This window comes from Ensifer sp. Root127 (assembly GCF_001425225.1).
In the GTDB taxonomy this organism is placed as follows: domain Bacteria; phylum Pseudomonadota; class Alphaproteobacteria; order Rhizobiales; family Rhizobiaceae; genus Ensifer; species Ensifer canadensis.
Genome location: NZ_LMDX01000011.1, coordinates 1 through 55,726 on the forward strand (window position 1 = coordinate 1; position 55,726 = coordinate 55,726).

Genomic DNA, 55,726 nt, shown 5'->3' on the forward strand with positions numbered 1-55,726 from the left:
AATCAATCCCATCCGCAATCTCCCAGGTCATCAAAACCCGGGGAGAGTGACATTCTTACTTTGCAGGATCAGGACACTTCAACTTTGCGGCTACACGAGAAAATCAGATAAGATAGATTATGGAACATATAGATGTGCCGAAATGCCCGTTTCCGGGCGTATTGCACCTACTCTTGGCTTGACCCAGCCGTTCGCGGCTGCTTATTCGTTCGCCACGAAACCTCGTTTTGCAAGGCCCGATGCGATGAGCGAATTGCGCGTTCTTTCAGATGCTTTCATTCCAGAACTGCCAAACCGCTACAATGGCAAAGTGCGCGAAAACTATGATCTGCCCGGCGGCGAACGCATCATCATCGCGACCGACCGGCTGAGCGCCTTCGACATCATCCTGACGTCCATTCCGCACAAGGGTCACGTGCTGACGCAGACGGCGCGCTACTGGTTCGAGGAAACCGCCGACATCTGCCCGAACCATGTGATCAGTTATCCCGACCCGAATGTCGTCATCGGCAAGCGGCTCGACATCCTGCCGGTCGAAATCGTCGTCCGCGGCTATCTCGCCGGCACCACCAGCACGTCGATCCTGACGAAATATCGCAACGGCGAGCGCGACATGTATGGCATTCGTTTGCCCGACGGTCTGCGCGACAATCAAAAGCTTCCGCAAGCAATCATCACGCCCACCAGCAAGGCCTTCGACGGAGGCCATGATGAACCGCTGTCGGAAGACGAAATTCTAGAGCAAGGCCTCCTGACGAAGCAACAGCTCGATACCGTGTGGAGCTATGCGCTGGCGCTGTTTGCGCGGGGCCAGGCGCGAGCCGCCGAACGTGGCCTGATCCTTGTCGATACGAAGTACGAGTTCGGCACCGACAAGGATGGAACCATCATCCTTGCCGACGAGATCCACACGCCCGACAGCAGTCGATACTGGATCGCCGACAGCTATCAGCAGAGCTTTGAAAACGGCGAGCGGCCGAAAAGCTTCGACAAGGATTTCGTGCGCGCCTGGGTCACCGAGCGCTGCGATCCCTACAGGGATCCGGTCCCGGAAATCCCGAGAGAACTGGTCGAGCAAACGTCAGCTGTCTATATCGAAGCCTATGAGAAGATCACCGGGCGCACCTTCGTTCCGAATCTTTCGGGTGGCACCGTGCTGGAGCGCATCCGCAAGAACCTGGCGCCGTATTTTTCGAAATAGGCCTGAATATTAGATATTTCGAACACGTGAAGTTCAGGCGTCTCCGAGCACGGGGACGTCGACTTCGAATTCGAGACGCATCAGGTCATAAGCCGGCTCGACATGATCAGGCGTTTCACCTTGGACGGTGTCGTAGTCGAGCGGCACATGCATATGCGTCAGAACGGCTTTCTTCGGACGAAGCCGATCGATCCAGCCAAGTGACTGCACCAGCGACAGATGGCTCGGATGAAATTTGTACTGGAGGGTATCGAGCACCAGAAGCTCGAGACCATAAAGGTTTGCGATCGTTTCCGGCGGAAAGTCGCTGACATCGCTGCAATAGGCGAAATCGCCGACGCGAAATCCGAGCGAGTGGATATTGCCGTGAAACTGCATCAAGGGCTGGAAGGTGATCGGGCCACCTGCCCCTGTTATGATCACGGATGAAAGATCGTCGGCGATGATATGTGCGTCGACGATGGGCGGATAGCCGCTTCCGGGCGGCGATTCCAGGCAGTAATGAAACCCTTCGCGAATCCGGCCCATAGTGAAAGCGTCCGCCCAGATCGGTACTCTCTTCTTATTTTCAATGACATAGCCGCGCAAGTCATCGATGCCATGCAGATGGTCCGCATGGGCATGGGTATAGAGCACCGCGTCGATGTGGCGGACATTTGCCGCCACCATCTGGGCGCGAAAATCCGGACCGGTATCGATGACCACAGTCGTCTTGCCGCCATCCGGCGCGATCTGCTCCACCAGCAGAGCGGCGCGCATGCGGCGGTTCTTCGGATTTTTGGGATCGCAGGCGCCCCAGTCCCCGGTGATACGCGGCACGCCAGGCGACGAACCACAGCCGAGAATGGTGAAAGCGCGCCTGAATGCCACGTTAGAGCCTCGGCATCTTGGAGAAGATGCGGAAAGCGTTTTCCGTCGTATGCGTTGCAATCTCGTCCTTCGTCACACCGATCGTATCGGCCAGAACATCGGCCGTGTGCGCCACATAGGCAGGCTCGTTGCGCTTGCCGCGAAACGGCTTGGGCGCAAGATAAGGTGCGTCGGTCTCAACAATCATGCGATCATGCGGAACCGTCTTCGCGATCTCGCGCAGTTCTTCCGATTTCGGGAAGGTCAGGATGCCGGAGAACGACACGTAGCCGCCGAGCTCGACGCCAATTCGCGCCAGATCCGGACCCGACGAGAAGCAATGCAGAAGGAAGGGGAAGGCGCCCTTCCCTGTCTCTTCGGTCAGGATCGCCGCCATGTCGTCGTCTGCCGAACGGCTATGAATGACGAGCGGCAAACCGGTTTCGCGCGCCGCAGCGATATGCCGGCGCAGACCCTCGGCCTGAGCGTCGCGCGGCGCGTTGTCGTAGAAATAATCGAGACCCGCCTCGCCGATCGCCACCACCTTCGGGTGGGCCGAAAGCCGGATGAGATCGTCTGCAGTGATATCAAGCTCTTCATCCGCGTTGTGCGGATGGGTGCCGACGGAACAGAAGACGTTCGGATAAGCTTCCGCAATCGCAAGGATCGTGTCGAACCGCTTCACGCGTGTCGAGATCGTGATCATCTGGCCGACGCCTGCTGCGCGCGCGCGCTCGATGATAGCGTCGCGCTCAGCCTCGAAGTCGGGAAAATCCAGATGGCAATGCGTATCGATAAGCATGCTGATCGTGCCTTATTACGCTTCCGGGGCGACATAGCGTGGGAAGACCGGCTTCGGCGCTTCAAGCGGCGTTCCGGAGACAAGACGGCCGGTCTCGCCGAGTGCCGCAAAGTCGCGCTTGTCGGCTGGGGCTGCCACCAGGTCGAGCAGTTTTCCTGACGATTCCGGCATGAAGGGCTGCAACAGGATGGCAATCTGGCGAACGACCTCGGCGGTGACGTAGAGCACGGTTGCCATACGCGCCGGATCGGTCTTTTTCAGGGCCCAAGGCTCCTGGCCGGCGAAATAGCGATCGGTCTCCGAAACGACCGCAATGATCGCCGCAAGCGCGCGGTGGATCATCTGCTTGCCCATCTCGTCGCGGGTGATCTCGAGCAGCGCATCGGCGGCCGCCAACATCGCCTTGTCTTCGTCGGTCAACGCACCGCAGACAGGAATATGGCCATCGCAATTCTTGACGATCATCGACAACGAACGGCTCGCCAAGTTGCCGATGCCATTGGCAAGGTCGGAGTTGATGCGGGTTGCAATCCCCTCCTCGCTGTAGCTTCCGTCCTGGCCGAAGGAAACCTCGCGCAGGAAGAAGTAGCGGATCTGGTCGAGACCGAAATGCTCGACGAGATTGAACGGATCGACGACGTTGCCGAGCGACTTCGACATCTTCTCGCCCTTGTTGAGCAGGAAGCCGTGGGCGAAGACGCGCTTGGGCAGCGGCAGGCCGGCCGACATCAGGAAAGCGGGCCAGTAGACCGCGTGAAAGCGGATGATGTCCTTGCCGATGATATGGATGTTCGCCGGCCAGAATTTCGCCCGCGGTCCCTGCGGATTGTCGAGATAGCCGGTCGCGGTGATGTAGTTGGTGAGCGCGTCGACCCAGACATACATGACATGACCAGGATCGTTCGGCACCTTGATGCCCCAATCGAAGGTGGTGCGCGAAACAGACAGGTCCTTGAGGCCTGACTTCACGAAGGAGATCACTTCGTTGCGGCGCTCAGCCGGGCCGATGAAGTCAGGGTTCTCTTCGTAGTGCTTCAGCAGCTTGTCCTGATACTCCGACAGCTTGAAGAAGTAGCTCTGCTCCTCGACCCATTCGACCGGCGTGCCCTGCGGACCGTAACGCACGCCGTCGGCGCGCAGCTCGGTCTCGTTCTCCTGGTAATAGGCTTCGTCGCGCACGGAGTACCAGCCGGCGTAGGAATCCTTGTAGAGGTCGCCCGCCTCGCCCATGCGGTTCCAGATGTCCTGCGACGCCTCGTGGTGGCGCTTCTCGGTGGTGCGGATGAAGTCGTCATTCGACGCGTTCAGGAGAACCGCCATCTTCTGGAATTCCGAGGAGTTCCGGTCGGCGAGTTCCTGAGGCGTCACGCCTTCGCGGCGCGCCGTCTGCTGCATCTTCTGGCCGTGTTCGTCCGTGCCCGTCAGGAAGAATACGTCGCGTCCGTCCAGGCGCTGGTAGCGCGCCATTGCATCCGTTGCGATCAACTCATAGGCGTGGCCGATATGCGGCTTGCCGTTCGGGTAGGAAATCGCGGTGGTGATGTAAAAGGGGGACGTGTCTCTCATAAGCGGATTCAATCTATCTCGGATAAAGCTACCGACGCTCTTAGCGCATACGCCGCGCGGAAGGAACCGGGAGATGGCAGAAAAGCCCGCACCGAAGCCGCTGATCGACATCCATTCCCGCTTGTGTGGACGCAAACGAAACAATAGAACAAATAGGAAACAAACGCGAAGGGATCGTCATGTTGCGCCAGCTTGAACGTCAATTCGAAGCGGCATCGGCCCACTACGCCGAAGACAACGGCATCGAGCGGGATGCAGATTGGTTCATGCTCAAGATGCAGGAGGAAATCGGCGAACTGACCCAGGCCTGGAACAAGCACACCGGCCGCGGCAGGCGGCATGGAAAATCAGAGGACGAGATCCAGACCGATATGGCGGACGAGGCCGCAGATCTGCTGGGTCACGTGCTGCTTTTCGCCCACCATCACGACCTGGATCTGGTCGCTGCGATCAAGCGCAAATGGAAGTTTCAGGTCCAGCTATAGCGCCGCCTTGACGTCGTCCAGCAGCGAAAGAATGGTTTGCTTGCGATCGAGATTATAGGCGTCGCTGATGGTGAGGCGTTCCCCGGTCGTGGCCGAAAGCCGGGCGAAACGCTCGGCGCGCATGATGTCGCCGGCAACGGCCGCATCGCGGGCTTCGCGCATCAGCCGGCCTGTCAGCAGCGACGTGAAGAAATCGAAGATCGTTTCGCTGTCCTTGGCCGAAAGCACGTCGGCAAGTTTGTGCATGTCCTTGCGGATCCCCGGCCCTTGCCCCGCGAGGATCGCCTCGAAGGTCGCGGTGATTTCCAGACCGCCGTAGTTGATGAGCTTCAGCGCCTCCGCCACGCTGCCATTGGCAGCGGCCAGAACGCGCGCGGCATTTTCGCTCTCAAGATCGAAGCCGAGATGACCGAGCGCCTGGCGCAGCGCCAAAGGCTCCAACGGCTTCAGCCGCAGCGGCAGGCAGCGCGAACGGATGGTTGGTAATAGCTTACCCGGCGCGTGGGTCAGCACCAGGAACAGCGACCGACGCGGCGGTTCCTCGAGAATTTTCAGGATGGCGTTGGCGGCGTTCCGGTTGAGATCGTCGGCCGGGTCGATGATGACGATGCGCCAGTTGCCGGTGCCGGATGTCTGCGAAAAGAACTTGCCGGCCCTTCGCACCTCGTCGACGGTGATGGCACCCTTGACCCTGCCCGTCTTCTCGTCGACCGGCCGCGTCAGATGCAGAAGATTGTGCGATGCGCCGGAGGCCAATTGCCGGCCGACGATCGAGGCCGGGTCGGGATCCTCAAGCCTTTCGGGCGCAGTCGCGGGATCCGGGTGATTGAGGATGTGGCTGGCGAAGCGAAACGCAAGCGTCGCCTTACCGATACCCTCCGGCCCTTCGATCAGAATGGCGTGGTGTCCCTTGCCCGAACGGTAGCTCTGGGCCAGAAACGCTTCCGCCTGCTCATGACCAAACAGCCGGTCGTTCTGGACCGGCGCGATTGCCCCTTCAAGTACACCTGGCGCTTCCGACGTCATGGTGCGGACCCCGCATTCGAAGGCCCGGAGACTTCAGCGTTCGCAAGCAAGCTCTCTAGCAGGCCGAGCACCTCTGCGGCAATCGCCTCGGCGGATTGCGTCGCATCGATAACCCGGCACCTGTCCGGATCCGCCCGTGCGATATCGAGGAAGGCCTCGCGGCGCTTTTCATGCGTCTCAAGCTCTTCCTTCTCGAAACGATCCGGGCTGTCATCGCCGGCGCGGCGTTGGGCGCGCTCGAGACCGATAGTCGCCGGCAGATCGAAAATCACGGTCCGGTCCGGGACTACGCCATTGATGGCAACCCGCTCCAGCGTCTCGACAAAGGCCGGCTCCAGATTGCCGGTGATGCCCTGGTAGACGCGCGACGAGTCCATGAAACGGTCGCAAAGCACGATCGTTCCCCCAGTCAGCGCCGGCCGGATGACCTCTTCGACATGATCGCTGCGCGCCGCAGCAAACAGAATGGCTTCCATTCGGACGCCGAAGGCTTCGGCCGCCCCCGAAAGCAGCACATGGCGCACCGCTTCGGCCCCGACCGATCCGCCCGGCTCGCGCGTCGTCAGCACCTTGTGGCCGAGCGCGCGCAGAGAATCGGCGAGCAGGCGCAACTGGGTCGATTTGCCGGCCCCTTCCCCGCCCTCGAATGTTACAAACAGACCTTTTGCCAGCGGCACAATGCTTTCCTATATCGGCATGCGATTTGGCTCTGTTTAGCCGATTGGCCCACCCGATGAAACCGCCAGAACCGGTTTTGTTACAGCCAGAAGAAGAAGAGTTCCTGCAGAGCGTCGAGCGCGCGGCTCGCCAGTGTCCCTTGGCCCACTGCTCCCGCCGTCTTGACCGGAACCTCGCGTAGCAGCTTTTCGCCGTTCCACAGTCGGACGACACCGACCTCGGCGCCGGCTTCCACGGGAGCGCGCAACGGCCATTTGTAGACGACACGGGCCGTCAGGCGTTCCGGGTTGTTGACCGGCAGCAGCACATCAACCGGCCCACCAGCGACAAGCGCGACATGGGAGGCCGCACCGCCGTAGATACTGGCCTCGCCGATCGCCTCGCCATCAGCAAAAATTCGCCGCTTTTCGAACGCCGTCATCGCCCAGTCAAGCACCTTGCGGCTTTCCTCCGTACGCTCCTTATCGGTATCGAGCCCGCCCATCGCGAGATAGACACGCCGGTCGCCACGCTGCATCGATGCGGCCAGCGAAAAACCGTAGCCTTCGGCAAAACCCGTGGCGACACCATCGACCCCGAGTTTGGCCGCGATCAACGGGTTCTTGTTGCGCTGAAGGATCTTGTTCCACTCGAACTCAGGCTGGGCGTAGAGCCGATAGAGATCGGGGTGCGCCTCGTGCAGATGACGGGTCAGCGTCACCAGTTCGGTCATAGTGATCCGGTTCTGGGGATCCGGCAGACCTGTGGCGTTACCGAACGTGGCGATAGGCATGCCGAGTTCGCGAGCGCGGGCCGTCATCTTTTCGGCAAAGGCGGTTTCGCTACCGGCCATCCCCTCTCCGAGGATGATGCAGGCATCATTGGCAAGCTGAACGGCCACCCCTTGCAACAGATCGGCCACGCGAATGCGCGACTTCAGCGCAGCAAACATCGTCGAAGTGCCGGATGGGGCGCCGCCCGTGCGCCACGCGTGTTCGGAAACGTCGAAGGCCGTTTCGGCCGAAAGCTCACCCTTGGCGATGGCCTCGGCCACCACTTCCATCGTCATCAACTTGGCAAGAGAGGCGGGCGGAACCGGTTCGTTCTCGGCGCGGGAAAACAGAACGGTGCCGGTTTCGGCATCCACCAGCAGGATCTGCTTTGCCTTGGTGTCAAACGCCACCGGCGGCGTCTGAGCCGCTGCCGCACTCGCGAGCAACGCCGCAAGGCCGAACGTGACCGTAAGCATCATCAAGCGCATGGGAAACTCCGGTTTCCCATTGGGCATAGCAGCGTCATCAGAATGGTACAACGCCCCAGGTTACCTGAGCGAACCGGTTCTGCCTTGGCGCTTCGCATGGGCAACGATGGATTCAGGCGTAAGCGGATTGGTCTCGACCATGATCGCTTCAAACGGCGATTCCGCATCGCTTACCCGCACTTCCACATAGGCGGCCGCATAGGCCATGTTGCCGTCAGGCATCGGAATGTATTCCGGTCGCTCGCGCGGGATCGGCCCGATTTCCGGAAGCATGACGAACTCGCTCAGCGACGGCGGTGCTGCAAATTGCGGGACAGGTGCAGCCAACGCCGTTACCGTACCGGCGGTATCAAGGGACGATTTCGGCGGAATGACCAGCGTTCCCAACTGGTTGCGCATCGGCTCATTCGAGGCGACCATCACGCCGGTTGCGATCTGGCCCTCCGGCATGACGCCCGGACTGCGGTCGCCCTTCGTGACATAGGACGCCATGAGATAGGGCATGTCGTTGCCTTCAAGCGGTGCGCGGCCGACATATTGCACCCGAACCTTGGCACTGCCCTTCTGCTTGATATCGAGCAAATCGGCTGTCTTCGACGAAACGTCGATGATGCGGCCATATTCATAGGGACCGCGATCGTTCACACGAACGATGACGGAAGTGCCGTTTTCGGTGTTGGTGACACGCGCATAGCTCGGCAGCGGAAAGGTCGGATGCGCGGCGGACAGATGAAGCTTGTCGTAGACTTCGCCATTGGCCGTCAGGCGACCATGAAAGGCCGAGCCGTACCAGGACGCGACACCGGTCTTGTTGTAACCGAAATCTTCCTTCGGCTGGTACCACTTGCCCTTGACCTGATAGGCTTTGCCGACCTGAAAGCGGCCGCCGCCCTTCGGAATATTCTTGCCGGTAGCGACACGGGGGCTCGCCTTCACGCCATAAACGGACTCAGCAAAGTATTCTTTGCTTCTCGACTTGCTCTTCTTGATACTGGACGTCGATCCGCAAGCCGCAAGCGTTGCGCAAAGCACAGGGACCGCCGCAAGGCGCAGTCCCTTGATCAGATATGCCGCATTTTTACTGGATGTCATCTGTCCCACAACATCATTCGAATAAGCCGTACTCGAAACCTTCCACTCGTGCCCCCAGCGGAAATCTCGGCGTCCCGAAACGGAACAGTCGATTAATCATGACAGCAACAAGGCAAAATTGCGAACCGACGAATGGCTGACGGCTCGAAATCTCCAGTTATGGTTTACGAATGGTTACCCGGACAAAATGGGCAGCGGATGCGCCAAGAAAATCTTTCCGCCCACGCATGTTAAATCTTGCAAAGCAGCAAGGCTTCGCGCAATAACGCCCTGCCCGGAGGAGTGGCCGAGCGGTTTAAGGCACCGGTCTTGAAAACCGGCGTGCGTGAAAGCGCACCGTGGGTTCGAATCCCACCTCCTCCGCCATGGCTGTCTCATTTTTCGCCACCCATTATTGCGCTCGGTCGCCAAGTGAATGCTTTGGCGGCGAACGCATACAAGTTTTGCGAGTATTCCCCGATCATAGCCGCAGCATTGACGGCGCTTGCAAGGCGGTGGCTCGACCCGCTTGCCATCCCAGATAATTTGAGGGAAAGTCTGATTCCGGCCCATCGAGCCCTGGGCGATCTCCCAGAACTAGAGAAAACCATGCCTCTTAAATATTTGACGACAGCCGCTTTTCTCGCGCTTCTTGCACTTGCCGGATGCGCAAGCACCGGCGGCAGCAACACGACCTATGCGCAGTGGCAAGGTCCAACACCTGTACCCGATCCGTCTGCGGCGAGTCCCGGCGGTTTCCGGCTCAGCTACTAACTTGCGCTAGTATACGCGTGTCGGACGGAGCGCATCGCGCGCTCCCATCCCCGGCCGCGCGATTTCAGTCGCATAGAGCTATTGGCCGCGAGATATTGTGATCGCGGGGCGATACAGGCGCCCATCGTTTGATCGGACGCCAGTCCCGGTGGAGCCCCTTCCGCTGCTTGATCCTATACTTCCAGGGAAATCGTCGTGAATCGCCGCATCACCGGTGGAAAGTATTGACTTCAATTATATTAGATATTCTTGATATTCAGTCCTCCAACAACCGAGGAACTGAACGATGCCCACCTACATCATTGAACGCGACGTCCCAGGGGCCGACAAGCTCAACCAGGACGACCTTTGCGCATTATCGGCAAAATCCAATGCTGTCGTCGCCGATCTTGGCGTACCATATACATGGATCACCAGTTATGTCGCCGGCGACAAGATTTACTGCGTCCACGAGGCATCAAGCGCCGACGTCATTCGCGAACATTCGGAACGCGCCGGATTTCCGGCGAACAAGATAACCGAAGTTGCTGCCGTCATAGGGCCTGCGACAGCATCCCAGGGGCGCAACGGTAAGTGACCGAAGCGACGTTATCATCGCAGTGCCCGGACACCGGGCACGAATGCGCGACGCAACGCCGGCAAAACAGTGATCCACCGGCACCGTCATTGACTTACGGCGGTATCAATGCAGGCTGGTTTGCCGGCATTCGGCGCCCATGCAGGGTTCCCCGGCACACCTTCCAAGGAGACGATCATGGCAAAAGGTCAAGTGCGAAGTAACCGCGAGGTTAGAAAGCCAAAGAAGGACAAGACTGTCAAAGCCGCCGTTGTGACGGAAGGCTCACAGGTGAAGCTGGCCGGCAGCAGTTTCTCCCTGGGCAAGAAAGACAAGAAGTAAGACGGTCGGCTTTAACCTCTCGAACTAACGACACGAGAGAGATATCCGTCAGTGGCCAGTCGAACTGGGGTGCGCAACGTCTCCGCGACATCCCGGCGCGACTGGTCGAGCACCCGCGGTCAGATGCCGGTTTCGTAGCGCGTTTGAACATCGTATGTATTTGGCTGGAGATGCGAAGATCGCTACAGGCGGATGCCGCTGGCCACTCGCACTCCATTACGGCGTCCAACATCATCGGAAGCATTTGCGGCGGGTATTGTTGATCAGCTGCCAGCGCCACGCTTTGAGGCGGGCGCCGGAAAATCGAAAACGCCAACGCACCTCACGCCAATCTTTGTGCCTTCATTGCCACAGCTTGAGCACCAGTGCTCGCCTTTCGCAAAGAACTGTTGAACACGGCACAGTGCCCGGCATGCTTGCTGGACTTCGGAACGAAAGCACGGTTCACATCGTTAACCAAACCATCGCCGCCACCTCTGATCTAGTGGACGTTCACCGTGCTTGCAGCCTTGCTTATCGCCTCGATTATCGCATCGCCTAACATCGCCCTCAGCGCTGCCACGGTCGACGACCTGCAAGCCGACTTCGAAACGGCCGTGCCCTGCCAGCAGATAGACGGCCGGAACGTTTGGAAGGGAACGATCGCCTACTACATCCAGTCCTTCGTCTATCAAGGCGACACGCCGGTCGCGACCGAAGCGGCCGACGCTGTGCTGCCGGAGGACAACTCCGCGGAAACCGTCAAGGAATTCGAGGACGCCTGCTCCGCGACGCAGCCGGCCTGATTCAGGCCTCCTCTAGCAGATCGCCCATCGATATTTCTGCTGATCCCTTGATGGCAGGCTATTTCCACTGCGTCCCATCGGCCGCGGCGCAACCGTGCGGCGGGTGTCCGTTGCCAAATGTCAGCTTCAGCCGGTCACAACCCCATTGATTGAGCGGCCCGGGCATCGCCGCATTCAACGCGATACCAACTTCGTCAAACGGGCTCTGCTTGTTATCCACGTATTGATACCAGCGAAACCCAAGGATCGCGGTCGCGGCGACAACGATGGTCAGCAAGATTTGAATCAGCTTCGTCATTAAACCCTCATTCCATAAACGGAAGGAGGCATATCAGCCTCGCGCGGCGCGTGCAGCGACGAGTTGGTCAATCTGCGCTTGATTGAACCAACATTCACAGAATTTTAGGCACTTGCGGAACACATATGGAACAGATAGTGTCTGTTCTTGATTTGTTTCACGCCTCTGGAGCGACTTGCCATGCTGACCCGCAAGCAACAGGAATTGCTTCTTTTCATCCATGAACGAATGAAGGAGTCCGGTGTACCGCCGTCCTTCGACGAGATGAAGGATGCACTCGACCTGGCATCCAAGTCGGGCATTCACCGGCTGATCACAGCGCTCGAGGAACGCGGCTTCATACGCCGGCTTCCCAACCGCGCCCGAGCGCTCGAAGTCATCAAACTGCCGGAAGCCTATGCTGCGAGCGCGCAGCCCCGTCGCGGGTTTTCGCCGAGCGTCATCGAGGGTAGCCTTGGCAAACCGCCCGCCCCTGCCCCCGCGGCGAAAACGCTGCCGGTTGCCGACAACAGCTCCGTGTCGGTTCCAGTGATGGGCCGCATTGCCGCCGGCGTGCCGATCTCGGCGATACAGAACAACACCCACGACATTACCGTGCCGCTCGATATGATCGGCAGCGGCGAGCACTACGCCCTTGAAGTGAAGGGTGATTCGATGATCGAGGCCGGCATTTTCGATGGCGATACGGTGATCATCCGCAATGCCACCACGGCCAATCCCGGCGATATCATCGTGGCACTAGTCGATGACGAGGAAGCAACGTTGAAACGCTTCCGGCGCAAGGGCGCTTCAATTGCTCTAGAGGCCGCCAACCCGGCCTATGAGACGCGCATCTTCGGGCCTGACCGGGTCAAGATTCAGGGCAAGCTCGTCGGCTTGATCCGCCGCTACCACTAAGCCCGTCTCACGCCAGCGCAATTCGAGGAAAAGTGCGGAGCGGTTTTCCGCCAGGAAATGCGTAAAAACAAATAGATAGAGCGCCTAGTGACTCCGTTTAAACCGGAAACGCTCTAGCCGCCTTCATGCCGGCCAGCCGCTCTCTTACTTCAACGTCTCGCCACATAGGGTAGCGAGACGGAGATTTTCGGATCGAGTGTTTTTCACGCTCGACGGATTTTACTCGTGAATCGAGTACTCGCCCAACTCGCAGAGATCCTGCTTGTCTTCAGTCGTGTCGAGACCGGAACCTTCTTCGAATTCAAAGCGCATGTCGTATTTGCAGACATCACGTCCGTCGGCGATGGTAATTTCCATGCTTTCGCCCGGATTAAGCACCTGCCGCCCGAAGACGTCGTCTTCCCACTGATCAACACCGACCGGCGATGTGTAGAAGTTCGTCAAAACGGCATTCGTCTTGTTCTTAAGCTGAAAGACGAGATCCTCAGCGCTTGCGGTGGCCGTCGTTACGGCAAGAATGGCAAGAGCAGTCAGGGCGATCTTATATTTCATTTTATGTCTTTTCCTCCATTGTTGGCTTTGTTTGACACTACCTATACGGGTCGCGCTGTTGGGATATTCATTCCCAGTTCTGTCTAGAGACAATATTTTCAGCACTGACAATAGTGACCGAATCACCATTTCGGGGCGCGTCCTCGCAAGGCCATGTCGTTGGCGACTGCGGACGTTCGCAAACTGGCGGGCAAGCGCAGCCCGGTCGAATTGCGCTTTGAAAACAGTGGTTGGCTGCGATGCGGGCAGCCTCGCTGCGCGTGTTGGACGCGCCGCATTGGCCCATGTTCCTTGCCCCCCGAAAACCGTACCTGCGTGCCGGCAGCATGTCCTTTGCGCAGGCACGCACAGCGTTTCACTTTCGACAATCGGGCTGCTATTGACGGAGAACCGCTTTAGCCAATCGCGCAGGCGCTGGGTGACTTGTTGCTTTCATCGTGCGAGGGGCTGAATCACGCGCTCGCCCGCCCTATCTACGTCACACTTTCGTTGACGCTCGCAACGAGCACGCGGCCGCTTACGCCACCGATGGCCGGTATTTCGACCGCCTTCGGATCTGCGTTCGCCTTGAACCTCGCGTGGGGCGTCGACCGCCAGCGGCATTCGCCGCTGCCAAACCTGTTGAGCGTGTGGCCGATGGCGCTCAATTCTCCTGAACGGAAACCCCGTCCTGGCCAATCTTGATCTCTACGCCGGTCGGTTTTGTTTCCTCGCGGTAGACATAGGCGCCGAGACCAATGACGGCGACGGCGAGCATGGCAATGATCAGATAGAGCCCATTACGGTTCATTCAGCAATTCCTCGCTTGGGTACGGTATGGGTAACTAGGTTCGTACCCAAGAAAGGCAACGGTGCGACGCGGACTGTTCGCTCCTCGCGCGGATGATGCAGGACGGATGCGAACGGCCGTAGGCTTTTTCTCCGCACGATCCGTTGGCCGAGCGCTCTTGCGACGCATCGGCTCGGGCCGCGGAACGTCCCCGACGTGGAGCACGAAAGCGTGCTGGCGCACGTATCGGGCACTTGGTCTGAATATGTGCCCGATGCGCGACGAGACGCCTCGTACCCCGCGCCTGAGCCCAATCGGCTGATGGCCCTACAACGAACGGCCTCAACGGGAGTGCGGTCCTCTGGATTGAGACTGCCCCCGAATGCGCTTGAGCACAAGCAACCCACCTCATAAGAAAGCTCATCAAATGCGCTTCAAAATCAGATGGATGATTGGATGAATCTCGATGTTCAGAACCTTGACGGAGCCTGCCACTGCGGAACGGTTCGCTTCAATGTGAAACTGAAGAGCGGCCTCCGCACCGCCCGCCGTTGCACTTGCTCCTATTGCCAGTTGAAGGGCGCGGTTGCCGTCTCTGCCGCCAAGGACGGGGTCACGGTTCTCTCCGGCGGCGAGGCACTCACCAAATATCAGTTCAACACGAAGGCTGCAGAGCATTACTTCTGCTCGAAGTGCGGCATCTACACATTCCACAAGCCGCGCGCGAACCCGGATTTCTACGGCGTCAACGCCGCGTGCCTTGAAGGCATAAGCCCATTCGATTTCGAGGAGCTACCGGTGAACGACGGCATCAACCACCCGATGGACACGAAGGGATCGACCGGCCCAAGGCTCGCAGGAACGCTCAAGTTTATCCCGGCGGAGTGACGACAGGCGCGGCTGGCAGGACGCCGGCCGCAGCCGTTCAAACTGCTGCACCCTGAATGAGGGGGGCGTTCGTTGCGCCGCCAAGACGTCGAAGATCTACTCGCGGAACGCGAACGGGCGCGCTTGACGAGGCAGAGTGTTGCCAGAAGCAATGGGGATGGAATCGGCAATCTGCTGCTTGGATCGAACGTCGAAGAGGGAGATAACGGGAACCAATTGCCACACCAAGAGGAATGTGTGGCAGCAGATGAAATCCTGCAGTCCAAATAGCGAAACTAATTCAACTACTTAGGAGTGGCTTTGGAGGCCTCGCCCGGAATTGAACCGGGGTACAAGGATTTGCAGTCCTCTGCGTCACCACTCCGCCACGAGGCCTCATCGACTGAGATTATCAAGTCGTGGCGAGCGTTTAGAATGAATATAGAAAGAGCGCAAGAGGGGATTTCTGAAAAACGTCCTCAGGCATTTCTGAAATTCCATCTTTCTCCAACTCTTCCACAGGCTTACCGATCCGGCCCCATAACGGATCGCCGCGAACCCCTTCGACGACAGGCGGCGGGCGCTATACGGCAGCGTCCGACACGAGGCAATTGGATGGATTTACCATTTCGACAGACGGCCCGAATCTTCCGTCCAACCCTTCTTCCGACGTCGCGGGGCGCTGCTACCTTGTACACCGTTTCACGGTAAAGCTACCTTGCACCAAGATTCTTCAGGGAATTGGACGTTGAATCCAGAGTTGATCATCTACCCAAGCTCATACTGACGGTAGTTTTCTGTGGAATGTGCATTGCGGTCGCAATCTGGCGTCTATTCCAGCTCGCGGTGACCGGCCGATTGGACATGTCGCCAATTTTCCCGAACCTTAAGGCAGATTTCCGAGCCAATCCCATCAAGCTGCTTCTAGCAAGCTCTCTTGTTGTGTTCTTTCTGGCACTATCGGCTCTGGGGTTGATAATCGGTATTGATATCGCGCTCGGTGGATAACTTAGACGGCTACACGCTTCCGGCCCTCATCATTCTCTCTGATGACGCCGAGCACCGTCTAACACCAGGGCTTGGGCTGTCCCTTCCAGGGCCGAACCAAGCCCTCCGATACGAGCACGGCGCCGAGAGAGCGGCCGTCGCGCATCACCACGCGCAGCTTTTCGCTGTTCTTGTCGTCGCTCCTGCCGATGGCCTCGATCAGCCTGAACTCGCCGGCGTTCAGCAACTCGCGCAATCGCTGCTTGGCGTAGAAGCCGCGGGCACGTTCGCTATCGCAACTCGCCTGCTTGATTCGCGGTGCATCGACGTCGGCGACACGGATCTCCTCGCCCTGGTAGCGGAATGTTCCGCCGTCGACGACGCAATTGTCGTTGCGGGTACCGCAGAAATAGAACTGATTCGCCTGGGGCTCGACGGCCGTGGGCTGCGCGATCGGGCGCTCGACGGGTGTCGGTGCGGCCAACCCGACATTGACTGCGGGTATCGGTCCGTCGACAGGCTTCGTCTTGTGCGTAGCCGAGGGCATGGCGACACGGGCCTGCGCCTTCGGCCGATCGTCCGACCTGGATGTGGATGTCGACTTGGGCGCCGATGCGAACACATCCGAAACGCCCGGCAGATCCCGCAACTGTCCACGGTGGTCGTACGCAACAACGCCGCCGACTGTCAGCACCGCGGCGAGATACCAGGGCAGCATTCCGCCCTTTTTCTTTGTCCGGCTGCCGCGGCGACGCCCGCGGCTTGTCGTGGTCTTAGCCATTCCGCCCCATCCTTAATCCGGGCGGCATTATGCTGCCGATCCGTTGCCGAATGGTTTTCAACGACAGCCCGAATGCGGGAGTTTGCGCACAAGTCGGTCGGGAGGACGCGGCGGTCCATGACTTTCATTCGATTGGAGCCGCCGCCACATCGTCGCCGACGAAGGAGCCGAATAGGCTCGGCTTCCGTGTAGCGTGAGCTTGTGGCGCCCTGTCGAAGCGAGGATCGCCCTCGCGAACGAATCATCGTTCCTTCGAAGACCCCGTCCCGTTGCGTCGGCGCGCCCACCAGACTGCGAACCTTCGGCGGCGGCGGCGTACTGAAGGAATATCGTGCGAGAGGATGAGTAAGCCCAAGGGCACCATCCAGAATCCGAGCACGGGCAGAAAGCCGAGAAAGCCGCCGAATATCAGCAGCCCGCCAACCAGCATGCGCAGCAGTGGTGATTCCGGCAGCCTCAGGCGCCATTTGCCAAGCACGATCTGCCGTGTGTGCGGGTCTATGCCGAAATGCGTCTGTTTTCTGTTTTTATGCATCATTCCCTATCCGGCTGCCTTTCCCACAATTGGGGGCTTCTCCACAGGCTCGCAACAAAACTTCTCACTTTTTTTAAAAAAACAGCTTGGCAAATCGGAAAAGCATTTGTATTAGCAGCCTCACTTCTGCAGGACACGCCGCGCAGATGATCCCTGGTAGCTCAGCGGTAGAGCATTCGACTGTTAATCGACAGGTCGCCGGTTCGAATCCGGCCCGGGGAGCCAGTTTTTAAAGAGCCATTCGCGGTAACGCCCGAATGGCTCTTTTTCATTTTGCGGCTATGGTGCCGGCGACGCCTTCCTCCTTCCTCGCCCCCGGGAATGTCATGAGCGCAAATCCCACAACGCCGATTCTGGTCTGGTTTCGTCGAGATTTGCGCCTTCAAGACAATCAGGCACTTGCCACCGCGGCGCAGACGGGTGGACCGGTGATTCCGATCTACATCAATGAACCGGAGGAAAGCGGCAATGGGCCGCTTGGTGGCGCGCAGCGTTGGTGGCTGCACCATTCGCTCCAGGCATTGCGGGCATCGCTGCGGGCACACGGCTCCGACTTTATCCTGCGGACCGGTGCGCCGTTGGATGTGATCGCCGAGATAGCGCGGGAATCGGGCGCGACGACCGTGTTCTGGAATCGCCGCTACGACCCGAGCGGAATAGGAACCGATGCGCCGCTGAAGAAAGCGCTCGTTGAACGCGGCTTCACCGTCAGCAGCTTTGCAGGGCAACTGTTGCATGAGCCGACACGGCTCCTCACGAAGGGTGGCGGCCCTTATCGCGTGTTCACGCCGTTCTGGCGTGCGTTTGAGGCCAGCGGCGAGCCGGCGGCGCCGATTGAGACGCCGGAAATGATCAGAGCGCCTGTGAGGTGGCCGGCATCCGAGGAGCTTGAACGGTGGAAGCTCTTGCCGACGCGGCCGGACTGGGCATCGACGTTCGCCGAAATCTGGACGCCGGGCGAGCAGGCCGCTGCCGAACGCCTGCACAAATTCGTTGAACATGCCCTTGCCGGCTACAAGGCTGAGCGGGACGTCCCTGCAGCGCAAGGTACGTCCATGCTCTCTGCGCATCTTGCCTTCGGCGAAATCTCTCCGGCGCAGATCTGGCAGGTCACGCGTGGCCTGACGGAAACGCCGGTGGACGATGTCGTCACTTTCCGCAAGGAACTCGCCTGGCGCGAGTTCTCTTACAATCTGCTGTTTCACAATCCGGATCTCGGCCGTCAAAACCTCGATCGTCGTTTTGATGGCTTTCGCTGGCTGGACAATGACGAACAGTTCCACCGCTGGACAAGGGGCCTGACCGGCTATCCGATTGTCGACGCCGGCATGCGGCAGCTCTGGCGCCACGGCTACATGCACAATCGCGTCAGGATGATCGTCGCCTCCTTCCTGATCAAGGACCTGCTGATCGACTGGCGACGCGGAGAGGCGTGGTTCCGCGACACGCTGGTCGATGCAGATCCGGCCTCGAACGCAGCAAGCTGGCAATGGGTGGCGGGGTCCGGCGCCGATGCCTCGCCTTTCTTCCGCATTTTCAACCCGGTGCTCCAGGGCGAGAAATTCGATCCGGAGGGGCTTTATGTGAAGCGTTTCGTTCCGGAGCTCGCTGATCTCGAGGCGCGTTATATCCATCGACCATTCTCGGCCCCCTCGGCAGTACTGGCTGCCGCCGACATCGAGCTTGGAGTCTCCTACCCCACCCCCATCGTCGACCACGCCTTCGCGCGCGACCGCGCGTTGGCCGCGTTTCAGGAAATCAGAACCTAAAAAATCGCTACAACCGCGCCGCCACCGGTACAAATCCATGGTTGGCCTCTCGCAGGATTATCGCTAGGCTCACGTTACGGATGCAACGATTGCCGGAGGGTGGTTTATGCATGATACAGAAGCCTGCTTTGCCGAATTCGACAACGCCGAGCACCTTTCGACTGAAAATCTCTCGCAGGTGCTGAAGGACTTTCCGCTCAAGGCCCAGATGGTCCTGCGCGGCCTCGTTCACCTTGAGGCCGGCGCGCTGGCGCTCGCTTTGCCCAACGGTCGGCGGCTGCTGGTCAAGGGAAAGGTGCCGGGGCCATGCGCCGCCGTGACACTTCACAACTGGAATCTTCCGCACCGGGCAATCACCGGTGGCACCATCGGCGCCGCGGAAAGTTATATAGACGGCGATTGGGACAGCCCCGATGTCGGCGCCTTTCTCGAGCTTTTCCTTGTCAACGCAGACATCGGCAACAGATTCCCTAACCGGGCGCGCGGGTTGATGCGGCTGGTGGAAAAATTCCTCCACTGGGGCAATGCCAACACCAGGACGGGCGCACAGCGCAATATCTCTGCCCACTACGACCTCGGCAACGCCTTCTACCGTGAATGGCTCGATCCGAGCATGACCTATTCGTCGGCACTTTACGCTAGCGGCGCCAACGATCTGCAGTCGGCCCAGACTGCCAAATACCGGGCACTGGCCGAGGCGACGAATCTACGGCCCGGTGACCATGTGCTTGAGATCGGCTGCGGCTGGGGCGGTTTTGCAGAATTTGCGGCGACCGAGATCGGCTGCAAGGTCACCGGCCTGACCATCAGTCGCGAACAACTCGCGTTTGCCCGGGAACGCATGCACAGGGCCGGCGTCGCCGACCGCGTCGAGCTGAAATTCCAGGACTATCGCGAGGAGAAGGGCCTCTATGACCGAATCGTCTCGATCGAAATGTTCGAGGCGGTCGGGGAAAAATTCTGGTCGACCTATTTCTCGCAGCTGAAGCGCTGCCTGAAACCCGGCGGCAAGGCCGGCCTGCAGATCATCACGATCAAGCCGGAAGCCTACGAGGAGTACCGCTCCAATCCGGACTTCATCCAAAAGTACGTTTTCCCCGGCGGCATGCTGCCGACGCGCGAGCATCTGGTCGATCTCGGGCGCAACGTCGGTCTGCGAATGATCAACGATTTCGGCTTCGGTGGCGACTACGCCCGAACGCTCGGCGAGTGGCGGCAGCGCTTCTGGTCGGTGTGGAGCCGGATCGAGCCGCTCGGTTTCGATCTGCGCTTCAAGCGCCTGTGGGAGTTCTATTTCTACTACTGCGAAGCCGGTTTCCGCGCCCGCAACATCGATGTCCGTCAGATCGTCTTCGAATGAGGCTCGCCGCCGCTACAGCGCCGCGCGTCTTATTAGACGCGCAAAGGTCGCTGTAGCACTTTGAATGGCTGCAAGTTTTTATCCTTAAATCGAATAGGATTTAAGGAAACATGCAGTAGGCTTTACCGATCGTCCGACAACGCCTATGAGGCAACCGATCCAGATCTTTTCTTGAAGGTTCCTCATGCGGCTTGCATGGTTTTTCCTGGCGCTCGCGATCGCGACTGAGGTGGCGGGCCTGACGGCGATGAAGGCCGCATCCGCCAATGGCTCCTATCTCGGCCACGTAGTGATGTATGTCTCCATTGCGCTTTCCTACGTCTTCCTGGCAAAGGCCGTGAAGACCATTTCCGTCGGCGTTGCCTATGCCATCTGGGAGGGGTCCGGGGTCGCGATCATTACGCTCGTTTCGGTGTTCGTGTTCGGCCATGTGCTGACCGGCCGGGAAATGCTGGGCCTGTCGATGGCGGTGGCCGGTATCCTGCTCGTCAATGCAGGCGAACACCGCGAAGAGGACGCTCCGGCCACGGAGGGAGCCATCGATGAGCGCACCTAGTCTCTATTTCGTCTTTGCCGTCATCGCCGGCATCCTCGACATCGCTGCCAATCTCGCTTCGACCAAATCGAATGGCTTCGCGCGCCGCGGCTGGGGCGCGCTTTCCATCGTTCTCGTGCTCGCCGCCTTTGCCTTCCTTGCCGAAGCGGTCAAGGGCATGGAACTTGCGATCGCCTACGCGGTTCTCGGCGCGACCGGGATTTTCGGCACGGCCATTTGCGGCCGCCTGCTCTTCGGCCAGAAGCTCAAGCCGATCGGCTGGGTCGGCCTCGCCCTGATCTTCGGCGCAGTACTGGTGCTTCACACGGCCTGATGTGGCCGCCCCTTGGCGCTCGTGCGGGTGTTCGTCGCTTTTGGCGGCGTCGCGCCTTGCCGGGTCAGCCGGTCAACGAGCGCGAAGTAGGCACCATATGGCAGCAGGCGTGACAACTTTGCGATAGTGATAGAGCGCTTCGGGAAGCTGACTTCGAAATGCTTCGACTTCAGGCCCTCGACGACGTGCTGAGCGGCCTCGTCTGCACTGACCATGCCGGACCTTGCAAATCCAAGCCGCGGCGAACCGGTCGTGTCGACAGGCCCCGGATTGATCAACTGCAGGCGAATGCCGATCCGGTCCAGATCGAGCTTCAAGCTCTCGGCCAGATTGATCAGGGCCGCCTTCGTGGCGCCATGGGCGGCGTTGCCCGGCAAACCGCCATAACCTGCAGCCCCCGACACGATGGCGATGTGGCCCTGCCCCCTTGCCTTCATGTGGGCCACTGCCGGCAGCAGACAATTGACGACACCGTTCACATTGACCGCAAAGCTCCGCTCAAAAGCGTCGCGATGCAGATCGTCGCCCCTCACCGGGATTGTCACCCCCGCATTGAACACGGCCAGAGACAGGTCGCCGTGATCATATTCGATCGATGCCAACACACGTTCCATATCCTGAGGGTCGGTGACATCGCCATCGAGAACGATGATGCGGCCGTCGGCGGCAGCTTCCTGTTGCAGGGCCACCAGTTTTTCGTGATTTCTGGAGGTGACGACCACCGAATAGCCGTCTCGCACCAGCCGCAATGCCAGCGCTCGGCCTATTCCCGAACTCGCTCCCGTTACCCATGCCAACCCATGCTCGGAATTCGTCTTGTGCATACTCATTGCCCATACCTCGGCACGCACCCGCCCGGTGCACGCTCAACTCAAGGGGCCGGCGAATGACACGCCCGGCCCAGACCAATCCCCCTCCAATATCCGGCGCGCACCCAGAGCGGCCTCGACCCTAAGCTTTCCCCTCGAAGACGTTTTTTGTTCGGGACAGGGCAGCGGTGAAACGCTATTTCTTGCCTGGGAAACAGGCTGAGCCGAAAACACGCCAATATTTCGGCGATCCGGTGTCGTTCTCAACGTTCGCCGGCCACTCGGCGTTTTTCTTCGGTAACGCGGCTCGCTTCAGCGGCCGTTCTCAAGCACGAGGTTCTGCAATGGCCATTCTTCCGTCCGTTCTTGAAGCAATCGGCAACACGCCCCTGATCCGGCTGAAATCCGTATCCGAGGCAACCGGCTGCACGATCCTCGGCAAGGCGGAGTTTCTCAATCCGGGACAGTCGGTGAAGGATCGCGCCGCGCTCTGGATCATCCGGGAGGCGGAGAAGGCCGGGCAGTTGGAGCCGGGGGGCGTGATCGTCGAAGGGACTGCCGGCAATACCGGCATTGGCCTTGCCCTCGTCGGGCAGGCACTCGGCTATCGGACCGTCATCGTCATTCCGGAAACCCAGAGCCAGGAAAAGAAGGATGCGCTGCGTCTTCTTGGAGCAGAGCTCGTCGAAGTGCCGGCTGTGCCGTACAAGAACCCGAACAACTACGTGAAGATCTCCGGTCGCCTGGCCGCTGAACTCGCAAAGACCGAACCGAACGGCGCCATCTGGGCAAACCAGTTCGACAATGTCGCCAATCGTGACGCCCATGTCGCCACCACGGCGCCTGAAATCTGGCGCGATACGGACGGCAAGGTCGACGGCTTCATCTGCTCTGTCGGCTCCGGCGGTACGCTTGCGGGCGTTGCAGAGGGCCTGCGCGCCAAGAACCCTGCGATCAAGATCGGCCTTGCCGACCCTGATGGTGCGGCGCTCTACAATTACTACGCGCACGGGGAGTTGAAGGCGAGCGGAAGCTCCATCACCGAGGGCATCGGCCAGGGCCGCATCACCGCCAACCTCGAAGGCTTCAGTCCAGACTTTTCCTACCAGATCTCCGATGCCGAGGCCGTGCCGCTGGTCTTCGACCTGATCGAACGCGAAGGCATTTGCGTCGGCGGATCAACGGGCATCAATATTGCCGGCGCCGTCCGGCTCGCCAAGGAGCTCGGTCCGGGACATACGATCGTGACGATCCTTTGCGACTATGGTAACCGCTATCAATCGAAACTCTTCAACCCGGACTTCCTGGCCTCGAAGGGCCTGCCTGTTCCGGCCTGGTTGAAGGGCCCCTCAAGCATCACCGTTCCATACGAATCAGTCGGATAAGATTTGCGATGACAAAGACCGTGACTGCCCTCTTCCGCGAAGATTTCTATCTCTCGACTTGCGAAGCAAGTGTCACCGGAATTCTGGAGGATGGCGGGATCGAGCTTGATCAGACCTGCTTCTACGCCACGTCAGGCGGACAGCCGGGCGATAGCGGCTTCCTGGAGCGCAGCGACGGCAGCCGCATCGACGTTGCCGTTGCCCGTCATGGCGCGACGAAGGACATCATCATCCATGTCCCGGCGGAAGGACAGCCAGCGCCTGATATCGGCGAGAAGCTGGTCGTGCATATCGACTGGCCGCGCCGCTACCGGCTGATGCGCATGCACACGGCTTGCCATCTGCTCTCCGTCGTTTGTCCCTTCCCGATCACGGGCGCAGCCGTAGGCGAAGATGAAAGCCGGGTCGATTTCGACATGAGCGAAACGATCGATAAGGACGAGGTGACGGCAGCGCTGAGGAAGCTCGTCGACGAGAACCACCCGGTCTATCTGCAGTGGATCACCGACGAGGAACTCGCAGCCAACCCCGGTATCGTCAAATCCAAGAATGTACGCCCGCCCGTCGGGCTTGGTCGCGTCAGCCTTGTCTGCATCGGTGAAAACTCGGCGATCGACAGCCAGCCCTGCGGCGGTACACATGTGTCGGAAACCCAGGAAGTCGGCGCGATCCACATCGCCAAGATCGAGAAGAAGGGCAAGGAAAACCGCCGTTTCCGCATCCGCTTCGGCACGGCAGACGACCGCCAGACAATCTGAACAGGAGATACGACCATGACCAACAACAAAAGCGCTTACGTCGTTTCTCCGGACTGGTTGCAGCAGCGGCTCAACAATCCCACCATTCGCATTCTCGATGCCGCCTGGTATCTGCCAGCCCAGAACAGAGACCCGAAAGCGGAGTACGACGTGGGCCACATTCCCGGTGCCGTGTTCTTCGACCAGGATGCGATCGCCGATCACACGAGCGGACTGCCGCATACGCTGCCGACGCCGGAAGCCTTCGCCACGGCCGTTGGTGCGCTCGGTGTCAGCGAGACCGATACGATCGTCGTCTATGACGGCCCGGGCATCATGACCGCGCCGCGCGTGTGGTGGATGCTGCGCATCATGGGCGCAAAGGACGTCTATGTGCTCGATGGCGGCATGGACGGCTGGAAGAAGGACGGACGCCCGGTGACGACGGACGTTCCCTCGCCCACGCCCGTCACGTTCAACGTTACTTTCACGCCTTCGGCGGTAACCTCGCTTGAGCGCATGAAGGACATCGTGCAATCAGGCAAGGTCCAAATTGCCGATGCGCGGGGCGCCGGGCGCTTCCTCGGCGAAGAGCCAGAGCCGCGTGCCGGAATGCGCTCCGGCCACATGCCGGGCGCGCACAGCCTGCCTTCCACCACCTTTTCCGAGAACGGCAAGTTCAAAGATCTCGACACGCTGCGCAAGACATTTGCCGAGGCGGGCGTCGACCTTTCCAAGCCCGTGGTGACAACCTGCGGCTCAGGCGTCACGGCAGCCATCATCACGCTGGCGCTGCAATCCCTCGGCCACACCGACAATACGCTTTACGACGGCTCCTGGTCCGAATGGGGTGGCCGCGCGGATACCTCCGTTGTGACCGGCAGCGAGTGACATCATGCGCCCTCCCAAGCTCGCCTCACTGACTGCCCACGTCACCGAACTGGAAATGACGGCACCGCCCAAGCAGAGCTTGCCGATGCCGGTCAACATCCAGACGGCAATCCTGCGCGTGTCCGACATCCCGCTGAATTACTATCGGTTCCTCTATCTGCGGGTTGGCAAACGCTGGCACTGGGCCGATCGTATCCGCATGAGCGACGAAAAGCTGGCTGCGTTACTCGCCGACAAACGCACGAGCGTTACCGTGCTCTATGTCAACGGCGCACCTGCCGGCTTCTTCGAGCTTCACCAGGCCGATGACAACGTCGTCGAGCTGACGCATTTCGGCTTGATGGAGCACGCGCTCGGGCTTGGCCTCGGCAAATGGTTCCTGCTGCAAACGCTGTTTGCTGCGTGGACCTTGAACCCGAGCAAGGTTACGGTCACGACCAACAATCTCGACCACCCACGGGCGCTCCAGCTCTATCAGCAATTCGGCTTCTCGCCCGTCGCCACCCGCGAAGCGACCATCGAGCCGCTGACGGACGAAGAACTGCTGGCCTTCGCTAAGAATCTCTGACGTCCGCACGGCCGCAAGTTTCGGGTGTCGCCGCCGCACCAGGCGGGGCACAGTGCGCATCAAATGATCCCTATTGATCTGGAGATGCACGATGGCCCTGCGCTACATACCGATGTCCACCGATCAGGCCGAGCGCCTAAGACAGGGTGGCAACGATGCTTATGGCAACCCGCCGGAACGCCAGATATCCGATGGCGACGGCGTTCCCTGTCGGCATTGCCTTGGCAACGTCGATGCCGGCGACACCTATCTGATCTTCGCGCTGCGGCCTTTTACGTCGCTGCAGCCCTATGCCGAGACCGGTCCGGTTTTCATGCATGCCGACGAATGCCCGGCATATAGCGACGAAGTTCGGCCGCCCATCCTGACGTCGAGCAAAGACTATCTGCTGCGCGGCTACGGCAGCAATGAGCGCATCATCTATGGGACCGGCGGCGTGGTTCCCGCCGAGCAGCTCGAATCTCGCGCTGAAGCTCTGCTCTCCATGCCTGAGGTCGCAAGTGTGCATGTCCGATCGGCCAAGAACAATTGTTATCAATGCAGGATAGAGCGCCCCTGAAGCGTCGGTCCGGCCATGGCCGGACCGACTTCGTTAGGGTTCAGGCGACGTTGAGCACCGCTTCCGGCGCGTAGGCGTCGTAACCGAGTGCCTCGGCAACGGGGGCGTTGGTCACCCGTCCGCGGTGAACGTTGAGACCGGCACGCAGGTGCCGATCTTCCGCGACTGCCTTCAGACCACGATCAGCCAGTTGCAGACCGTAGTGCAGCGTGGCGTTGTTGAGCGCATGGGCTGACGTCACCGGGACGGCGCCAGGCATATTCGCGACGCAATAGTGGACGATCCCGTCGACCTCGTAAGTCGGGTCCGAATGGGTGGTCGCGTGCGATGTCTCGAAGCAGCCGCCCTGGTCGATGGCGACATCGACGATGACGGCACCCTTCTTCATCCCGGTCAGCATTTCCCGCGTCACAAGCTTAGGTGCGGCAGCGCCTGGAATGAGAACGGCTCCGATGACCAGATCGGCAGAGAAAACCTCATCCTCGAGGGCATCGATGGTGGAGTAGCGCGTGTGTATACGACCGCCGAAGATGTCGTCGAGCTGGCGCAGACGAGGAATAGAGCGATCGAGGATGCTGACATCAGCGCCAAGTCCAGCTGCCATTCTGGCGGCATGGAGGCCGACGACGCCGCCGCCGATAATCGCGACCTTGGCGGGAAGCACACCGGGCACACCGCCGAGCAGAATGCCGCGGCCACCGTTGGCCTTCTGCAGCGATGTCGCACCGGCCTGAATGGCCAGGCGACCCGCGACTTCCGACATCGGCGCCAGAAGCGGCAAGCCGCCGCGCTCGTCCGTGACGGTTTCATAGGCGATGGCCGTGACGCCCGAATTGAGCAGACCCTTGGTCTGTTCCGGATCCGGCGCGAGATGCAGGTAGGTATAGAGAATTTGGCCCTCGCGCAGCTGTGCCCATTCGGAAGGCTGCGGCTCCTTGACCTTGACGATCATGTCCGATTTTTCGAACACATCCTTTGCCGTCGCGACTATCTTCGCGCCAGCGGCACGGTAGGTATCGTCATCCGCGCCGATCCCCGCTCCTGCCTTGGTTTCAATGATAACCTCGTGGCCGTGAGCGACATATTCACGTACCGACCCGGGGGTCAGGCCGACTCGGTATTCATGGTTTTTGATTTCCTTCGGGCAACCGACACGCATCGCGCGTTCCTCTCCTGTTGTGGGCAATTTTGCCTCATTGACACGCCCTCAGCAAAACACGCGGCGAAACGAATGTCCTTGCAAAGATGTCTCCGCGGAGGCATCAATTTCGAAGAATATTGCGTCATTGTCCGAGCTATTGGTGGAAATCGCGAATGAGTGAACTTGATGCCATCGATCATGCGATTCTGCGCATTCTTCAGCAGAACGGCAGGATTTCGAACGCCGATCTGGCGGCCAAGGTAGGGCTGTCGCCATCGGCCTGTTCGCGCCGGGTCGATATCCTGGAGAAATCAGGCACCATCAGCGGCTACCACGCCCGCCTCGCCCACAAGGCGCTCGACTACCAGATCATGGTGATCGTGCATATTTCCCTGTCCGGGCAGTTCGCCAAGACGCTGGCCGAGTTCGAGGCAGCGGTAAAGCTCTGCCCCAATGTTCTCGTCTGTTACCTGATGTCGGGCGAATACGACTACATTCTGCGGGTCGCGGCCAAGGACCTGCAGGACTACGAACGCATCCACCGAGACTGGCTTTCCGCCCTGCCCCATGTGGTCAAGATCAACTCGAGCTTTTCCTTGCGGGAAGTGATCGACCGGCCGAACGTCGGCATATAACGAGCTGCGATAGCGTTAGCGGCCGACGACGCAATCGCGACCACGCGCTTTCGCTGAATAGAGCCTGAGATCAGCCTCAGACAGCAGATGCGCAATCGCGACACCATCGTCAGGCGTGGACGACAATCCGATGCTGACGGTCACGGCTTTGCCATCGGGGGTGAAAACACCAGCGGACACCGCTAGCCGGATGGTCTCGGCATGCCTCAGCGCATCGGCATGCGACAATCCCGGGCACAGCACGACGAACTCTTCACCGCCATAACGAAAGAGCCGATCTCCCTGGCGCAAGCGTGCTTTCATCACTTCCACAAGCTTCTGCAGGATGCGGTCACCCTCCTGGTGGCCGAAGCGATCGTTGACGCCCTTGAAGTGATCGACGTCGATGATCAACAGACTGACCGCAGCTTTTGAGGCTACGGCAGCGCGCAGCATCTGCGGCCCTTCGATATCGAAGCGGCTGCGGTCGAGACATCCCGTCAGCGTGTCCTGGCCGGACCGTGAAAGCAGGTCTTCATAGCGTTCGCGGAAAGTCAGATCGTTGAAGATGTCGCCGAGAGGCCGGTCCGACATCGCCAGGAACGGATGGCGCGAAACATTGAGATAGAGGCCGATAGCGATGGCGTAGAAAGTCGCGGCCAGCATTTTCGCGATCCATCCGCCCCACAGCACCTCCATAGGCGCATCGTTCAGCCAGTGCAGAGCCGCGTAAAATGCCAATTGATCGAAGCTCAGGATCACGACACCGCAGATCAGGAAGCGGACGGTTACGAAGCGGCGCAACCATTTGCCGAGACGCTCGTAGAGCAGGATGATCAGGAGCGTATCGAGGTAGAGAACCAACGTCCCCCACACCATCAGCCCGCCCATTTCATCGATGAAGGCGATGTCGGCCGAACGGCCCGGAACAATCGAAACAGTCTCGTGCTGGCGCAGCAGCAGGCTGAGGATGACCGTGAGCAAGTTTCCCGCGAGCAGACCATAGATCGGCTGACGGACGGTCGCGGCATCCTCCTTCACGTAAAGCAAGAGGATGATCATCAGCTTGCCGGAGAAAAGCACGACCGATCCCGGAGAGACGATCCCGAACGGCAATTGCACGTAAAAGACCGCCGCCAGATAGGTTTCGATGAAATGCATCACGCCCAGGGCCGCGACAAAAACGCCGAGACCCAGCCGGGCACGAAGCTGCAACAACCAGATCATCGCCGTGACGTAGACCAGTGCTTCGCCGACGAAAATAATGAGATTGGCGTTGGGCATGCTGTTGAAAAGGTTCCGGTTTCGCCAGACAAACCGTTAGGTGGAAAGCTTAAAGAAAACTTTAGCTCGGTTGCAGACGGACCGGAATTGCAATGCGAGAATCAACTGCTTTGCGAAGTGTTGCCTTTCCGGCATAGTCGCGACCAACCCACCGTGGTTCGCATGTCAAATCAGAAACCGCGGATTGCACACGCAATGGCATTCATCAATGGAGGGCAAGCATGCAATCGACGACATCCCCGTTCCACCTCTCGCGCCGCTCGCTTCTGTCCGGCGTCGCCGCCGCCTCGGCGCTGGTAATGCTTCACCCCTTCTCCGCACGTGCTGCCGCCAACCAGGCGCATCTGCGCATCATGGAAACGACCGACCTGCACGTTCACGTCTTTCCCTACGACTACTACGGCGACAAGCCGAACGACACGCTGGGGCTAGCACGCACGGCCTCGATCGTCGACGCCATCCGGGCGGAGGCAACCAACTCGATCCTCGTCGATAACGGCGACTTCCTGCAGGGAAACCCGATGGGCGACTACATCGCCTATCAGCGTGGCATGAAGGATGGTGACATCCATCCTGTTATCGCTGCAATGAACGTGCTTGGCTACGATTGCGGCACGCTCGGCAACCACGAATTCAACTATGGCCTTGATTTCATGTTCAAGGTGCTGAACGGCGCCAACTTCCCGCTGGTCTGCGCCAACCTGACCAAGGGCGCGCTCGCCGCCGATGCCCGACAGGACCAGCTGTTCCTCAAGCCCTACGTCATTCTCGACCGCAAGGTGAAGGACGGTGCCGGCGCCGAGCATGCGATCCGGGTCGGGCTCATCGGTTTCGTGCCTCCGCAGATCATGTCCTGGGACGCAAAGCACCTTGAGGGCAAGGCCAATGCCCGCGATATCGTCACGGCGGCCCAAGCCTGGGTTCCGCAGATGCGCGAGGAAGGTGCCGATATCGTCATCGCGCTTTCCCACTCCGGCATCGGTCAGCAGGACTACGCCGAAAACCTCGAAAACGCATCGGTTCCGCTGGCCGCGGTCGAAGGCATCGACGCCATCGTGACCGGGCATAGCCATCTCGATTTCCCCGGTCCGAAGTTCGCCAAAATCGCCGGCGTCGACAATGCCAAGGGGCTGATTTCGGGCAAGCCCGGCGTCATGGGCGGGTTCTGGGGTTCGCATCTCGGCCTGATCGATCTGCTGATCGAACGCGAAGGCGGCGCCTGGCGCGTCATCAGCTCCACCAGCGAAGCGCGGCCGATCTACCGGCGCGAGGACAAGAAGGTGATCGCCGAGGTCGCCGAAAAGCCGGAAGTGCTGGCGGCGGCACAAAAGGAACACGAGGCAACACTTGCCTATGTTCGCACGCCGGTCGGCAAAAGCGCGGTGCCGCTCTATTCCTACTTCGCCCTGGTCGCCGACGATCCGTCTGTCCAGATCGTCAGCCAGGCGCAGACCTGGTACATCAAGGACATGCTGAAGGATACGGAGCACAAGGATCTGCCTGTGCTCTCCGCTGCGGCTCCATTCAAGGCCGGCGGTCGCGGCGGCGCCGACTACTACACCGACGTTCCGGCCGGCGACATCGCCATCAAGAACGTCGCCGATCTCTATCTCTACCCCAACACGGTCCAGGCCGTCGTCATCACCGGCGAGCAGGTGCGCAACTGGCTGGAAATGTCCGCAGGCATCTTCAACCAGGTGAAGGCTGGAGCCTCGGATGCAGCCCTGATCAACGGTGACTTTCCGTCCTACAACTTCGATGTCATCGACGGCGTCACTTACCAGATCGACCTGTCCGAGCCGCCGAAGTTCGACAAGGACGGCAATGCCATCAACCCGTCAGCCAATCGTATCAAGAACCTGAACTTCAATGGACAACCGATTGACCCGGCGCAGAAATTTGTCGTCGCGACGAACAACTACCGCGCCGGTGGCGGCGGCCATTTCCCTGATATCGCTGCCGACAAGGTGGTCTTCGTGGCACCCGACACCAACCGCGACGTAGTGGTTCGCTACATCATTGACCAGGGAACCATAAATCCGGCGGCCGATGCCAACTGGACCTTCGCGCCACTCGCGAACACCAGCGTCACGTTCGACAGCGGCCCGAAGGCAAGGCAGTTCCTGTCGCAGGTCAAAGGCGTGACGATCGAGGATGCGGGTGAAGCCGCAGAAGGATTCGCCCGTTTCCGCATCAAGCTGTGATGCCGAGTGCCCCCGCAAGGCGGGGGTACGTCCCCTGGCGTGGAGAACGGAAGTGCCGCTACCAGCAAATGCCAAAAGCGGCAATGCGGATGCTGAAGCAGCCATCAATCTGGACGTGAGTGAGCCGCTTGCGCTTACGATGGACACGAGCTCTTGACGCCAAGTCACTGCAATATTTTTATAAATCGGACGTCGCGGCTTGCCGCCAACAATCAGACTTGCCGCGACGGGGCGTCGTCAGAAAACAACGACGGTCCGGTCTGGTCGATGATCTGGCGGCCCTTGCGGAAAGCGGCATCGATCGCGTCTTGTTCGGACGTGAACAGATCGGCCCGGATGAAGCTGCGCACCCGCACGTCGCCTTCGGCGATCGTCTTCTCGATGCTGCCAGCCAGACGGAACTGCGAGCCTTCGCGCATCGGTGTCGCGCGGATCGTGCACTCTGCATAGGCTTCGGTTTTTCCCGATGCGCCTTGAGCCTCGTTTTCGGTGGAGCCGGAGCGGCCGAACAGTTTTGAGAAAAATGATGCCATGAGCAAGACTTAGACGCGACGGCGAAAGCTGTCAAAGCCAAAGTGTCGATGTCGACCCTCTGCCATTACGTCTCCGCCCACCAGCCGTCAGATGATCAGATTGGACAGGATCTCGTTCTCGGTGATGTCCTGATACCGCAGGCCGGCAGCGTCGAACCGCGACTTCAGGATCGGGAAATTCTCCGCGTGCTTGGTCTCTATGCCGATGAGGATCGAACCGAAATTGCGCGCGGACTTCTTCAAATATTCGAAGCGCGAGATATCGTCCTCGTCGCCGAGCAGGTTGAGGAAGTCGCGCAAGGCACCAGGGCGCTGCGCCATGCGCAGGATGAAATACTTCTTGAGCCCCGCATGCCGCATCGCCCGCTCCTTGACGTCAGGAAGACGCTCGAAGTCGAAGTTGCCGCCGGAGACGACGGCGATGACGGTCTTGCCTTCAAGCTTTTCGCGACCGATCGCGTCCAGCGCCGTGATCGACAATGCGCCTGCGGGCTCGAGCACAACGCCCTCGACATTCAACATGTCGATGATCGTCATGCAGATCGCGTTTTCCGGAAGCAGCATGACCTGGTCGGCAGAGAAGCGGCGAAGAGCCGCAAAATTCAGATCGCCGATCCGCCCGACAGCTGCGCCATCGACGAAGTTGTCGACTTGGTCGAGCGTGACAAGACTGCCGGTCTCGAGGCTCTGCCGGAGGCTCGGCGCGCCTGATGGTTCGCAGAAGACGAAATGGTCGGCGGCGACATCATCCTTCAGATAGCCGGTGACGCCGGCCGACAGGCCACCGCCACCGACCGGAAGCACGACGAGATCGGGCCTGACGCCCTCGGGCAATTGCTCGGCGATTTCAGCGGCAACAGTCGCCTGCCCTTCGATGATGTCGAGATGATCGAACGGCGGCACCATGACGCCATCGATCGTTTCCACATGCTCGCGCGCAGCCTTGTAGCATTGGTCGAAGATGTCGCCGACAAGGCGGATCGTGATGAACTCGCCGCCGAACATGCGGGTCTTGTCAATCTTCTGCTGCGGCGTGGTCACCGGCATGAAGACGACGCCAGGAACACTGAAATGCCGGCAGACGAAGGCGAAGCCCTGCGCGTGGTTGCCTGCCGAGGCGCACACGAAGGTCTTGCCCGTCGCGCCGGCACCAAGCACCTTGCGGAAGAAATTGAACGCGCCTCTGATCTTGTAGGAGCGAACCGGCGAAAGGTCCTCGCGCTTGAGGAAGATGTTGGCGCCGTACCTGGCGCTCAGATGTTCGTTCAATTGCAGCGGCGTGGCCGGAAAAATATCACGCATCGCCGTGGTTGCGTTGTCAACATCCTGCTTCGTCACGTGAGGTCATCCATTGAGTTTGCCGATGGCAGCCGCTATTGCACATTGCAGCGCTCGAGGCCATCGCTTTGACTCGAATCGACCGGCGGTGGACAATGTAACCGCTTCGCGCCTCGCCAGATCACGTAGTTTCATTTCCAGGAAATCGAACGTTTGAACGCAACCCTGATCCGGCATGCTGTGCACATCGCAGCGATCCTCGGCCTCTACCTGTCGGTGGCGATGCTCGTGCCGGCGATGGTCGACCTCTATTACGGCCATCGCGATTGGCAGATCTTTGCTGTATCCGCCTTCATGATCGGCGGCCTTTCGGCAGCGACGTTCATGGCGACGCGCATGGGACCGCCGCCGTTTTCGAAGAAGTTCGGCTTTCTGCTGGTCAACCTGCTCTGGGCGGTATTTTCAGTCGTCGGCGCCATCCCGCTGTGGCTGTCTTCATTGAAGCTCGACTTCGCGCAGGCGCTGTTCGAATCCGTCTCCGCCATCACGACAACCGGATCGACCGTCATCGTCGGGCTCGACGATGCGCCGCCGGGACTGCTCGTCTGGCGCTCGCTCTTGTGCTGGCTCGGCGGCATCGGCATCGTCGTCCTTGGCCTGTTCATCATCCCCTATCTCCGGGTTGGCGGCATGTCGTTCTTCAAGATGGAATCCTCCGATACGAGCGACAAGCCGTTCGCTCGCGTCGCAAGCTTCAGCCGCGCATTCCTTCTCATCTATATCTCGATCACGGTTCTCTGCACGATCGGGTACAACATGACGGGCATGAACCGGTTCGACGCGATCAATCATGCGATGTCGACGGTGGCGACGGGCGGTTTCTCGACGCATGATGCGTCATTCGGCTATTTCGGCAGTATCCCGCTGCTCTGGACGGCGACCTTCTTCATGGCGCTCTGCAGCCTGCCGTTCTCGATCCTGATCGTGCTTGTCGTGCGCGGCCGCCTCGACGCGCTTCGCGACCCGCAGATCATCGTCTTCCTCGGCTATCTCTCGGCCTTCTCGATCGCCGTGGCGATCTATCATCGCCTCGTCAGTGGCGTCGAGTTTCACCTGGCGCTTGCACATTCCTTCTTCAACATCACCTCGATCCTTTCGACCAGCGGCTATGCGAGCGAGGACTACAGCCTGTGGGGTCCCTTCGTGGTGATGGTCGCTTTCATCGCAACCTTCATGGGCGGCTGTTCCGGATCGACTGCCGGCGGCATCAAGGCCTATCGCTTCGTGGTGCTCTTCAACGCCATCCGCTCGGGCCTCAACAAGCTCATCTACCCCAATGCGATCTATGCCGTACGTTACGGTAACAACACTGTTGATGCCGATACGCAGCGCGCGATCTTCCTGTTCTTCACCACCTATATCCTGCTGTGGGTGCTGGGCAGCCTCGGCATGGGCGCGCTCGGCTATGATTTCATAACCGCGACCTCAGCGGTCATCACCTGCCTTTCCAATGTCGGTCCCGGCCTCGGCAGTCTCATTGGCCCGGCGGGCAACTTCTCGACACTCCAGGACCCGGAGCTTTATCTCCTGTCGCTGATGATGTTGCTGGGTCGTCTGGAAGTGCTGACCGTTCTGGTGATTCTGACGCCGATCTTCTGGAAACATTGACCATTGCCGCGCCGGCCCTATCGTCTTGACTCGATGCGGCAAATGCCGAAAGTCGCATCCAAGGGACAAAGGGGAACGTCATGGCGAAACATCGGTCACTGCTGGCGGTGCTAACCGCCGCAAGCATGCTCTGCATAAGCGTCGAGGCAAAGGCCGGGCCGCTCGTCGACGCCGCGACCAAGGCGGAACAATTGGCGACCTCCGGCGACCCGGCCAAAGCACGGGAACTCCTGCGGCAAGCGGTCGGTGATTTTTCGCAAACCCTGCCGTTCTCCATCGGCAAGGCCGTCTTCATCACCAAGGAACCGGCTGGCTATGCCATGTACGAGCCCAAGGACGGGACCGTCTTCAAGACCGGGGAAGCGCTCGTATCCTACGTCGAACCGGTCGGCCTCACCTGGAAGGACGCGGCCACCAAGGGCAAGTTGGAAACGCACTTCACCGTCGATTTCGACATCCTCAATCCCAAGGGCGATATCCTTGCCGGGCAGAAGGCATTTGGCGACTTCACCTTCACCGGTTACCTCAAGAACCAGGAGATCTATTCGACCCTGACGATCGACGTTTCCGGGGCTCCGGTCGGTGACTACGTGCTGCGCTTCCATTTCAACGATATCAACAGCGGCAAGACAGCGACGATCGATCAGCCGTTCAAGATAGCCGGACCGTGAGACAATGCCTGACATGATTACGACGATCGGCTTCGATGCCGATGATACGCTTTGGCAAAACGAACAGTTCTATCGCCTGACCGAGGCGCGCTTCGCCGAACTGCTCAAGGACCATGCCGACACGGAAAGCCTGCCCGCACGGCTGCTGGCCGCCGAAAAGCGCAACCTCGGCCTGTACGGTTTTGGCATCAAGGGCTTCGTGCTGTCGATGGTGGAGACCGCTGTCGACGTGACGGACGGGCGCGTCCCGTCATCGGTGATCGCAGAAATCCTTGCGGCCGGACGCGAGATGCTGGTCCACCCGGTCGAGCCGCTGCCACATGTCAAGGAAACGCTCGAGACGCTTCATGGCACCTTCCGGTTGGTGATGATTACCAAGGGCGACCTCTTCGACCAGGAGCGCAAGCTCGCCGCCTCTGGATTGGGCGATTACTTCAACGCCGTCGAAATCGTCAGCGACAAAACGGCCGCCACATACGATCGCATCTTCACACGCCACGGCGACGGCCCGGCGAAAAGCCTGATGGTCGGCAACTCGTTGAAGTCCGACATCGTCCCTGCCCTCGAGGCCGGCAGTTGGGGCATCTATGTGCCGCATGCCCTCACCTGGGCATTCGAGCATCACGACAAACCCGACAGCCATCCGCGCTTCCGCGAGATCGCCGATCTCGGTGGTCTGTCGGATGCACTGCAAACGTTGCCCGACGACAGCGCCGCGCGTCTAAATAAGACGCGCTAAGGTCGCTGTAGCCCTTTGAATTGCTGCCTGTTTTTATCCTTAAATCGAATAGGATTTAAGGAACCATGCAGTAGGGCTCTCGCCTGGACCAGAGCGGCTTTGACATCGTAAGTTGCGATGACGAGGCTTGTGGTCCTGCGCTTTAGGGCGACCCGAAAAGAGCTATGAAATCCGAACGAATCGGAGAAAGCTGCGGGAAACCGAAAGGCACGTTGAGGGAGAAACAGTTTGGCGGAGCTATTCGGGGCCACTGTCGCCATGGCGTTCACCAGCATGCTGATCGGGTGGATTGTCAGGAAGCTTTCCTCCACGGGCGTCTTTGCATCTCGCCTTGTCGGCTTGGCAATAATGCTGTTCATCGCACCGCCGATCTACATTTTCGCGTCAGGCGGCCCGTATTTCCAGGCATTCTTCGCCTATAGCCTTGGAGCACTGCTTGCTGGCGCGATCTTCTATTGTCTGCGCCAGAAGGAAAAGGACGCATAAACTCCGCCCGATCCAAAGCGCCTTCCGCTTTGCGGCCGTCGAAATAGCCCGGTCCACGGCCCGGCAGCGGGCCCGAAATTGCAATGCAGAGCGTATGTGCGCGTGCAGACGACCGGGTATCGCAGAGACGCTGGCAGCCATCGCACCGCTCGCGGAATCGGCCAGATCTGTGTTATGTGCCGCCATCAATCGAAATCGAGGTGATCGACATGGCCGAAAATTGGGAAAAGCCCGTAGCTTTGGCCCTGGAGGGACCGGAGAAATACACGACCATTACGAACACGACCGAAGCGTCCTGGGCGATGATCGAGGACTGGCCGCTCGAAGACAGCGCGCTGCTGACACTGGCACTCGATACGTGTGCTGCCGTGATCGAGGGCAAGCAACCGGCAGAGGCCGCCCGCAAAGCCTTCATCGATGCTGCGCGCGAAGCGGGCATTCCCGTCCGGGAGTAACCTTGCGCCCCGGGATAGAGCCCGGCTTACCCCTGTTACAAATGTACCTAAAGCGACGCGCGTCTTATTAGACGCGCAAGGTCGCTGTAGCACTTTGAATTACTGCAGGTTTCCTTAAATCGAATACGATTTAAGGAAAGTAGGTCGCCCTCCGGTGGATCGGCACTACCGGCTTCAAAGGCAAATTGGTCGCGCCCAATATAAAGCGACGCCTAAAACATGCCGAACGAGGCGCGAACATCCACAGTACGAACCCGGCCTACCCTTCCCCAATAACCCATTTGAGGGAGGAACAATTGGTGAAAGCGCCGGCAGCGGCTGAGGTCGTCCGGCTGCTCCAAACTCACCGTGAGGCTCACGCTATCGGCCAGCAAGAACGCGACAATCAAGTTTGGATGCAGAACCGCTTCGCCTTCGGACGATCCGCAACAATAAAGACTTCTGAAGACGCCATTTTTCGTTTCTCGACAGCCATTCGACAGCTGCCGTTCAGCTTCAATTAAGCCTAACTCCCAAATAGTGGGGACGATCATAAATCGAGGAAATCTGTGGTGGCGCTTCCCGGACCGGCTTTCATTCTCGCTCTCGTCGCCTTCATCGTCGTGGTACCTCTTGCGGCCAAGAAGGCTGAAGAGGGCCGGATTTACAGCCACAGCATCGCCACGAACTTCTAAACTGACGCCGCAGGTCTGCAACACGCCCCGGCGCACATCTCCTAAAGCTTGCCGTAACCATTCCTAGGTTTCGCCACCTCGACCGCGGTCGAAATACGGCATCTGCCGTATGTCACTGATCTCCCTGCCGATCTACGCCAAGGTTCCCCGTTTGCTAACCGTAGTGCGCCGGGTTCGAACCAAGGAGACTATCAATGAAGATCATCATTGCCGCAGTGGCATCGCTCGCGTTTGCCGGCTCGGCCTTCGCCGCTGTGTCGTCCGCGCCTGTCGAAAAGCAGACAGCCGTCAAGACCCACATCGGTCTTGAACTGGCCTATGGCCGGAATCGCATGAACGCTATAAGTCGTGATGGACCTCCAGCCTCGGAAAAAAAGGCACAGGATAAACGTGGGGCTGCATCGAGTAACGGTAAGTCTTTTTACAACGGCAACTGAATTTTAGGAAAGGGCGGCCTCGGTCGCCCTGATTTCCGGATATTTTCACCCATGGTCGGGCGCACGCCCTTGGCGTATTTGCCCTGGCCCGAAACCCTATGTAGCGCATCGAACACCGGCGCGCGTTCCGCGGGCGTTGTTTCAAACCAGTGAGGGCAACACGGGCACATGAACTGGGCAACGAAAAATCCGCTGTTAGCCCTTCCAAAACGATAACGCCCAAGGTACTGAAAACGCCCAGTGCGGGCGTGGCGAAACTGGTAGACGCAAGAGACTTAAAATCTCTCGGCCTCGGCTGTGCGGGTTCGATCCCCGCCGCCCGCACCAGATGGCTGTTGCGGAAAGTGCTTCACGCGCAACACAGCGCGCCTACCCGCTCACCGGATGGCCCTACGTAAGTCCGCCTTTAGTTGGTGTGCCGCTTAGTGGTAGTAGAAGCAATCGCATTCGGCCCGCTGAGCATCATCGTGCCAGACCCTGACCGCCAGTTTCGTGCAGGCTCCCTTGTCCTCTAACCGCAGGCCAAGCAGGGAAACCGCTGCCGCCTTAGGGTTGAGTGCATCGACTTCAATTGCCGACCCTACCTGTTGCACGCCATTGCGGGCGGTCCAGGTGAAGATCTGAACGCTGTAGTGTTGCATTGAAAATCCTCCGCTATGCAGATGCAGTGGACGCAATACTCTTGCAGAAGCTTACGTGGAACGGACCGATCAAATTGTCCGAAAAGTCTGTCAACCGTCTTCGACGGTTGCCTCGGGTCGGTCACCGCCATCGGTATGCTCGAAGTGCCAGTCGCCTTTTTCGTCCTGGAAACTGATATCCTCGTCGTCGCCGCCGACCTGCTGTTCAGCCGCTGCGGCCTTGGCGGCCGCCAGCGCCATTTCTCGGCTGGGAAAGGGTTCCGAAAAAGCGTCGGCTGCCTTGTAGGCCCAACCGCCGTCGTGGGGAACGATGGAGTACGTGATGCGCGCCATGCTTCTCTCCCTGCACTCCGAAAGGCAATCCCGCCTTTCGCGGGCCGTTACCGCCCGGCCCAATATTCCTCCTCGTCAATGGCATTCTCATGCCGAACGGGGCGGATATTAACACAGGAATAGGCCGATAGGCCACTTTCGCGAATCAGAATGTGACAGGCCGTGCAACAACGAAAAAGCGGCCCTTTGCGGGGGCCGCTTTCCTTGTGATCTTTCAAGTCTTTTCCGTGGCTTAGGCTGACAGCTTCGTCGCAATCTTGGCGACATGCGCACCCTGATAGCGAGCGGCATCGAGCTCGACCGCCGAAGGCTGGCGCGCGCCGTCAGCGCCGGTGATGGTCGAAGCGCCGTAGGGCGAACCGCCCTTGATCTCTTCAAGACCCATCTGTCCCTGGAAGGCATAGGGAAGGCCGACGACGACCATGCCGTGGTGCATCAGGGTCGGAATGAAGCCGAGAATGGTTGTTTCCTGGCCGCCATGCTGCGTTGCCGATGACGTGAAGGCCGAGCCTACCTTGCCGACCAGCTTGCCCTGCGCCCAGAGAGACCCGGTCTGGTCGATGAAGTTGCGCATCTGCGAGGCAACGGTGCCGTAGCGTGTGCCGGCGCCAAAGATGATGGCGTCATAGTCCGCCAGTTCGTCGATAGTTGCGATCGGTGCGGCCTGATCCACCTTGTAGTACGATGCCTTGGCAACGTCTTCCGAGACCAGTTCGGGAACGCGCTTGACGACGACGTCGGCACCTGCCGATTTGGCGCCTTCCGCAACCGCGTTGGCCATCGTTTCGATGTGTCCATATGCCGAATAGTAGAGAACGAGAACCTTGGCCATAAATGCTCCTTTGGATTCAGGCAATTCCGCTTGATTACCGTCGCCTGCAGGATTTATCAAAATGCGTCCGGTTGCCAGGAGCCGTACGGTCAACAGAGCGTCCTCAATTCTCGAACAATCACCTGATGCTACTGAACAATCATCTCACATAAGCAGGATCGCCAATGAGCAGCCCTAAGATCGTTACTGCCGCCATGGTCGCCATTGGCGACGAGCTGCTGTCCGGCAGGACCAAGGACAAGAACATCGGCCATCTCGCCGACATGATGACGATGGTCGGGATCGATCTGCGCGAGGTCCGCATCGTTCCCGACGAGGAAGCCTCGATCGTCGACGCCATCAACGCCGTGCGCGAGCGCTATGACTACGTCTTTACGTCTGGTGGGATCGGGCCGACCCATGACGACATCACGGCCGACGCGGTCTCGAAGGCTTTCGCTGTAGACTGCATCTATGACGAACGAGCCATGACACTGCTCGGCGCGATGTACGAACGCCGCGGCATGGAATTCTCGGACGCGCGCAAGCGCATGGCGCGCATGCCGGAGGGTTCCCGATTGATCCCCAACCCGGTCTCCACCGCACCGGGCTTTGCCATTGGCAACGTGCACGTGATGGCCGGCGTGCCACAGGTGTTCCAGGCGATGCTCGACGCGATCATGCCGGATCTGCAGACCGGTACGCCGTTGCTCTCGCAATCGGTCCGCTCGCCCTATGGGGAAGGCGACATCGGCACGCCGCTGACCGAAGTGCAGAAGAACCATCCGGAGACGAGCATCGGCTCCTACCCCAAATTCGACGGCAAGGTCTTCTCCACCGACATCGTCGTGCGGGCGCGCGATCCGCAGGCTTTGTCGGCGGCCGCTGCCGATGTGCAGGCAATGATCGATACGATCACCGCCTCCCGCGCCAAAGTCTGACGGCCGGCGGGAGGAGCCGGCAGATGTGGAAGGATGCGAAGCTCTTGCGCACCGGCCGTCATTGCCGCTATTGCATGTCGGCAAATCAGGATGAAGCGTCAGCGCCTGCCCGATCTGCCGGATGCTTCGCCTTTACCTCGTCCAGACAAGCCGGAGCCCAGAAATGTCCCTGCCCGATAAAGCCTTCCCCGTTTCCTGGGATCAGTTCCACCGCGACGCGCGCGCGCTTGCCTGGCGGCTGGCCGACCAGGGGCAGGAATGGCGTGCCATGGTCTGCATCACGCGCGGCGGACTCGTGCCGGCGGCCATTATCTGCCGTGAGCTCAATATCCGCATGATCGAGACGGTGTGCATCGCTTCCTACCACGACTACGACACGCAGGGACAGATGAAGGTGCTGAAGGGCATCGCGCCTGAGATTGCCAAGGATGGCGGCGAAGGCGTGCTGATCATCGACGACCTGACCGATACCGGCAAGACGGCAGCCGAAGTTCGAGCCATGCTGCCGAAGGCACATTTTGCCGCCGTTTACGCCAAGCCCAAGGGCCGGCCGATGGTTGACACGTTCGTGACCGAAGTGAGCCAGGACACCTGGATCTACTTTCCGTGGGATCTGGGCTTCACCTATCAGGAGCCGATCGCCAAGGGAACGCGCGGCTAATAATCAGCTAATGCCAACATGTACGCCCTCGGCTCGCGCCAGCGAACCGAGGGCTTTTTTTACAACGCCGAACGCTTCAGCCAAGCGGCGGGATCGACGTCACCAAGGTTTCGGCCGTCAACCCCGGTCCGGCACGCGCACCGGCAGCACCATGGCGCCAGACACCGGCCGCGGCAGCCTCGAAGGCCGGCATGCCCTGCGCCAGATGCGCACCGACAATGCCTGCGAGAACATCGCCGGATCCCGCCGTTGCCAGTGACGGCGGGGCGTTGGCGTTCACGGCAACCTTCCCATCCGCCCCCGCGATGACGGTATCGGCTCCCTTGTAGACAATTGTGGCGTGGCTGATCCGCGCCGCCGCCTGGGCCTTCTCGATCTTCGACAGCTTTTCGTCGCGAGCGATCTCGGGGAAGAGCCTGGCAAACTCGCCCTCATGCGGAGTCATCACCACCCTGCCGGCCGCAACCGCCAGCCGCTCGAACAATTCTGACCTGCGCTCCTGAAACGACGTGATGCCGTCCGCATCGAGAACCAGCGCGCGGTCGCAAAGTTGTAGCGCAAAGTCGCACGCTCGGTCGCCAACGCCGAACCCGGGCCCGAGAACAAAAGCGCCGAGCCTTGTGTCCCGCAACCAATGCTCCAGGTCCTGCCGATCATCGATCTCCCTCAGCATCACCGCCGTCAGTTGTGCCGCATTGATATCAAGAGCCGATTTCGGTGACGCCACCGTCACCAGACCGGCCCCGGCGGCAAGACCGGCCGCTGCCGACAGCCGCGCGGCACCAGTCGCCTGAGCTCCTCCCGAGAAGACAACCAGATGGCCACGGCGGAACTTGTGGGTCGACGCGTCAAGCCTTGACGCCTGATCTGACCAGAGCGCCGGCGTGTTGAGGCGCCAGCCGCCGCCTTGCGCCTGCACGATGCGAGCCGGTATGCCGATATCGACTACGTCAAGCGCGCCGGACAGGGAGCGGCCGGGAAGCAGCAGATGACCCGGCTTCCTCGCCATGAAGGTGATCGTGTGGCTTGCCGCGAATGCCGCCCCCCGGATTTGCCCGGTTCGACCGTCAACGCCGCTCGGCAGGTCGACGGCAATGACGGGCACGCCCTTAGCGTTGATCCTTTCAATTACTTGCACCACCTGTTCCGGCAGATCGCGCGAGAGCCCTGCGCCGAAGAGTGCATCGACGACAACATCTCCAAGATGCGGCACGAGCGAAGCAAGCGGATCTATCGCGCCATCCCACAGTTGCCGTGCACGGTCCGCATCGCCAGAAAGGGCGGCGGCCGGGTCGCCGAAGGCGAAAACGGCAACGTTCGCACCGCACTCGGCAAGCGCTGATGCCGCGACATAGCCGTCGCCACCATTGTTGCCGGGGCCGCACAGCACGACATAGCGTTGTGCCTGCGGAAACAACCTGAGCACTGCGGCAGCCACTGCCAACCCGGCGCTGCGCATCAGCAGGAAGCTGTCGATCCCCGATTGCGCGGCTGCCAGGTCTATAGCCGCCATTTCGGCCGGCGTAATCAACACGTCATGAAGCGAAGAGTGCATGCCTCAGACTTAACGCTCTGCGCCGGCCAACGGCAAGTGGCACGCACAAAATGCTATCTGCTCATCTTTGATGCATCTGCACATATTTATTGCTTAAATAACGTGCTTTGATGCCTTCCACGACCAGACCATCGTCGCAAATCCGAGGACACCGGTGGAAAACTTATAAAAAATAGGCAGACCTCCTGGCGGCAAAGGCATGGAAAGCAGCCACCGCTCGTCACCCAAAAGAAATTTTGCCACTCGGCAATCATTTTGCAGAAAAACTGGCATGCAACGTGCATATTGAGCGGCGAGCGGGCATGATCCTGCTTTAAAGGGAGAAGCGGAGAGACATTTTCTCATGAAAAAGATCGAAGCGATCATAAAACCCTTCAAGCTCGACGAAGTGAAGGAAGCCCTTCAGGAAGTCGGCCTGCAGGGCATTACCGTCACGGAAGCAAAGGGCTTCGGTCGACAGAAGGGTCACACGGAGCTGTATCGCGGCGCCGAATACGTCGTGGACTTCCTGCCGAAGGTAAAGGTCGAAGTGGTGCTGGCGGACGAAAACGCGGAGGCTGTCATCGAGGCAATCCGCAATGCTGCACAAACCGGCCGGATTGGCGACGGAAAGATTTTCGTTTCCAACATTGAGGAAGTCATCCGAATTCGTACCGGCGAAACCGGCCTCGACGCCATCTGATCCTCAGGGGCCACTCGGCCCTGCACTTTTCAAACCTCGTCATCTCACACAGGGAATTACTGACAATGACGACTGCAAGCGATATTCTGAAGCAAATCAAGGACAACGACGTCAAGTTCGTCGACCTGCGCTTTACCGACCCCAAGGGCAAGCTGCAGCATGTAACGATGGATGTCGTCTGCGTCGACGAAGACATGTTCGCCGACGGCGTCATGTTCGACGGTTCCTCGATTGGCGGCTGGAAGGCCATCAACGAGTCCGACATGGTGCTGATGCCCGATCCGGAAACAGCGCATATGGACCCGTTCTTCGCGCAGTCGACGATGGTCATCATCTGCGACATTCTCGATCCGGTTTCGGGCGAAGCCTACAACCGCGACCCGCGCGGCACGGCAAAGAAGGCCGAAGCCTACCTGAAGGCCTCCGGTATCGGCGACACCGTCTTCGTTGGCCCGGAAGCCGAATTCTTCGTCTTCGACGACGTCAAGTACAAGGCCGATCCTTATAACACCGGCTTCAAGCTCGACTCCTCGGAACTGCCGTCCAACGACGACACTGACTACGAGACCGGCAACCTCGGCCACCGTCCGCGCGTCAAGGGCGGCTATTTCCCGGTCCCGCCGATCGACAGCTGCCAGGACATGCGCTCCGAAATGCTGACGGTTCTGTCCGAAATGGGCGTCACCGTCGAAAAGCATCACCATGAGGTGGCCGCTGCGCAGCACGAACTCGGCGTCAAGTTCGATGCTCTGGTTCGCAACGCCGACAAGATGCAGATCTACAAGTACGTCGTGCATCAGGTCGCAAACGCCTATGGCAAGACCGCAACCTTCATGCCGAAGCCGATCTTCGGCGACAACGGCTCGGGCATGCACGTGCACCTGTCGATCTGGAAGGACGGCAAGCCGACCTTCGCAGGCGACGAATATGCCGGCCTGTCGGAAAGCTGCCTCTACTTCATCGGCGGCATCATCAAGCATGCAAAATCGCTGAACGCCTTCACCAACCCGTCGACGAATTCCTACAAGCGTCTCGTCCCCGGCTACGAAGCCCCGGTTCTGCTTGCCTATTCCGCCCGCAACCGCTCGGCATCGTGCCGCATTCCGTTCGGCACCAACCCGAAGGCCAAGCGCGTCGAAGTCCGCTTCCCGGATCCGACCGCCAACCCCTACCTCGCCTTCGCAGCGATGCTGATGGCCGGCCTCGACGGCATCAAGAACAAGCTGCATCCGGGCAAGGCCATGGACAAGGACCTCTATGACCTGCCGCCGAAGGAACTGAAGAAGATCCCGACCGTTTGCGGCTCGCTGCGCGAAGCGCTCGAAAGCCTCGACAAGGATCGCAAGTACCTGACCGCCGGCGGCGTCTTCGACGACGATCAGATCGATTCCTTCATCGAACTGAAGATGCAGGAAGTCATGCGTTACGAAATGACCCCGCACCCGGTTGAGTACGACATGTACTACTCGGTCTAAGACCGACGGGTCGGACGGCGGATGCCGCACCCGGCCCGAAACGACGTGGCAAGCCGGCGGGGTTCAAGGGACCCCGTCGGCTTGTTTTTTAGGGGCAACCTGCCGCGGAGGTGTAAGAAGGCAGGGAAGACGTACACGAAGCCGTGCATGGCACCCTATTGATGTTTTGGGTTTGGCAACCCAGATAATCCCTTGAAAGGATGTGTTGCGTCATGAAACAGAGAAACGCGAAATTCGAGATCGGACAGGTGGTTCGCCATCGGGTTTTCCCGTTCCGCGGCGTCGTCTTCGACGTCGACCCGGAATACGCAAACACCGAGGAATGGTGGAATGCCATCCCGCAGGAGATCCGCCCAAGCAAGGATCAACCCTTCTACCACCTGTTCGCCGAAAACGACGACAGCGAGTATGTCGCCTACGTGTCCGAACAGAACCTGGTTTCCGACGAGAGCGATCGGCCGATACGCCACGCTCAGGTCGACGCCCTGTTCGAGAAGGATGACATCGGGCATTACAAGCCCAAGGTGACGTTCCGCCACTAGCGGCCGATACTGCCGCCTCGCCCAAATGAAAAACGCCCGGATTTCGTCCGGGCGTTTCTTTATTCCTGGCGTGGGCCGAAGCGCTTAGTTCTGCTTGGCCGCCTTCTGGGCGTCTTCAAGCTTCTTGCGCGCGTCTTCAGCCTTCTTCTGCATTTCTTCCTGCAGCAGGCGCTGGCGCTCTTCGAGCTGCGACTGTTCGATCGGCTCGCCGTCGAAAATGCCGGTAAAGCCTTCGAGACCCATCTTGATCGGGTTCGGTGCGCGCTGGAAGTTGACGGAGGTGAAGACCACCTCGTTGCCCTTCTTCAGGCTTGCGATCAGCTGGTCGGACAGCGGGGCTTCAGCCACGCACTTGTCGGGCATGCAGATGGCGTAGTCGAGCTTCACCGGCTTGCCGCCGTCGATCTGCATCTGGACGCCGGTCGGGATCAGTCGCGCTGACGGCACCGAAATCTGCAGGACCTTGCGGTTGACCTTGCCGGTTACGGTGATGAGGCCAACTGCGGTGACGAGCTGACCGTTGTTTGCTGTCAGCAGATTCTGAACGATGCAGACATCGTTGTCTTCCTGCTTGGTGCAGACCTTGAACCAACCCTGCGGGGGCTTGCCACCTGCCTGCTGGGCAGATGCAACGCCCGGAACGCCCGCAGCTGCTACAGAAAGCGCCAGCGTTGCCAGTCCCGCACGTTTGGTGAAGTTCGACTTGAAGATCATTGTGATTCCGTCTCCTGAAATCCGGTAACGGAACAATTCGTTCCGCAGGTGAGTATCGTCAGCCGCCGTTGTCCTGTTGGCCAAATAAGGCAAATGCATGACCCCGTTTCCGGAAACACCTGTTACATTGGCTCGTGCGGTTTATCCAGTGTTTCTTGCTTTTTTTTGACCTCTTGCCCGCCGGAATTTGCGTATAGCTTCGGTTGGAATTGTCGACCGGCATTGGTAACGTGCCGGGAATCGGCCTAATGCCACTTCACTGGAGATAACGTTGCGCACAATTCTTTCCGGTCTGGCCATCCTGCTGGCCGCAACCGCATTCGGTGGCGCCGCGACGGCCGCTCCCGTGCATGCCATCTCAATGCACGGCGAGCCTGCCCTGCCCGCGGACTTCAAAAGTTTCCCCTACGTCAACCCCGATGTAAAGAAGGGCGGCAAGATTTCCTACGGCGTGGTCGGGACCTTCGACAGCGTCAATCCCTTCATCCTGAAGAGCATGCGCACGACAGCGCGCGGCATGTGGGATCCAGAATACGGCAATCTCGTCTACGAATCGCTGATGCAACGCTCCCGCGACGAGCCGTTCACGATGTACGGCTTGCTCGCCCAGACGGTGGAATGGGACGACGACCGGACGTTCATTCAATTTAACATCAACCCGGATGCCCGCTGGGCGGACGGGCAGCCCGTAACGGCTGATGATGTCATCTTCACCTTCGAACTGATGCGCGACAAGGGCCGCGTTCCCTTCAGCAACCGAATGGCGAAGGTGGCGAAACTAGAGAAGGTCGGCGACCTCAGCGTCCGCTTCACCTTCACCGAAGATGCTGACCGCGAGCTGCCGCTGCTGCTCGGGCTTTCTCCGGTTCTGCCGAAACATGCAACCGATGTGGCGACCTTCGACCAGACAACGCTCAAGGCCCCGCTTGGCTCGGGCCCCTATCGCGTTGCTGAAGTCAAGCCGGGCGAACGGATCGTCTATCGCCGCAACCCGGATTATTGGGCCAAGAACCTTCCTTCCAAGGTCGGATTCGACAATTACGACGAGATCTCCGTCGAGTATTTCCTGCAGGAAAATTCCCTCTTCGAAGCCTTCAAGAAGGGCGAAATCGACATCTACCCGGAAGGCAGCGCCACAAAATGGGCGCGCGGCTACGATTTTCCGGCCGTGCGCTCTGGCGATGTCGTCAAGGAGACGTTCACACCGAAGACGCCTTCGGGCATGCTGGGCATCGTCTTCAACACCCGCAAGCCGATGTTCGACAACCTCAAGCTCCGCCAAGGCTTGGCGCTCGTCTTCGACTTCGAGTGGGTCAACAAGAACCTGTTCGACAGCGCATACACCCGCACCCAGAGCTACTGGCAGAACTCGACGCTTTCGTTCCTAGGCGCGGCAGCCGATGACCGCGAACTCGGGCTGATCGGCGATGCGCGCGAACAGATCAACCCGGCGATCCTCGACGGCACCTACCGCCTGCCGGTGACGGATGCCTCCGGCCGCGACCGCAATGTGCTGCGCGTTGCCGTCTCGCTGCTGCGCGAGGCCGGCTATCAGATCAAGGACGGCAAGATGGTCGACGCCAAGGGCGCACCGCTTGCCTTCGAAATCATGAGCCAGAATGCCGGCCAGGAGAAGATCGCCCTTGCCTACCAGCGCTTCCTGGCGCCGCTCGGCATCAAGGCCTCCGTGCGCACGGTCGACGATTCGCAGTATCAGCAACGCAGCCAGTCGTTCGACTACGACGTCATTATCAAGTCCTTCCCGTCCACGCTCTCGCCGGGCATCGAGCAGGTGGGGCGCTGGACCTCGCAGTCGCGCGATCGCCAAGGAAGCGACAACTTTGCCGGCGTTGCCGACAAGGACGTCGACCGGATGGTCGAGAACATCCTGCAGGCCAGAACGACAGAAGATTTCACCGCGGCCGTTCGTGCCCATGACAGGTTGCTGGTCAACAATTCCTACCTCGTGCCGCTCTACCACTTGGATGCCCAGTGGGTTGCACGGCGCAAGCATATTGCCCGGCCGGCCACCGTGCCGCTCTATGGCTACCAGTTGCCCGCCTGGTGGGACGCGAACGCCCAATAAAAGGGTCGCTTCCCTCTACAGCGCCGCGCGTCTTCTCAGACGCGCCAGGGTCGCTGCGGCACTTTGAATTGCTGCATGTTTTATCCTTAAATCGAATGCGATTTAAGGATAAAACATGCAGCAGGAACGCATTGAAAGCCCGATGGAACCGGCTTATCTCGCAGCTTTGTCCAAGAGGAAAGGCATCTCACATCATGCAAACCGTCAGCATCGATATCGTCTCCGACGTCGTCTGCCCGTGGTGCTATCTCGGCAAGGCTAGGCTCGACCAGGCGATCGCCGATGTCGCCTCGGAGTTGCAGGTCGCAGTGCAGTGGCGTCCCTATCAGCTCAATCCCGACCTTCCGCCTGAAGGCGTCGATCACAAGCAGCATCTTGCCGCCAAGCTCGGTGGCCAGGCAGCGGTCGACAAGGCGCATGAGACGTTGAAAGCACTCGGCAATGCCGATGGCATCGCCTTCGATTTCGATGCGGTGAAGATCAGCCCCAATACGCTCGACGCGCACCGGCTCATTCGCTGGGCGGCGACCAATGGCGAAGTGGCGCAATCGGCCGTCGTCAGCCTGCTCTTCAAGGCGAACTTCGAGGACGGCCGCAATGTCGGCGATCAGGCTGTTCTGCTCGATATCGCCGCTGAGGCCGGCCTCGACCGGCCCGTTATCGCAGCGCTCCTCAACTCGGATGCCGACAAGGATGCAGTCAAAGAAGAGATCGGCATGGCACGCGAGATGGGCGTCACCGGCGTCCCCTGCTTCATCCTCGACGGGCAATATGCCGTCATGGGTGCGCAATCGGTCGAAGTGCTCAGCAACGCGCTTCGCGAAATCGCGCAGATGAAGGCTACCGCTTGATTCCCTTAAATCGGAAGCGATTCAAGGAAGTACGCAGAAAAGCTAAAGCAATGGCAAGTCCTCTCGCGCCGCCAAAGGAACAGCGGCGCGAAGGCGATTAAACCTGTTTCGCCAACCCTGCGAGCTGCGTCATCACCATCGCCGCGCCCGAGAGGCGCTTTTCCGGCGTAACCAGCTCGCGCTGGAAGAAGATGCTGTGATCCGGCCTGATCTTCGCCAGCGTGCCCTGCTTGGCGATGTAGCCGACCAGCGCTGCCGGGTTCGGGAATTCCTTGTTGCGGAGCTGCACGACGACGCCCTTCGGGCCGGCATCGAGCTTTTCGACATTGGCCGTGCGGCAGAGCGACTTGATATAGACGATCTTCAGGAGGTGCTGCACCTCGATCGGCAGCGGGCCGAAGCGGTCGATCATCTCCGCGCCGAAACCGTCGATCTCCTTGAGGTCCGTCAGCTCGCCAAGGCGGCGGTAAAGGCCAAGCCGCAGATGCAGATCCGGCACATAATGTTCCGGGATCATCACCGGCGTGCCAACAGAGATTTGCGGCGACCAGCCGGTATCGTGGACCTCTTCCTCACCCTTGAGCTCAGCGACCGCTTCCTCGAGCATCTGCTGATAGAGTTCGAAGCCAACTTCCTTGATATGGCCGGACTGTTCTTCGCCGAGCAGGTTGCCGGCGCCGCGAATGTCGAGGTCGTGGCTTGCCAGCTGGAAGCCGGCGCCGAGCGTGTCCAGCGACTGCAACACCTTCAACCGCCGCTCGGCCGTTGCCGTCAGCGTCTTGTTGACCGGTAGCGTGAACAGCGCGAAGGCGCGCACCTTCGAACGACCGACGCGGCCGCGAAGCTGGTAGAGCTGCGCCAGGCCGAACATGTCGGCACGATGCACGATCAAGGTATTGGCCGTTGGCACATCGAGGCCGGATTCGACGATGGTCGTCGACAGCAGAACGTCATACTGCCCTTCATAGAAGGCGTTCATGATGTCTTCGAGTTCGGTTGCCGGCATCTGGCCGTGGGCGACGGCGACCTTCAGGTCCGGTACATCGGATTTCAGGAAGTCATGGATCTCCGAGAGATCGCTGAGGCGTGGGCAGACATAGAAGCTCTGGCCGCCGCGATAATGCTCGCGCATCAAGGTCTCACGGATCACCAGCGCGTCGAACGGCGAAATGAAGGTGCGCACCGCCATGCGGTCGACAGGCGCCGTGGTAATGAGCGACAGTTCGCGCACCCCGGTCAATGCCAGTTGCAGCGTGCGCGGGATCGGTGTCGCCGACAGCGTCAGCACATGCACGTCCGACTTCAGCTCCTTCAGCCGTTCCTTGTGCTTGACGCCGAAATGCTGCTCCTCGTCGATGATCAGCAAGCCAAGGTTGGCGAAATTGACCGTCGTTCCGAGCAGGGCATGGGTGCCGACCACGACATCGGTCTTGCCATCAGCTACTTCCTTCTTGGTCAGCGCCAGTTCCTTGGAGCCAACAAGGCGCGACGCCTGCTGGATGCGGATCGGCAGGCCGCGAAAACGTTCGGTGAATGTCTTGAAATGCTGCCGCGCAAGCAGCGTCGTCGGCACGACGACAGCAACTTGAACCCCATTCATTGCCGCGATGAAGGCCGCCCGCAGCGCAACCTCCGTCTTGCCAAAGCCGACGTCGCCGCAGACAAGGCGGTCCATCGGCCGCCCGCTGCCAAGATCCTCGCGCACGGCATCGATCGAACTCAGCTGGTCCTCGGTTTCGTCATAGGGGAAGCGCGCGACGAATTCGTCATAGGCTCCATCCTGGGCCACCAGCACGTGCGCATGCCGGGTGTGGCGCTCGGCGGCGATGCGGATGAGACCGCCCGCCATATCGAGCAGACGCTTCTTGAGCTTCGCCTTGCGAGCCTGCCAAGCGACGCCACCGAGCTTGTCGAGAATCGCATCGGTCCCTTCGGACCCGTAGCGGGACAGGAGCTCGATGTTTTCGACCGGGAGAAAGAGCTTGGCGTTGTCGGCATAGACGAGTTCGAGGCAATCGTGCGGCGCGCCGACCGCTTCGATCGTGCGCAGTCCGACGAAACGGCCGATACCGTGTTCGGCGTGCACCACGTAGCTGCCTTCATCAAGGCCCGCGACCTCGGCAATGAAGTCGGCACCGCGCTTGCGCCGCTTGGAGCGGCGGACCATGCGATCGCCGAGAATGTCCTGCTCGCCGATAACAACGAGATCACCCGTTTCAAAACCCGCTTCAAGGCTGAGGACCGCCGCTGCGGCTTCGCCTGACTTCAGCGTGTTGACGTCGGCCAGCGCCTTGATCTGGCGAATATTGCCAAGGCCATGTTCCACGAGAACCTGCAGCAGGCGGTCGAGAGACCCCTCGCTCCAGCCTGATACGACGACCTTGAAGCCTTTGGAGCGCTTCTCAGCGATGTATTTCACCGCCTGGTCGAAGACGTTGACGCGATCGCTCTCCGCCTCGCCTTCGCCGGCGCTCTTTGCCCAGCGCGCACCTTGCCGCGCATCGACGGTGACGACCTGGCGGACCTCGCCTTCCTGCTCGTTGAAGGGCGTGAGCCGGACGGCGCTGCGCTCGACTAGCGCCGCCGTAAATCCTTCCGCGTTCAGATAGAGGAACTCAGGCGGCACCGGCTTGTAGGGCGTGCCCTGAGTGGCCAGCGACCTGCCCGGCGACGCTGCCGTGTGGCGGGCATCGTAGTAGTCGAGAATGAGCTTCGACCGTTCGGCTGCGGCTTCCCGCGCCACATGGTCGGTGACGATGCGAAAGCCTTCGAGATAATCGAAGACGGTCTCGAGGCGATCGTAGAAGAGCGGCAGCCAATGCTCCATGCCGGCGTAACGACGCCCCTCGGAAACGGCCTGGTAGAGCGCATCATCGCGGGTCGTGGCACCGAAGAGCGACAGATATTGCTTGCGGAAATGGCTGATGGTTTCCGGCGTCAGCGACACCTCGCTCATCGGGTTGAGGTCGAGGGAGCGGACCTGGCCGGTCGTGCGCTGGCTGGCCGGATCGAAGGAGCGGATGGTTTCGAGCGTGTCGCCGAAGAAATCGAGCCGCAGCGGATCGCCACTGCCGGGAACGAAGACGTCGAGAATGCCGCCGCGCACGGCATATTCGCCGACTTCGCGAACGGTCGCCACGCGCTCGAAGCCGTTGCGTTCCAGACGCGCCGCGACATCGTCCATGCGCACCTGGTTGCCGGGACGCGCGGAGAAAGCGAGGCTTTCGATCACATCCTGCGGCGAAATCTTCTGCAGCGCGGCATTGACCGTCACCAGCACGATCGCCGCATGCGGCTTCTTGCGGTGGGCGATCAGAGCGCTGAGGGCCGCAAGCCTGCGCGCCGAGGTATCGGCACTCGGAGATACCCGGTCATAGGGAAGGCAGTCCCACCCAGGCAGGGTCAGGACCGGTATATCGGGGGCAACGAACCCGAGGACCTGCTCCAGGTCGGCTATGCGCTGGCCATCGGAAAGAATGTAGGCGATCGGCGCACCGGCGCGGGCCAGATCGGCAAGCACCAGCGCTTCGGCGCCGGATGGAACCGGGCCAATCGTGACTTCACGGGTCGCGGCGACAATCTTCTTCGGGTCAAGGCCAGCCAGCATCGATCTACTTCATCTCTTCGGGGAGCCGCTCGAAATTGGGGCGGTAGGCCGCGATGCGCGTAAACATCGGCGTCTGGTAGCGTTCGGGCACCGGCTTTTCGCCGATGATCCACCTAACGAGATCGTTGTCTTCCTCGCCCATGATGATCTCAAGCTCGTCCAGTTCAATGTCGGACAAGGCGGAAAGCTCGGCTTCTGCAAACTGCCCGAGGATCAGGTCCATTTCGCGTATGCCGCGATGCCAGGCACGAAACAGGATCCGGCGGCGACGCGGATCGAGATCGGCGCTGGTGCGTGAAATGCCAGTCATGGAGATTCCTTCCTGCCGTCCGCGGAGGTACGGTTTGTCGTCATTGGGCTCTATAAACGCTGAATAGATGATTGTCAGCCTTGCAAAACCCCGAATTGTCGTCGCAATTTCATTGCCATGCGCCCTGCCCTGCTCGACCCGCTCTTTTCACCGCTCAACACCCTACCCGGCATCGGCCCGAAGATCGGCGAGCTATATGCCCGACTTCTCGGCCGCGAAAGCATCGAAGACTGCCGCGTCGTCGACCTGGTTTTCCATGCGCCGCATTCGCTGATCGATCGACGGCAGCAGCCAGGAATCGCCAATGCGCCGCAAGGCGTCGTCGTCACGATCACCGGCCGCGTCGATCGCCATCAGCCTCCACCGCCGGGCAAGCAAAACCTGCCCTACCGTATCTTCCTGCATGACGACACCGGTGAACTGGCGCTCACCTTTTTCCGCGTCAAAGGCAACTGGCTGGAAAAATCGCTGCCGGTCGACGAAACCGTGATTGTCAGCGGCAAGGTCGACTGGTTCAATGGGCGGCCGTCGATGGTTCACCCGGACTATATGGTAAAGGCCAGCGAGGCGGACAACCTGCCGCTGGTCGAACCGGTTTATGGCCTGACGGCCGGTCTCTCCGCCCGCATCTTGCGCAAGTCGATCGAGGCGGCCGTCGCCCGCGTGCCTGACATGCCCGAGTGGATCGACGGTGCGCTTGCGGACAAGCAGGGCTTTCAAAGTGCCGCCGACAGCTTCCGCGCTCTGCATGAACCTCGCGACGCCACCGATATCGACCCGCAGGCGCCGGCGCGCCGACGGCTCGCCTATGACGAATTCCTGGCCGGCCAACTCTCCCTGGCCCTTGTTCGCCAGCGCCTGCGCAAGGTTACCGGGACGCCGGTGCATGCGACAGGCAAGCTGTCAGGCCCTGTCACCGCCGCACTGCCCTTCTCGCTGACCACGAGCCAATCGACTGCGATTGACGATATCCTCAAGGACATGGCCGGAAACGACCGGATGTTGCGGCTGCTGCAGGGCGACGTCGGCTCCGGCAAGACCATGGTTGCACTGATGGCGATGCTGGCGGCGGTCGAATCGGGCGGCCAGGCCGTGTTGATGGCTCCGACGGAAATCCTCGCCCGGCAGCATTTCGCGACGCTGTCGAAAATGGCTGCACCCGCAGGCATTACGATGGATGTTCTGACGGGACGCACCAAAGGCAAGGAGCGCGACGCGATCCTGGAGCGCATTGCCTCCGGCGAGACGCGGATCGTGGTCGGCACACACGCCCTGTTCCAGGATACGGTCAACTACGACCGGCTGACGCTTGCGGTCGTCGACGAACAGCACCGCTTCGGCGTCCACCAGCGCCTGCGCCTGACCGCCAAAGGCATCTCACCCCATATGCTGGTGATGACGGCCACGCCGATCCCCCGCACGTTGGTGCTAGCGGCCTTCGGCGACATGGATGTCTCCAAGCTGACGGAGAAGCCGGCGGGTCGAAAACCCATTCAGACGGTTACCATCCCGACCGAGCGGACCGACGAGATCGTCGACCGCCTCGCTGCAGCCCTCAAGGAGGGCAAGAAAGCCTATTGGATCTGCCCACTCGTCGAAGAATCCGAAGCGATCGACGTCATGTCAGCGGATGAACGTTATCAGGGTCTCTCCAAGCGCTTCGGCCGGGATGTCGGTCTCGTGCACGGCCGGATGAACGGCGCGGAAAAAGACACCGTCATGCTCGCCTTCAAGAACGGTGAAATCCGCCTGCTCGTGGCCACGACCGTCGTTGAAGTCGGCGTCGACGTGCCGGATGCCACCATCATGGTGATTGAACATGCGGAACGCTTCGGCCTGGCGCAATTGCATCAGTTGCGCGGCCGCGTCGGCCGTGGCGACGAAGCATCGACCTGTATCCTGCTCTACAAGAGCCCGCTGGGTGAAACCGGCCGGGCAAGGCTTTCGATCCTGCGCGACAGCGAAGATGGCTTTCTGATCGCCGAGGAAGATCTGAAGCTGCGCGGCGAAGGCGAACTGCTGGGAACGCGCCAATCCGGCACGCCCGGCTTTCGTATCGCCAGCCTCGAAGCGCATGGCGATCTGCTCGAAATCGCCCGCAAGGACGCGGCCTATCTGATCGAGCGGGATCCTGATCTTACATCGCCCCGTGGGGAGGCGCTTCGAACCCTGCTCTATCTCCACCGCCGCGACGAAGCGATCCGCTTCCTGCGCGCCGGCTGAAGCCTCAGGCGCTCTTCTGCTGGGCGATCTGGAGCGGTGGAGCGTTGGCGAGCGGCTTGTAGTCCGGTGCGACGAGACCGCCAGAAATCAAGAGCTTGGCCG

General features: G+C 60.1%; 59 protein-coding genes and 4 tRNA genes (1 of these 63 cut by a window edge). 37 read left to right on the top strand and 26 right to left on the bottom strand.

What is annotated here, in order from left to right; all coding sequences use genetic code 11:
- Positions 1-253 precede the first annotated feature (253 nt).
- Positions 254-1,201 carry a phosphoribosylaminoimidazolesuccinocarboxamide synthase gene (locus tag ASD03_RS13030; protein ID WP_025427063.1) on the top strand — a complete coding sequence of 316 codons (948 nt, stop codon included), beginning with the start codon at positions 254-256 and terminating at the stop codon, positions 1,199-1,201.
- Positions 1,202-1,234: 33 nt separating this feature from the next.
- On the opposite strand, the gene ASD03_RS13035 is transcribed toward ASD03_RS13030, so the two are convergent.
- The 3 genes from ASD03_RS13035 to metG are packed head-to-tail and all read right to left on the bottom strand — an operon-like array spanning position 1,235 to position 4,418.
- Entirely contained in the window at positions 1,235-2,071 is an 837-nt protein-coding gene (locus ASD03_RS13035) for an MBL fold metallo-hydrolase (RefSeq protein WP_057210388.1), read from the bottom strand.
- Between the two features lies 1 nt (position 2,072).
- Positions 2,073-2,852: a TatD family hydrolase gene (locus ASD03_RS13040; protein WP_025427061.1), complete on the bottom strand. Its 780-nt coding sequence runs from the start codon at positions 2,850-2,852 to the stop codon at positions 2,073-2,075.
- Positions 2,853-2,867: 15 nt separating this feature from the next.
- Complete coding sequence (metG, locus tag ASD03_RS13045) at positions 2,868-4,418, bottom strand: methionine--tRNA ligase (RefSeq protein ID WP_057210390.1); 1,551 nt, start codon at positions 4,416-4,418, stop codon at positions 2,868-2,870.
- 179 nt (positions 4,419-4,597) lie between these two features.
- Between metG and ASD03_RS13050 the strand changes: the two genes are divergently transcribed.
- The gene (locus tag ASD03_RS13050) at positions 4,598-4,903 is read left to right on the top strand and encodes a pyrophosphatase (RefSeq protein ID WP_057214155.1); all 306 of its coding nucleotides are present in this window, start codon (positions 4,598-4,600) and stop codon (positions 4,901-4,903) included.
- Here the strand turns inward: ASD03_RS13050 and ASD03_RS13055 are convergent.
- From ASD03_RS13055 to ASD03_RS13070, 4 genes are all read right to left on the bottom strand, one after another.
- Entirely contained in the window at positions 4,898-5,929 is a 1,032-nt protein-coding gene (locus ASD03_RS13055) for a DNA polymerase III subunit delta' (RefSeq protein WP_025427058.1), read from the bottom strand. The two genes, ASD03_RS13050 and ASD03_RS13055, sit on opposite strands and share 6 nt — an antisense overlap.
- A complete protein-coding gene (gene tmk / locus ASD03_RS13060; RefSeq protein WP_038576098.1) occupies positions 5,926-6,606 on the bottom strand; it encodes a dTMP kinase in 681 nt (226 codons plus the stop codon). Before tmk ends, ASD03_RS13055 begins: the two co-directional genes overlap by 4 nt.
- An 80-nt stretch (positions 6,607-6,686) precedes the next feature.
- Entirely contained in the window at positions 6,687-7,847 is a 1,161-nt protein-coding gene (locus tag ASD03_RS13065) for a D-alanyl-D-alanine carboxypeptidase family protein (RefSeq protein ID WP_025427057.1), read from the bottom strand.
- 60 nt (positions 7,848-7,907) lie between these two features.
- On the bottom strand, positions 7,908-8,939 hold the full coding sequence (locus tag ASD03_RS13070) for a septal ring lytic transglycosylase RlpA family protein (protein ID WP_025427056.1): 1,032 nt from the start codon (positions 8,937-8,939) through the stop codon (positions 7,908-7,910).
- A 276-nt stretch (positions 8,940-9,215) separates the two neighbouring features.
- Here ASD03_RS13070 and ASD03_RS13075 point away from each other — a divergent pair.
- The 4 genes from ASD03_RS13075 (at position 9,216) to ASD03_RS13090 (ending at position 11,375) form a co-directional block, all read left to right on the top strand.
- Positions 9,216-9,305 (top strand) — tRNA-Ser (locus ASD03_RS13075).
- Between the two features lie 673 nt (positions 9,306-9,978).
- Positions 9,979-10,269 carry a DUF4242 domain-containing protein gene (locus tag ASD03_RS13080; protein WP_025427055.1) on the top strand — a complete coding sequence of 97 codons (291 nt, stop codon included), beginning with the start codon at positions 9,979-9,981 and terminating at the stop codon, positions 10,267-10,269.
- Between the two features lie 177 nt (positions 10,270-10,446).
- Complete coding sequence (locus tag ASD03_RS39970; protein WP_164474927.1) at positions 10,447-10,590, top strand: hypothetical protein; 144 nt, start codon at positions 10,447-10,449, stop codon at positions 10,588-10,590.
- A gap of 497 nt (positions 10,591-11,087) precedes the next feature.
- Positions 11,088-11,375, top strand: coding sequence for a hypothetical protein (locus ASD03_RS13090; RefSeq protein WP_025427054.1), 288 nt, complete (start codon positions 11,088-11,090; stop codon positions 11,373-11,375).
- A gap of 58 nt (positions 11,376-11,433) precedes the next feature.
- On the opposite strand, the gene ASD03_RS13095 is transcribed toward ASD03_RS13090, so the two are convergent.
- Positions 11,434-11,673 carry a hypothetical protein gene (locus ASD03_RS13095; protein WP_025427053.1) on the bottom strand — a complete coding sequence of 80 codons (240 nt, stop codon included), beginning with the start codon at positions 11,671-11,673 and terminating at the stop codon, positions 11,434-11,436.
- A 180-nt stretch (positions 11,674-11,853) separates the two neighbouring features.
- On the opposite strand from ASD03_RS13095, the gene lexA reads away from it, so the two are divergent.
- Complete coding sequence (gene lexA, locus ASD03_RS13100) at positions 11,854-12,570, top strand: transcriptional repressor LexA (protein ID WP_025427052.1); 717 nt, start codon at positions 11,854-11,856, stop codon at positions 12,568-12,570.
- A 219-nt stretch (positions 12,571-12,789) separates the two neighbouring features.
- Here lexA and ASD03_RS13105 read toward each other — a convergent pair whose 3' ends face one another.
- Complete coding sequence (locus tag ASD03_RS13105; RefSeq protein ID WP_025427051.1) at positions 12,790-13,122, bottom strand: hypothetical protein; 333 nt, start codon at positions 13,120-13,122, stop codon at positions 12,790-12,792.
- Between the two features lie 643 nt (positions 13,123-13,765).
- Positions 13,766-13,912, bottom strand: coding sequence for a hypothetical protein (locus ASD03_RS39975; RefSeq protein ID WP_025427050.1), 147 nt, complete (start codon positions 13,910-13,912; stop codon positions 13,766-13,768).
- A gap of 435 nt (positions 13,913-14,347) precedes the next feature.
- Here ASD03_RS39975 and ASD03_RS13110 point away from each other — a divergent pair, with 435 nt between their 5' ends.
- Positions 14,348-14,779: a GFA family protein gene (locus ASD03_RS13110; RefSeq protein WP_025427049.1), complete on the top strand. Its 432-nt coding sequence runs from the start codon at positions 14,348-14,350 to the stop codon at positions 14,777-14,779.
- A gap of 301 nt (positions 14,780-15,080) precedes the next feature.
- On the opposite strand, the gene ASD03_RS13115 is transcribed toward ASD03_RS13110, so the two are convergent.
- From ASD03_RS13115 to ASD03_RS13130, 3 genes are all read right to left on the bottom strand, one after another.
- Positions 15,081-15,154 (bottom strand) — tRNA-Cys (locus ASD03_RS13115).
- A 670-nt stretch (positions 15,155-15,824) separates the two neighbouring features.
- A complete protein-coding gene (locus tag ASD03_RS13125) occupies positions 15,825-16,526 on the bottom strand; it encodes a thermonuclease family protein (RefSeq protein WP_025427047.1) in 702 nt (233 codons plus the stop codon).
- A 241-nt stretch (positions 16,527-16,767) separates the two neighbouring features.
- Positions 16,768-17,061, bottom strand: coding sequence for a hypothetical protein (locus ASD03_RS13130; RefSeq protein WP_025427046.1), 294 nt, complete (start codon positions 17,059-17,061; stop codon positions 16,768-16,770).
- Between the two features lie 150 nt (positions 17,062-17,211).
- Between ASD03_RS13130 and ASD03_RS13135 the strand changes: the two genes are divergently transcribed.
- The 5 genes from ASD03_RS13135 to ASD03_RS13155 all read left to right on the top strand — a co-directional run bounded on the left by ASD03_RS13135 (position 17,212) and on the right by ASD03_RS13155 (position 21,059).
- A tRNA-Asn gene (locus ASD03_RS13135) sits at positions 17,212-17,286 on the top strand.
- Positions 17,287-17,387: 101 nt separating this feature from the next.
- On the top strand, positions 17,388-18,830 hold the full coding sequence (locus tag ASD03_RS13140) for a deoxyribodipyrimidine photo-lyase (protein ID WP_057214158.1): 1,443 nt from the start codon (positions 17,388-17,390) through the stop codon (positions 18,828-18,830).
- Between the two features lie 106 nt (positions 18,831-18,936).
- Complete coding sequence (locus tag ASD03_RS13145) at positions 18,937-20,190, top strand: cyclopropane-fatty-acyl-phospholipid synthase family protein (RefSeq protein WP_057214161.1); 1,254 nt, start codon at positions 18,937-18,939, stop codon at positions 20,188-20,190.
- A 184-nt stretch (positions 20,191-20,374) separates the two neighbouring features.
- Positions 20,375-20,746: an SMR family transporter gene (locus tag ASD03_RS13150; protein ID WP_025427043.1), complete on the top strand. Its 372-nt coding sequence runs from the start codon at positions 20,375-20,377 to the stop codon at positions 20,744-20,746.
- Positions 20,733-21,059, top strand: a complete 327-nt coding sequence (locus ASD03_RS13155) for an SMR family transporter (RefSeq protein WP_025427042.1) — start codon at positions 20,733-20,735, stop codon at positions 21,057-21,059. The genes ASD03_RS13150 and ASD03_RS13155 overlap by 14 nt, the downstream gene beginning before the upstream one ends.
- Here the strand turns inward: ASD03_RS13155 and ASD03_RS13160 are convergent.
- On the bottom strand, positions 21,047-21,889 hold the full coding sequence (locus ASD03_RS13160) for an SDR family NAD(P)-dependent oxidoreductase (RefSeq protein ID WP_025427041.1): 843 nt from the start codon (positions 21,887-21,889) through the stop codon (positions 21,047-21,049). The genes ASD03_RS13155 and ASD03_RS13160 overlap by 13 nt on opposite strands.
- A 323-nt stretch (positions 21,890-22,212) precedes the next feature.
- On the opposite strand from ASD03_RS13160, the gene ASD03_RS13165 reads away from it, so the two are divergent.
- From ASD03_RS13165 to ASD03_RS13185, 5 genes are all read left to right on the top strand, one after another.
- Positions 22,213-23,253, top strand: a complete 1,041-nt coding sequence (locus ASD03_RS13165; protein ID WP_057214164.1) for a cysteine synthase A — start codon at positions 22,213-22,215, stop codon at positions 23,251-23,253.
- Between the two features lie 8 nt (positions 23,254-23,261).
- Positions 23,262-24,011 (top strand): alanyl-tRNA editing protein, encoded by a 750-nt coding sequence (locus ASD03_RS13170; RefSeq protein WP_025427039.1) that lies wholly within the window; start codon positions 23,262-23,264, stop codon positions 24,009-24,011.
- Positions 24,012-24,026: 15 nt separating this feature from the next.
- A complete protein-coding gene (gene sseA, locus ASD03_RS38930) occupies positions 24,027-24,881 on the top strand; it encodes a 3-mercaptopyruvate sulfurtransferase (RefSeq protein WP_025427038.1) in 855 nt (284 codons plus the stop codon).
- A 4-nt stretch (positions 24,882-24,885) separates the two neighbouring features.
- On the top strand, positions 24,886-25,449 hold the full coding sequence (locus tag ASD03_RS38935) for a GNAT family N-acetyltransferase (RefSeq protein WP_025427037.1): 564 nt from the start codon (positions 24,886-24,888) through the stop codon (positions 25,447-25,449).
- Between the two features lie 91 nt (positions 25,450-25,540).
- Positions 25,541-26,008, top strand: coding sequence for a DUF1203 domain-containing protein (locus ASD03_RS13185; RefSeq protein ID WP_025427036.1), 468 nt, complete (start codon positions 25,541-25,543; stop codon positions 26,006-26,008).
- Positions 26,009-26,048: 40 nt separating this feature from the next.
- Here ASD03_RS13185 and ald read toward each other — a convergent pair whose 3' ends face one another.
- Positions 26,049-27,167, bottom strand: coding sequence for an alanine dehydrogenase (gene ald, locus ASD03_RS13190; RefSeq protein ID WP_025427035.1), 1,119 nt, complete (start codon positions 27,165-27,167; stop codon positions 26,049-26,051).
- A gap of 155 nt (positions 27,168-27,322) precedes the next feature.
- Here ald and ASD03_RS13195 point away from each other — a divergent pair, with 155 nt between their 5' ends.
- Entirely contained in the window at positions 27,323-27,784 is a 462-nt protein-coding gene (locus ASD03_RS13195; protein WP_025427034.1) for an Lrp/AsnC family transcriptional regulator, read from the top strand.
- 15 nt (positions 27,785-27,799) lie between these two features.
- Here the strand turns inward: ASD03_RS13195 and ASD03_RS13200 are convergent, their stop codons facing one another.
- Positions 27,800-29,047 carry a GGDEF domain-containing protein gene (locus tag ASD03_RS13200; protein ID WP_025427033.1) on the bottom strand — a complete coding sequence of 416 codons (1,248 nt, stop codon included), beginning with the start codon at positions 29,045-29,047 and terminating at the stop codon, positions 27,800-27,802.
- Between the two features lie 221 nt (positions 29,048-29,268).
- Here ASD03_RS13200 and ASD03_RS13205 point away from each other — a divergent pair, with 221 nt between their 5' ends.
- The gene (locus ASD03_RS13205; RefSeq protein ID WP_025427032.1) at positions 29,269-31,251 is read left to right on the top strand and encodes a bifunctional 2',3'-cyclic-nucleotide 2'-phosphodiesterase/3'-nucleotidase; all 1,983 of its coding nucleotides are present in this window, start codon (positions 29,269-29,271) and stop codon (positions 31,249-31,251) included.
- 212 nt (positions 31,252-31,463) lie between these two features.
- On the opposite strand, the gene ASD03_RS13210 is transcribed toward ASD03_RS13205, so the two are convergent.
- Both ASD03_RS13210 and ilvA read right to left on the bottom strand, forming a co-directional pair.
- The gene (locus ASD03_RS13210; RefSeq protein WP_025427031.1) at positions 31,464-31,784 is read right to left on the bottom strand and encodes an HlyU family transcriptional regulator; all 321 of its coding nucleotides are present in this window, start codon (positions 31,782-31,784) and stop codon (positions 31,464-31,466) included.
- A gap of 87 nt (positions 31,785-31,871) precedes the next feature.
- Positions 31,872-33,122 carry a threonine ammonia-lyase gene (ilvA, locus tag ASD03_RS13215; RefSeq protein ID WP_025427030.1) on the bottom strand — a complete coding sequence of 417 codons (1,251 nt, stop codon included), beginning with the start codon at positions 33,120-33,122 and terminating at the stop codon, positions 31,872-31,874.
- Between the two features lie 153 nt (positions 33,123-33,275).
- Here ilvA and ASD03_RS13220 point away from each other — a divergent pair, with 153 nt between their 5' ends.
- The 9 genes from ASD03_RS13220 to ASD03_RS13255 all read left to right on the top strand — a co-directional run bounded on the left by ASD03_RS13220 (position 33,276) and on the right by ASD03_RS13255 (position 38,519).
- Positions 33,276-34,730 carry a TrkH family potassium uptake protein gene (locus ASD03_RS13220; RefSeq protein ID WP_025427029.1) on the top strand — a complete coding sequence of 485 codons (1,455 nt, stop codon included), beginning with the start codon at positions 33,276-33,278 and terminating at the stop codon, positions 34,728-34,730.
- 80 nt (positions 34,731-34,810) lie between these two features.
- Positions 34,811-35,401: a hypothetical protein gene (locus ASD03_RS13225; protein ID WP_025427028.1), complete on the top strand. Its 591-nt coding sequence runs from the start codon at positions 34,811-34,813 to the stop codon at positions 35,399-35,401.
- 4 nt (positions 35,402-35,405) lie between these two features.
- A complete protein-coding gene (locus ASD03_RS13230; protein ID WP_057210396.1) occupies positions 35,406-36,140 on the top strand; it encodes an HAD family hydrolase in 735 nt (244 codons plus the stop codon).
- A gap of 228 nt (positions 36,141-36,368) precedes the next feature.
- Positions 36,369-36,626 carry a hypothetical protein gene (locus ASD03_RS13235; RefSeq protein ID WP_025427026.1) on the top strand — a complete coding sequence of 86 codons (258 nt, stop codon included), beginning with the start codon at positions 36,369-36,371 and terminating at the stop codon, positions 36,624-36,626.
- A gap of 209 nt (positions 36,627-36,835) precedes the next feature.
- Entirely contained in the window at positions 36,836-37,081 is a 246-nt protein-coding gene (locus tag ASD03_RS13240) for a DUF982 domain-containing protein (RefSeq protein ID WP_025427025.1), read from the top strand.
- Between the two features lie 296 nt (positions 37,082-37,377).
- Positions 37,378-37,584, top strand: coding sequence for a hypothetical protein (locus ASD03_RS13245; protein ID WP_025427024.1), 207 nt, complete (start codon positions 37,378-37,380; stop codon positions 37,582-37,584).
- 48 nt (positions 37,585-37,632) lie between these two features.
- Complete coding sequence (locus tag ASD03_RS41100) at positions 37,633-37,755, top strand: hypothetical protein (protein ID WP_255569942.1); 123 nt, start codon at positions 37,633-37,635, stop codon at positions 37,753-37,755.
- 194 nt (positions 37,756-37,949) lie between these two features.
- Entirely contained in the window at positions 37,950-38,192 is a 243-nt protein-coding gene (locus ASD03_RS13250; protein ID WP_025427023.1) for a hypothetical protein, read from the top strand.
- A 242-nt stretch (positions 38,193-38,434) separates the two neighbouring features.
- Positions 38,435-38,519: transfer RNA gene (locus tag ASD03_RS13255), tRNA-Leu, on the top strand.
- Between the two features lie 95 nt (positions 38,520-38,614).
- Here the strand turns inward: ASD03_RS13255 and ASD03_RS13260 are convergent.
- From ASD03_RS13260 to wrbA, 3 genes are all read right to left on the bottom strand, one after another.
- Positions 38,615-38,833: a hypothetical protein gene (locus tag ASD03_RS13260; RefSeq protein ID WP_025427022.1), complete on the bottom strand. Its 219-nt coding sequence runs from the start codon at positions 38,831-38,833 to the stop codon at positions 38,615-38,617.
- 90 nt (positions 38,834-38,923) lie between these two features.
- On the bottom strand, positions 38,924-39,166 hold the full coding sequence (locus ASD03_RS13265) for a DUF2188 domain-containing protein (protein ID WP_025427021.1): 243 nt from the start codon (positions 39,164-39,166) through the stop codon (positions 38,924-38,926).
- Positions 39,167-39,398: 232 nt separating this feature from the next.
- Complete coding sequence (gene wrbA, locus ASD03_RS13270) at positions 39,399-39,998, bottom strand: NAD(P)H:quinone oxidoreductase (RefSeq protein WP_025427020.1); 600 nt, start codon at positions 39,996-39,998, stop codon at positions 39,399-39,401.
- A gap of 164 nt (positions 39,999-40,162) precedes the next feature.
- Here wrbA and ASD03_RS13275 point away from each other — a divergent pair, with 164 nt between their 5' ends.
- Positions 40,163-40,918: a competence/damage-inducible protein A gene (locus ASD03_RS13275; RefSeq protein ID WP_025427019.1), complete on the top strand. Its 756-nt coding sequence runs from the start codon at positions 40,163-40,165 to the stop codon at positions 40,916-40,918.
- 163 nt (positions 40,919-41,081) lie between these two features.
- Positions 41,082-41,579 (top strand): xanthine phosphoribosyltransferase, encoded by a 498-nt coding sequence (gene gpt, locus ASD03_RS13280; RefSeq protein ID WP_025427018.1) that lies wholly within the window; start codon positions 41,082-41,084, stop codon positions 41,577-41,579.
- Between the two features lie 76 nt (positions 41,580-41,655).
- On the opposite strand, the gene ASD03_RS13285 is transcribed toward gpt, so the two are convergent.
- Entirely contained in the window at positions 41,656-43,134 is a 1,479-nt protein-coding gene (locus tag ASD03_RS13285) for a bifunctional ADP-dependent NAD(P)H-hydrate dehydratase/NAD(P)H-hydrate epimerase (RefSeq protein ID WP_057209392.1), read from the bottom strand.
- 343 nt (positions 43,135-43,477) lie between these two features.
- Here ASD03_RS13285 and ASD03_RS13290 point away from each other — a divergent pair, with 343 nt between their 5' ends.
- The 3 genes from ASD03_RS13290 (at position 43,478) to hspQ (ending at position 45,833) form a co-directional block, all read left to right on the top strand.
- Positions 43,478-43,816 (top strand): P-II family nitrogen regulator, encoded by a 339-nt coding sequence (locus tag ASD03_RS13290; RefSeq protein WP_025427016.1) that lies wholly within the window; start codon positions 43,478-43,480, stop codon positions 43,814-43,816.
- Positions 43,817-43,881: 65 nt separating this feature from the next.
- On the top strand, positions 43,882-45,291 hold the full coding sequence (glnA, locus tag ASD03_RS13295; RefSeq protein WP_025427015.1) for a type I glutamate--ammonia ligase: 1,410 nt from the start codon (positions 43,882-43,884) through the stop codon (positions 45,289-45,291).
- A 212-nt stretch (positions 45,292-45,503) separates the two neighbouring features.
- Positions 45,504-45,833: a heat shock protein HspQ gene (gene hspQ, locus ASD03_RS13300; RefSeq protein ID WP_025427014.1), complete on the top strand. Its 330-nt coding sequence runs from the start codon at positions 45,504-45,506 to the stop codon at positions 45,831-45,833.
- Between the two features lie 84 nt (positions 45,834-45,917).
- Here hspQ and ASD03_RS13305 read toward each other — a convergent pair whose 3' ends face one another.
- Entirely contained in the window at positions 45,918-46,547 is a 630-nt protein-coding gene (locus ASD03_RS13305) for an invasion associated locus B family protein (protein ID WP_057209395.1), read from the bottom strand.
- Between the two features lie 271 nt (positions 46,548-46,818).
- Here ASD03_RS13305 and ASD03_RS13310 point away from each other — a divergent pair, with 271 nt between their 5' ends.
- On the top strand, positions 46,819-48,633 hold the full coding sequence (locus ASD03_RS13310) for an extracellular solute-binding protein (RefSeq protein WP_025427012.1): 1,815 nt from the start codon (positions 46,819-46,821) through the stop codon (positions 48,631-48,633).
- Positions 48,634-48,827: 194 nt separating this feature from the next.
- Positions 48,828-49,484: a DsbA family oxidoreductase gene (locus tag ASD03_RS13315; protein WP_025427011.1), complete on the top strand. Its 657-nt coding sequence runs from the start codon at positions 48,828-48,830 to the stop codon at positions 49,482-49,484.
- Between the two features lie 97 nt (positions 49,485-49,581).
- Here the strand turns inward: ASD03_RS13315 and mfd are convergent, their stop codons facing one another.
- Both mfd and ASD03_RS13325 read right to left on the bottom strand, forming a co-directional pair.
- Complete coding sequence (gene mfd / locus ASD03_RS13320) at positions 49,582-53,091, bottom strand: transcription-repair coupling factor (protein WP_057209398.1); 3,510 nt, start codon at positions 53,089-53,091, stop codon at positions 49,582-49,584.
- A 4-nt stretch (positions 53,092-53,095) separates the two neighbouring features.
- Positions 53,096-53,401 carry a succinate dehydrogenase assembly factor 2 gene (locus ASD03_RS13325; RefSeq protein WP_025427009.1) on the bottom strand — a complete coding sequence of 102 codons (306 nt, stop codon included), beginning with the start codon at positions 53,399-53,401 and terminating at the stop codon, positions 53,096-53,098.
- Between the two features lie 117 nt (positions 53,402-53,518).
- On the opposite strand from ASD03_RS13325, the gene recG reads away from it, so the two are divergent.
- On the top strand, positions 53,519-55,624 hold the full coding sequence (gene recG, locus ASD03_RS13330) for an ATP-dependent DNA helicase RecG (RefSeq protein WP_025427008.1): 2,106 nt from the start codon (positions 53,519-53,521) through the stop codon (positions 55,622-55,624).
- Positions 55,625-55,628: 4 nt separating this feature from the next.
- Here recG and ASD03_RS13335 read toward each other — a convergent pair whose 3' ends face one another.
- Positions 55,629-55,726 carry the final stretch of a DUF502 domain-containing protein gene (locus ASD03_RS13335; protein WP_025427007.1) on the bottom strand. It continues 595 nt past the right edge of the window, so 98 of the gene's 693 nt are visible here — the last part of the coding sequence; the start codon falls outside the window, past its right edge; the stop codon is at positions 55,629-55,631.

Coding starts and splice junctions, on each gene's coding strand:
- ASD03_RS13040 (WP_025427061.1), bottom strand. CDS start 2,852: ATGCTTATCGATACGCATTGCCATCTGGATTTTCCCGACTTCGAGGCT.
- metG (WP_057210390.1), bottom strand. CDS start 4,418: ATGAGAGACACGTCCCCCTTTTACATCACCACCGCGATTTCCTACCCG.
- ASD03_RS13050 (WP_057214155.1), top strand. CDS start 4,598: ATGTTGCGCCAGCTTGAACGTCAATTCGAAGCGGCATCGGCCCACTAC.
- ASD03_RS13055 (WP_025427058.1), bottom strand. CDS start 5,929: ATGACGTCGGAAGCGCCAGGTGTACTTGAAGGGGCAATCGCGCCGGTC.
- ASD03_RS13065 (WP_025427057.1), bottom strand. CDS start 7,847: ATGCGCTTGATGATGCTTACGGTCACGTTCGGCCTTGCGGCGTTGCTC.
- ASD03_RS13070 (WP_025427056.1), bottom strand. CDS start 8,939: ATGACATCCAGTAAAAATGCGGCATATCTGATCAAGGGACTGCGCCTT.
- ASD03_RS13080 (WP_025427055.1), top strand. CDS start 9,979: ATGCCCACCTACATCATTGAACGCGACGTCCCAGGGGCCGACAAGCTC.
- ASD03_RS39970 (WP_164474927.1), top strand. CDS start 10,447: ATGGCAAAAGGTCAAGTGCGAAGTAACCGCGAGGTTAGAAAGCCAAAG.
- ASD03_RS13095 (WP_025427053.1), bottom strand. CDS start 11,673: ATGACGAAGCTGATTCAAATCTTGCTGACCATCGTTGTCGCCGCGACC.
- lexA (WP_025427052.1), top strand. CDS start 11,854: ATGCTGACCCGCAAGCAACAGGAATTGCTTCTTTTCATCCATGAACGA.
- ASD03_RS13105 (WP_025427051.1), bottom strand. CDS start 13,122: ATGAAATATAAGATCGCCCTGACTGCTCTTGCCATTCTTGCCGTAACG.
- ASD03_RS39975 (WP_025427050.1), bottom strand. CDS start 13,912: ATGAACCGTAATGGGCTCTATCTGATCATTGCCATGCTCGCCGTCGCC.
- ASD03_RS13110 (WP_025427049.1), top strand. CDS start 14,348: ATGAATCTCGATGTTCAGAACCTTGACGGAGCCTGCCACTGCGGAACG.
- ASD03_RS13125 (WP_025427047.1), bottom strand. CDS start 16,526: ATGGCTAAGACCACGACAAGCCGCGGGCGTCGCCGCGGCAGCCGGACA.
- ASD03_RS13130 (WP_025427046.1), bottom strand. CDS start 17,061: ATGCATAAAAACAGAAAACAGACGCATTTCGGCATAGACCCGCACACA.
- ASD03_RS13140 (WP_057214158.1), top strand. CDS start 17,388: ATGAGCGCAAATCCCACAACGCCGATTCTGGTCTGGTTTCGTCGAGAT.
- ASD03_RS13145 (WP_057214161.1), top strand. CDS start 18,937: ATGCATGATACAGAAGCCTGCTTTGCCGAATTCGACAACGCCGAGCAC.
- ASD03_RS13150 (WP_025427043.1), top strand. CDS start 20,375: ATGCGGCTTGCATGGTTTTTCCTGGCGCTCGCGATCGCGACTGAGGTG.
- ASD03_RS13155 (WP_025427042.1), top strand. CDS start 20,733: ATGAGCGCACCTAGTCTCTATTTCGTCTTTGCCGTCATCGCCGGCATC.
- ASD03_RS13160 (WP_025427041.1), bottom strand. CDS start 21,889: ATGAGTATGCACAAGACGAATTCCGAGCATGGGTTGGCATGGGTAACG.
- ASD03_RS13165 (WP_057214164.1), top strand. CDS start 22,213: ATGGCCATTCTTCCGTCCGTTCTTGAAGCAATCGGCAACACGCCCCTG.
- ASD03_RS13170 (WP_025427039.1), top strand. CDS start 23,262: ATGACAAAGACCGTGACTGCCCTCTTCCGCGAAGATTTCTATCTCTCG.
- sseA (WP_025427038.1), top strand. CDS start 24,027: ATGACCAACAACAAAAGCGCTTACGTCGTTTCTCCGGACTGGTTGCAG.
- ASD03_RS38935 (WP_025427037.1), top strand. CDS start 24,886: ATGCGCCCTCCCAAGCTCGCCTCACTGACTGCCCACGTCACCGAACTG.
- ASD03_RS13185 (WP_025427036.1), top strand. CDS start 25,541: ATGGCCCTGCGCTACATACCGATGTCCACCGATCAGGCCGAGCGCCTA.
- ald (WP_025427035.1), bottom strand. CDS start 27,167: ATGCGTGTCGGTTGCCCGAAGGAAATCAAAAACCATGAATACCGAGTC.
- ASD03_RS13195 (WP_025427034.1), top strand. CDS start 27,323: ATGAGTGAACTTGATGCCATCGATCATGCGATTCTGCGCATTCTTCAG.
- ASD03_RS13200 (WP_025427033.1), bottom strand. CDS start 29,047: ATGCCCAACGCCAATCTCATTATTTTCGTCGGCGAAGCACTGGTCTAC.
- ASD03_RS13205 (WP_025427032.1), top strand. CDS start 29,269: ATGCAATCGACGACATCCCCGTTCCACCTCTCGCGCCGCTCGCTTCTG.
- ASD03_RS13210 (WP_025427031.1), bottom strand. CDS start 31,784: ATGGCATCATTTTTCTCAAAACTGTTCGGCCGCTCCGGCTCCACCGAA.
- ASD03_RS13225 (WP_025427028.1), top strand. CDS start 34,811: ATGGCGAAACATCGGTCACTGCTGGCGGTGCTAACCGCCGCAAGCATG.
- ASD03_RS13230 (WP_057210396.1), top strand. CDS start 35,406: ATGCCTGACATGATTACGACGATCGGCTTCGATGCCGATGATACGCTT.
- ASD03_RS13240 (WP_025427025.1), top strand. CDS start 36,836: ATGGCCGAAAATTGGGAAAAGCCCGTAGCTTTGGCCCTGGAGGGACCG.
- ASD03_RS13250 (WP_025427023.1), top strand. CDS start 37,950: ATGAAGATCATCATTGCCGCAGTGGCATCGCTCGCGTTTGCCGGCTCG.
- ASD03_RS13260 (WP_025427022.1), bottom strand. CDS start 38,833: ATGCAACACTACAGCGTTCAGATCTTCACCTGGACCGCCCGCAATGGC.
- ASD03_RS13265 (WP_025427021.1), bottom strand. CDS start 39,166: ATGGCGCGCATCACGTACTCCATCGTTCCCCACGACGGCGGTTGGGCC.
- wrbA (WP_025427020.1), bottom strand. CDS start 39,998: ATGGCCAAGGTTCTCGTTCTCTACTATTCGGCATATGGACACATCGAA.
- ASD03_RS13275 (WP_025427019.1), top strand. CDS start 40,163: ATGAGCAGCCCTAAGATCGTTACTGCCGCCATGGTCGCCATTGGCGAC.
- gpt (WP_025427018.1), top strand. CDS start 41,082: ATGTCCCTGCCCGATAAAGCCTTCCCCGTTTCCTGGGATCAGTTCCAC.
- ASD03_RS13285 (WP_057209392.1), bottom strand. CDS start 43,134: ATGCACTCTTCGCTTCATGACGTGTTGATTACGCCGGCCGAAATGGCG.
- ASD03_RS13290 (WP_025427016.1), top strand. CDS start 43,478: ATGAAAAAGATCGAAGCGATCATAAAACCCTTCAAGCTCGACGAAGTG.
- glnA (WP_025427015.1), top strand. CDS start 43,882: ATGACGACTGCAAGCGATATTCTGAAGCAAATCAAGGACAACGACGTC.
- hspQ (WP_025427014.1), top strand. CDS start 45,504: ATGAAACAGAGAAACGCGAAATTCGAGATCGGACAGGTGGTTCGCCAT.
- ASD03_RS13305 (WP_057209395.1), bottom strand. CDS start 46,547: ATGATCTTCAAGTCGAACTTCACCAAACGTGCGGGACTGGCAACGCTG.
- ASD03_RS13315 (WP_025427011.1), top strand. CDS start 48,828: ATGCAAACCGTCAGCATCGATATCGTCTCCGACGTCGTCTGCCCGTGG.
- mfd (WP_057209398.1), bottom strand. CDS start 53,091: ATGCTGGCTGGCCTTGACCCGAAGAAGATTGTCGCCGCGACCCGTGAA.
- ASD03_RS13325 (WP_025427009.1), bottom strand. CDS start 53,401: ATGACTGGCATTTCACGCACCAGCGCCGATCTCGATCCGCGTCGCCGC.
- recG (WP_025427008.1), top strand. CDS start 53,519: ATGCGCCCTGCCCTGCTCGACCCGCTCTTTTCACCGCTCAACACCCTA.